Origin of the sequence: Dorea sp. 210702-DFI.3.125, assembly GCF_020560945.1 — a bacterium.
Classification (GTDB): Bacteria; Bacillota; Clostridia; order Lachnospirales; family Lachnospiraceae; genus Dorea; species Dorea formicigenerans.
The window spans coordinates 1-46,557 of the sequence record NZ_JAJCNF010000028.1 but is presented as its reverse complement, the minus strand read 5'-3'; the positions used below and the strand labels follow the sequence as shown (position 1 = coordinate 46,557).

Below are 46,557 nucleotides of genomic sequence, written 5' to 3'. Positions count from 1 at the left end.
ACAATTTTATCCTTAACTTAATGACATTGTTTTTGAAAAAACCCCGTCCCCAATTGGTAATTGACATCTTCGACGTCTCATACTATGATATTGGCATGGAGGATTTTTTGGCAATGATTAAGGCATGTATTTTTGATCTTGATGGTACGATTGGTAATACGTTGGATTCTATGGTCTATTCGGTTAACCTGACATTAAAAGAGATGAGTCTTTCGGAGATTTCTAAAGAACAGTGTCGGGAGTTCGTAGGGAATGGTGCGAGGGTGTTGATGGAGAAGGCACTGGATGCATCGGGGAATCCTAGTGCGACCAGAATTGAGGAAGGTATGCAGATCTATGGACGCATATTTGATGAGAATTGTACATATCATGTAACACCTTGCGAAGGCGTCCCGGAAATGCTGTATAAGTTAAAGAAACAGGGAGTGAAATTGGCGGTGCTGTCCAATAAACCTCATTGTCAGGCGGTGAAAGCGGTTCATGCAATTTATGGTGAGAAGTTGTTTGACTGGGTACAGGGACAGAAGGATGAAATTCCAAGAAAACCGGATCCGGCGGGAGTGTTTTATGTGGCGAAAAAGCTCGGTGTAGATTACAAGGAGTGTCTGTATGTAGGAGATTCTGAAGTAGATGTGGTGACTGGAAAGAATGCAGGAGTAAAAACTATCGCAGTGACGTGGGGATTTCGTACGAAAGAAGAGTTAATGATTGCCGGAGCCCAGTATATGATAGACAAGGCAGAGAAATTGCAGGAATATCTATAAAAAGGAGGTTAAGAGGTAATGAATGAGTTTGATGAGGAATGTCTGAACGTATTTCTTGAAAATCAATCACAACTTTTTGAGGAGGCAGTTGCAGAGACGCTGGAAGATGCAGAAGCATTTCTGGAGGACTGCATGGCAGTTGTTGTGGAAAACATTGATGAGGTAAAAGAATTCCTGGAAGAAGAAGGAATGGATATTCAGGGAATGTCTGATGAGGAACTGGAAGAAGCAGCAGAAGTGTTCCCGATTCCGGACGGAAGATATCTGATTGTGGAAGGTTAAAATCCGGTGCAGTAAAATGTCCGGAAAAGAGGTTGAAGCAACACAGATAATAAGAAAACTATATAGAAGAGAAAAAGCCGTAACTATCTGGTGGTTACGGCTTTTTTTAGGGCATCATCAATGGCGTTGATGATGATTTGAGAGGTATATGGATTGTCGGAGGAATAAGAAATGTTTTCTAGCGATTGTGTCTGGCAGATCTGGTCTGCGATTTCTTCCATAGTCGGCTGGATCAACGGATACATGGTGGTGACGGTGTCGTCCAGGTTGGAAAATCGGATAGAGTTGATATGATTTTCGTCGACTGTGACTTCTACTTCCAGCTCTTTATCGCCCAAAGTAAGCTGTGAAGTGTAGATGCCCGGTTGATAGGAAGTGCTCTTTGATGAGGAAGTTTCTTTGTTTTTCGGGTGAAACATAAATGTAAGCAGTGCCACCAGCAAAATGCCGAGACAGATGAACAGGACTGTATAAATAATTTCCTTCATGTGAAGTACAACGATTTTTGTTTTTGAACTCATAATAACCTCCTGTATTTGTTTTCTTAGGTTTTTGTTCTTTATAATGTATGAAAAAGGTTGGAAAATTATACAGCTTTTTTCGTGACAAAAGAATAGATATCCTGTAGAATGGGTAGAGATAAAGAGGTGGAAAATATGATAATTATAGCAGGACTTGGAAATCCGACAAAAGAATACGAAGGTACAAGACATAATGTAGGATTTCAGGTGATAGATAAAATCGCAGAAAAATATAATATTGCAGTGGACGCAAAAAAAGGGCGTGCCTATGTTGGAAAAGGAATCATCGAAGGTCAGAAGGTTCTTCTTGTTAAACCGCAGACTTATATGAATTTAAGTGGTGAGAGCATTCGCGAGTTGGTGGATTATTTTAAGGTGGATCCGAAAGAAGAGCTGCTTGTGATATATGATGATATCAGTCTGAACCCGGGGCAGATCCGGATTCGTAAAAAAGGAAGTGCCGGTGGACATAACGGAATTAAAAATATTATTGCCCAGCTTGGGACAGATACATTTCAAAGAATTAAAGTCGGAGTGGGAGAAAAGCCGAAAGGATATGATCTGGCTGCCTATGTTCTTGGACATTTTCATGGAGAGGATCTGGAACTTATGGAAGAGGGATATGAAAAGGCAATTTCTGCCACAGAAGAGATATTAAAAGGTGAGATTGATGCGGCCATGAATGAGTATAACCGTAAAGTGAAGCCGAAGGAGGAGTAAAAGTGCAGGCGTTACTTAAGCCGCTTTTGGAACTGGCAGAATATGAAGATATCGTAAAAAAGAAAAAAGAAGCTCCGGGAATTCTGATGCTGACAGGCTGTGTGAATTCCCAGAAGACTCATATGATGTACGCACTTAGCGATGGCTGTTGTTATAAAGTCATCGCCTGTTCCAGTGAGGCAAAAGCGAAACAGATTTATGAAGAGTATCGTTTTTTAGATGCAGCCATTAGTTTTTATCCAGCAAAAGACTTGCTGTTTTACCAGGCAGATATTCGTAGTAAAGAGCTGGTCAGTCAGCGAATGCAGGTGATACAGGCAGTTTTAAAAGGCGAACCGATAACTGTGGTTGCTAGTTTTGATGCATTTATGGATGCGCTTCTTCCAAAAGAAATGATAGAGAGCAGGGTGATCAAGATATGCTCCGACGAGACTCTGAATCTGGATGAATTGTCTGTGAAACTGGCACAGTGTGGGTATGACAGAGAGATAGAGGTGGCAGGACCGGGGCAGTTTGCGGTCCGTGGCGGCATCTTGGATGTATATCCTCTGACGGAGGAGCTCCCGGTTAGAATTGAACTTTGGGGAGATGAGGTGGATTCTATTCGAACCTTTGATCCGGAGACGCAGCGTTCTATCGAGAAGCTTGACGAGGTAGAAGTGTTTCCGGCTACAGAGTTTCCAGAGGAAGAAGAAAAAAGAGTTTCTTTTCTGGATTATTTTGAAAAAGAAAATACAATTCTTTTCTTAGATGAGCCTGTGCGTTTGAAGGAAAAAGGTGAAGGAGTGGAAGAAGAATTTCTGGAAGCCCAGAAACGACGTGTCCAGAGCGGATGCGAAGTGGCCGACAGCGAAGCTGTGCTTTTTACAACGCAGGAGATTATGAGGAAAATGAATGAATATTCCAGCGTGGGATTTCAGGCTTTGGATATGCGCTGCCCGGGGTTGAATATCCGGGCAAGTTATAATCTTCAGACGAAAAATGTGGATCCATACAATAGAAGTTTTGAACTTCTAACGCAGGATCTGAAAAAAATGAAACGAAATCAGAGCCGTGTCATTCTGCTTTCCGGTTCCAGAACAAGAGCAAGGCGACTGGCAGAAGATCTTCGAGATTACAATCTGAGCAGTTTTTATAGTGAAGATATGGAGCGTGAAGTAGAACCGGGAGAAATTATGACTGCTTATGGTTATATTGCAGAAGGCTATGAGTATCCACTTTTGAATTTTGTTGTAATTTCAGAAACGGATATTTTCGGAAAGAATAAAAGGAAGAAAAAACGCCGTACCACTTATGAAGGGCGTAAGATCCAAAGCTTCTCAGAATTAAAACCTGGAGATTATGTGGTACATGAGAATCATGGACTGGGAATTTATCAAGGAATTGAAAAAATCGAAGTGGATAAGATTTCCAAAGACTATATGAAGATTTCCTATGCTAAGGGTGGAAATCTTTATATTCCGGCAACACAGTTGGATCTGATCCAGAAATATGCCGGTTCTGATTCAAAAAAACCAAAACTTAACCGTCTTGGAACTCAGGAGTGGACAAAGACGAAGGCAAAGGTTCGGGGGGCAGTTAAAGAAATTGCAAAAGATCTGGTAGAACTTTATGCAGCAAGACAGAATCAGGATGGGTTTGTTTACGGGGAGGATACAGTCTGGCAGAAAGAATTTGAGGAAATGTTCCCGTATGAGGAGACAGAAGATCAGCTTCTGGCGATCAATGCTGTGAAGAAGGACATGGAAAGCCACAAGATCATGGATCGTCTGATTTGTGGTGATGTAGGTTATGGAAAGACGGAAATTGCAATCCGTGCGGCATTTAAGGCAGTACAGGAAAATAAGCAGGTGGTCTATCTGGTACCGACCACTATTTTGGCACAGCAACATTACAATACATTTTGCCAGAGAATGAAGGATTTCCCGGTCCGGGTAGATCTGATGTGCCGATTCAGGACTCCGGCTCAGCAAAGAGATACGATTCAGAACTTGAAACGCGGGCTGGTGGACATTGTGGTTGGAACCCACCGTGTGCTCAGTGATGATATTGAGTATAAGGATCTGGGATTGCTGATCATCGACGAGGAGCAGCGTTTTGGAGTCCAGCACAAGGAGAAAATCAAAAAGTTAAAGAAAAATGTAGACGTTCTGACGTTGACGGCAACGCCGATTCCAAGAACTCTTCATATGAGCCTTATTGGAATCCGTGATATGAGCGTGCTGGAGGAGGCACCGCAGGACCGGCTGCCGATCCAGACGTATGTGATGGAATATAATGATGAGATGGTCAGGGAGGCAATCGAACGAGAATGTGCGAGAAACGGACAGGTCTACTATGTGTACAATCGAGTGGAAGACATTGCAGAGGTAACAGCGCATATTCAGAAACTTGTCCCGGAGTTAAATGTATCCTTTGCCCACGGACAGATGAAGGAGCATGAGCTTGAAAAGATCATGTATGATTTTATTAATGGAGATATTGATGTGCTTGTGTCGACAACGATTATTGAAACGGGTCTTGATATATCCAATGTAAATACCATGATCATTCACGACGCAGACCGGCTTGGCCTTTCCCAGCTCTATCAGCTTCGTGGCCGCGTCGGGCGTTCCGGGCGTATGGCTTATGCATTTTTGTTGTACCGGAAGGACAAATTATTGAAAGAGATTGCAGAGAAGCGTCTGGCGGCAATCCGGGAATTTACAGATCTTGGATCGGGATTCAAAATTGCCATGCGTGATCTTGAAATCCGTGGAGCTGGAAATCTTCTTGGTGCCGAACAGCACGGGCATATGGAAGCGGTCGGATACGATATGTACTGCAAAATGTTAAATGAGGCAGTCAAACATTTAAAAGGGGAATTATCAGAAGAGGATACATTTACGACAGCATTGGATGTCAATGTCGATGCGTATATTCCGGATTCTTATATACCAAATGAATATCATAAGCTGGATATTTATAAGAGAATTGCTGCCATCGAGTCTGAGGAAGAGATGGACGATATGATAGAGGAGTTGATTGACCGTTTTGGAGATATTCCTAAAAAAGTGGAGCTCCTTCTGGAAGTAGCAAGGCTTAAGAATCTGGCGCACCAGGCGTATGTGACAGAGGTGACTCAAAAAGGTGTGACCTATACATTCCGTATGTATGAAAAAGCAAAAATCCATGTAGAGCGGATCCCGGATCTTTTAAAACAATTTCCGGAAGATCTGTCATTTAAGGCGGATATATCGGATCCCAAATTCATTTACCAGAGAAAGAAGAAAACAAAGCGTGGTGAAGTGGAGAATCCAATTGAGGTTGTGAAAAAAGTGTTAATTGGTATAAAAGGATTGCTTGACTAGAAAAAAGAAGATATAATAAAAAAAGTGGACATTTCTTTGCCCATCAGAATGAAGGAGGATACGAAAACGATATGAAAAAGAGATTATTTGCGCTGGCTCTTGCGGGAGTATTGGCGGCTGCAACACTGACCGGATGCGGATCATTAAAAGGAGACGAGACGGTTGCGACAGTCGATGATACAAAGATTGATGCGGATCTGGCCAATTTCTTCGCAAGATATACACAGGCAACATATGAGACATATTATTCTGCTTATCTGGGAGAAGATATGTGGAACTCAGATGCTTCTGACGGAGAGACATACGAAGAATCTGTAAAGAGTTCTGTACTGAAATCACTGGAAGATATGATTCTTCTTGAAAAGCATATGGAAGATTATGATGTGTCAATTACAGATGAAGATAAAGCAATGATCAAGGAGACAACGCAGCAGTTTCTGAATGATAATTCTTTAGATGACAAGAATCTTGTATCTGGTAATGAGAAGACTGTAAATCGTGCATTGACACTGATGGCAGTTCAGCAGAAGATGCGAACTGCGATCCAGGCCGGGGCAGATACAGAAGTCTCAGATGAAGAAGCAGCACAGAAGAGCATGGATTATGTGTTCATTTCTTATCAGACAAAAGATGATTCCGGCAACAGCAAAGACGTTTCCGATGATGAAAAAGCGCAGTTAAAGTCTCAGGCAGAGGCGATTGCTTCCGGTCTGAAGGAAGGTGGAGATTTGAACGCGCTTGCAGAAGAGCAAGGGGCAACGGTTCAGACACTGACGTTTGATAAAGATACAACTTCTCCTGATGAAGATTTGATTAAAGCCGCAGATGCACTGGGCGAGGGAGAATCTACAGATGTGATTGAGACAGAAAAAGGCTGTTACGTAGCAAAAGTTACAAGCCTGTTAGATCGTACAGCAACGGATTCTAAGAAATCACAGATTGTACAGGAACGTCAAACAAAGCTTTATGATGATACAGTGAAAAAGTGGAGAAAAAAAGCAGACATTAAAGTGCATAAGGGTGTATGGAAAAAAGTAAGTTTCCAGAAAGTGTCTGTAAAGATGAAGACTGAGACTCAGACACCGTATACAGATCAGGTGCAGACAGACGATCAGGCTCAGACAGATAATTAAAATGCAGTAAGTCTGAAAGACATGAAAAAATTTCCATAGAGAAGAAAAGACCTGCCGGTTGGCAGGTCTTTTCTATCATATAGGAGATGGAATTTCCTATATGGTAAAATTATTTGAAATATGTGGATACAAGATCATTGACAAGCTTACCATCAGCTTTACCTTTTACCTTTGGCATCAGATGTTTCATGATATTTCCTTTGTCTTTTCCGGTTGGGTTCTCGATACCAAGTTCAGATAACACACCTTCGATGATTGCCTTTATCTCGTCTTCGCCCATCATTTTTGGAGCGTAGGCTTCCAGAACAGTCAGGCGGCGGTTGCATTCTTCAATAATATCAGTACGGTCAGCAGGTGTCATCTCCAAAGTCTCTTTTGTCTGCTTGATTTCTTTCATGATAACCTGAATCTCTTCTTCTTCTGTCAGATCTGCACGTTTGTCGATCTGTTTATTCTTAAGAGCTGCCAGAAGCATGGATAAAGTTTCCTTTTTCTCCTTTTCGCCGGCTTTCATAGCTGCGACCATAGCACTTCTAATTTCATCAATTTTACTCATGATACATATCCTCCTCGAAATTACTACTTTTATTATACAAGACTAGATTGAAAATATCCAGCCCTGGATTTTGAAAGAAAGATTCGTACAGAAATAATGCTTCATTCGGATATTAGAATTAACAGAAAACTAACAAAAATTTTGGAAAAACAATAAGTGAGTTTGTAGAAAAAATAACTGAAATATAGTATAATATTTTTCATATCAAGAATAAATAATCTGTCATTTTACAGGTAGATGATAGAATTAGAAAGGGGAACTATAATGGGCAAAGAAATGATAGCAATGTTACTTGCCGGAGGGCAGGGCTCCAGACTGTATGCGCTGACCCAGAAGCTTGCAAAACCGGCAGTTCCATTTGGCGGAAAGTACCGAATCATAGACTTTCCACTTTCAAACTGCGTAAATTCAGGTATTGATACAGTAGGTATTCTGACTCAGTATCAGCCTCTGGAGCTGAATGAGTATATCGGAAATGGGCAACCGTGGGATCTGGACCGAATCTATGGAGGAGTTCATGTATTACCACCATATCAGAAGGCATCTGGCTCAGATTGGTATAAAGGTACAGCAAATGCAATTTACCAGAATATTTCATTTATCGAGCGCTATGATCCGGAATATGTCATTATTTTGTCGGGAGATCAGATCTGCAAGCAGGATTATAGTGATTTTCTTAGATTCCACAAAGAAAAGAACGCAGAATTCAGTGTTGCGGTTATGGAAGTCCCGTGGGAGGAGGCACCAAGATTCGGACTTATGGTCACGGACGATGATGACCGTATCACGGAATTCCAGGAAAAACCGAAGAATCCAAAATCCAATCTTGCCTCTATGGGTATCTACATATTCAACTGGGATATTTTAAAACAATACCTGATTGAAGATGAGGCTGACCCGGAATCTGAAAATGATTTTGGAAATAATATTATACCGAATCTGCTGCGTGATGAGAGAAAAATGTACGCGTATCACTTTAACGGATACTGGAAAGATGTGGGAACGATTCCATCTTTGTGGGAAGCGAATATGGAAGTACTGGATCCGGAACACAGTGGAATTAACCTGTTTGATGAAGACTGGAAGATCTATAGCAGGAACAGTGGTATGCCGGGACATAAGATCTGCGCCGGAGCCAATGTAGAGAACTCGATGATCACAGATGGATGTAAGATCGCAGGCAGCGTGAAACATTCCATCCTATTTGCCGGAGTGAAAGTAGAAGCCGGAGCAGTTGTAGAAGATGCAGTCGTTATGGGCAGAACAACGATTAAAGCCGGAGCCAGTGTAAAGCATTGTATTGTTGCGGAGAATGTAGTGATCGGTGAAAATGCTGTGGTAGGAGCTATGCCGACAGAAGAAGAGCAAGGAGTTGCAACCATCGGACCGGATGTCTGCGTCGGAACAGGTGCCAAGATTGGATCGAATGCCATGATCAGTGAAGATGTAAAGGACGGTGAAGAAAAATGATAAATGCAAATGCGGACGCAATGGGAATTATTTTCCCGAATAATTATGATAAGTTTGTTCCGGAACTGGTCAGCGAAAGACTAATGGCTTCCATTCCATTTGCAAGCCGTTATCGAATGATCGATTTTTTGTTATCCAGTATGGTTGGCTGCGGAATTGATAAAATAGAAGTGCTTGTTCGTGAGAATTATCATTCGCTTGTAGACCATTTAGGTGGTGGCCGAGAGTGGGATCTCAGCCGTAAGAACGGAGGACTTAGTATCTTTCCTCCATTTGCCCAGAAGTCTATCGGCAGTATGGGAGGAGGAAGAGTGGAAGCGCTCGCCAATATTCTTCCGGTACTCAAAAAGCAAAAAGAAAAATATGTGATTATGGCAGATACGAATATTGCTGCAAATTTTGATTTCAATGCGCTGATCGCACAGCATGTAAAAACGGATGCAGATATTACGTTCGCTTATACAAAAGAGGAACTGCCACAGGAACTGACTGGTGCAAAAGATGCAAGTAAAGGGCTTTATTATACGTTGAAGCTGGATGGAGATAAAGTAGAAGACATCTACATCAATAAGCAGGAGCAGGGTGTGCAGAATTTCTCTATGAATATATATATTGCGAACAGAGAGTGGCTGATCGATACCATTAATGCAGCGTTTATGCGTGGAGCTATTTCACTGGAGAGGGATATCCTGATCCCGCATCTGGATACATATAAAGTCATGGCTTATGAGCATAAAGGATATGTGGCGAGAATCACCGGACTTAAGAGCTATTTTGATGAGAACATGAAACTTCTGGATGATAAGAATCTTGAGAAGCTTTTCACAGGTAATCCCATCTATACAAAGATTCGTGACGATAATCCGACCAGATACATCGGCAATGCAAAAGCAAGTAATGTTATGGTAGCAGACGGTTGTGTGATCGAAGGTGAAGTGGAGAACAGTATTTTATTCCGTGGTGTGAAGATCGCAAAAGGTGCGAAAGTGAAGAATTGTGTTTTAATGCAGGATACGATCGTTGGAGAAGGTACAAAGCTGGAATATATCATTTCAGATAAGAATGTAAAAATCACCGATGGAAAAGAATTAAAGGGTGATGAAGCGTTTCCTGTATTTGTTGCGAAAGGACAGGTTGTCTAGTGAACGGGTGCATGTTATGCCCGAGACAGTGCCAGATTAAGCGAGAAGAAGGAAAGCGTGGCTTTTGTGGGGAGTCGGATTTGGTCCGGCTTTCCAGAGCTGCGCTTCATATGTGGGAAGAACCGTGTATCTCCGGGACAAATGGATCCGGAGCTGTTTTTTTCTCTGGCTGTACGCTTCGATGTGTATATTGCCAGAATTATCACATTTCCAACAGTGAGGTTGGAAAAACAGTAAGTGTTGAACGGTTATCGGAGATATTTCTGGAGCTTCAGGAACAGGGGGCGAACAATATTAACCTTGTGACACCAACGCACTTTGTACCACAGATTATCGCGGCACTGGATCAGGCAAGAAAAAAAGGGCTTAACCTTCCAATTGTTTATAATACAAGCGGCTATGAAAAGGTGGAGACTTTACGCAGGCTAAATGGATATGTTGATGTATACCTTCCGGATTTTAAATATCTGGATCCGGAGCATGCAAAGAAATATTCCGGGGCAGAAGATTATCCGGAAGTAGCAAAACGGGCACTGGCAGAAATGGTCCGGCAGACTAGGAATCCTGTATTTAATGATGCGGGGATTATGACAAAAGGTGTAATTGTGAGACATTTGTTATTGCCTGGGTGTCTGAGAGATGCGAGAAGAATTGTGAAATATCTCTATGAAACATATGGTGACCAGATTTATATGAGTCTCATGAACCAGTACACTCCACTCGATACGTTGAATCGGGAAAAATATCCGGAGCTTGCCAAGAAAGTGACGAAAAAAGCATATGATGTTCTGGTGGATTATGCCATAGATCTTGGCGTGGAGCAGGCATTTATTCAGGAAGGCGAAACGGCAAAAGAAAGCTTTATTCCTGATTTTTCCTACGAAGGAGTGTAATGAAGAACAGATGCCAGAAGATATAAAGAACTATCGGCATTTCATTATTGACATTTGAAGAGAGTTCTTGAATAACAGGAACGTGAATGATAAAAAGGTAAAGAAAATTTAACGAAGGAGTAAAGATATGGCAGACAGAGTCCAGTTTCAGAAAAAATTAGGAGAGCTTCTTGCAGTTGCAGCAAGCCAGAATAATAAAATGACCAGTCAGGAAGTGCAAGCTTTCTTTCAGGATGACAATCTTACAGATGAGCAGATGAATCTGGTTCATGAATTCCTGATGTCTCAGAAAGTGGAAGTAATCGGATATACAGGAACTATAGAAAATACAGAAAAAACAGAACAAGAAGAAAAAGATACATTAAGCCAGCAGGAAAAAGACTATGTGGCAGAATATCTGATCGATATTGAAAAAATGGCGAAGCAGACGGAGGAAGAGGTAACACTTGCATATTATCTTCCCAAAGTTGTGGAAGAAGCAGTAAAGCTGCATATGCCGGGAATCTTCATCGGTGATGTGATCCAGGAAGGCAATGTCAGCTTGATGCTGTACTTAGGTGAGAATAAGAAAGCAACAGAAGCAGAAGTGCTGGAGCAGGTGCGCGCTGGAATCCGGGTGATGCTAGAATCCCACACCGAAGAAAAACGCCGCGATAAGAAGATGGTCGAGCGGGTGAATGATCTGGACGAGACAATCAAAAGCATGAAGGAAGAATACGGAAGAAAAGTATCGGTCGATGAAGTGGCGGAGCGTATGGGTATTACGGAAGACACCGTGGAAGATATCCTGAAGCTTGCAGGCGAAGAAGTGAAGGATGAGTAAAGGTGAGTCCTGCCTGTAAGTGGAGGTTGTTATACGCGATATCTGGGTGGAATGTTGTGGACATTTGAGCGCATTTGATATTATTCTGAAATTAACCAATCAATCAAATTGATGGATTTTATGCCATTATATGAAGAGTCCATTCCGGGATTTAAAGAAAGAATAATTTTTTCAATATGGAATACGCAAAAAATTCTGCTTCCTTTATTAGAATAATTTTCATGCATTTTCACATAATAGCATTAAAAGTAAAATTTAGCATGAGAAGAAAGAACAGCCATGCGGAATCAATCATGGAGGAATCATATGAAGGCAACAGGAATTGTACGTCGGATTGATGACCTGGGACGTGTGGTCATTCCGAAAGAAATACGAAGAACACTTAGGATCAGAGAAGGTGATCCACTGGAGATATTTACCGACCGGGAAGGCGAGATTATATTGAAAAAATATTCACCGATCGGAGAGCTTGCTGCATTTGCAGGTATGTATGCAGACAGCCTGGCAAAAGAGGCAGGGTGCCTTGTGTGTATCTGTGATATGGATCAGGTCGTGGCAGCTTCCGGAAACGGGAGAAAAGAGGTGCAGGAAAAGTATATCAGCAAAGTTCTTCAAGGGGAACTGGAAGAAAGAAACAGTATTTTGGCAAAGGTAGATGAGAAGAAATATATCCGGGTGTTTCGGGAACAGGAAAAGGATTATGTATGGGAATCTATTACACCGATCATTTGCGAAGGAGATGTTGTGGGGGCAGTTATTTTACTGTCATCAGATGAAAAAGAGAAGTTTACAAAACTGGAACAAAAGCTGGGGGCATGTGCGGCAGGATTTCTTGGAAAGCAAATGGAGTGATAAAATTTGCAGAAGCAGTCATATTCGCCGGATCTGGCTCATACCTTGTGGTAGACAAGGAGGAAAGAGATGGAGAATATGCAAAAAAATATAAAGGTCATATGGTGGATCAAGTCACTTCTGGCTTCTTATATTGTCACCGGTATATTACTTTTGGTTTTGACGTTTTTTATGTATAAATTTGAATTAAATGAAAAAATTGTATCGGCGGCAATTGTTGGAATCTATGTAGTGTCAACACTGATCGGAGGAATGATCATAGGGAAACTGACAAAATCAAAACGGTACTTGTGGGGGATGGTTCTTGGAATCATATATTTTGTATTGCTTTTGCTCATTACACTTGGAGTTTACAGAACTCTGAATGGAGACAGTGTAAGTATTGTCACATCACTGATACTATGTGCAGGTGGCGGTATGACCGGTGGTATGATATCATGAAAGACTAAAAAATAAGAGCTGCGTATATCTCTTGTAAAAAGGAAACAGATATAGGCAGCTTTTATTTTACGTATGGTTCATAATCGTAATGACGAATGTATATGTCCCTTACAGAAAGTAGAATAGTTACAGTTCGAATCAGAAAGTTTTTGCCACATGTAAAAATGTAAAGATACCAGGATGGAAAGTGTTTCCACCGGCATCTTATGAATTATGGTCTACCTGATCCATGTACTTGATGAGGCGGAAAATCTGGCTTGTATAGCCCCATTCATTATCATAGAAACAGATGACCTTAAAGAAGTGAGAATTTACTTGAATTCCCTGTCTTGCATCAAAGATAGAAGCGTGTGAATCTCCGATGAAATCAGAAGATACAACTTCATCATCTACATAATCAAGAATGCCGGACAAATATGTCATGGAGGCTTCCTTTACTTTTTTGCAGATATCCTTATAAGATGCAGACTCTTTTAGTGCGACGTTCAGATCAACGATTGAGACGTCTGTAGTTGGAACACGATAAGAAATACCACTCATCTTGTCCTTCAGAGAAGGAATGACGAGAGAGATAGCCTTAGCGGCTCCGGTTGTGGATGGAATCAGATTGCCGAATGCAGAACGTCCGGTACGCCAGTCCTTGAGAGAACGGCTGTCCACAACTTTCTGCTTGGCAGTTGCGGCGTGGATCGTAGACATCAGCCCATATTCAATTCCATAATTGTCTTCCAGTACTTTACAGATAGGTGCCAGACAGTTGGTCGTGCAGGAAGCATTGGACACAACGGACATATCTTTCGAATAACCGGTATGGTTGATTCCCATGATGAATGTAGGTGTTTCTTCATCTTTTGCAGGTGCAGAAATAATGACTTTTTTTGCACCACCTTGCAGGTGAGCACTTGCCTTTTTTGCCGTGCAAAATGCTCCGGTTGCATCGATGATGTATTCGGCACCGCAGGAACCCCAAGGGATGGAAGCAGCATCACCTTCTGTGAAGACAGGAATCTTCTGCCCGTTAATGATAAGTCCGTGTTCATAAGTTCCAAGTTCTCCCTGGAAACGTCCAAATGTAGAGTCGTAGCGGATCATATAGACCATATAATCAAGATCCGCATTTCTTGCGTTAATTCCACATAATTTAAAAGTTTCCGGTCGACTGATGGCGATACGGAGTGCAACGCGTCCAATACGTCCGAATCCGTTAATGCCAATTGAAATTGCCATGTTACAATTACCTCCTATAAGACATATTAATGAAGTGGCAATTTCTGATTCATTTGTAATCTAACGCAAGTGTAACATAGTAAAATTGAAAAAACCACCTTTTTGCAGGTAATTAAAATATTAACGGGAATAATTAAAAATTAACGATTCAGATAAAAATATTGCGAAAAAGAAAGGAAGATGCTATACTTATAAAAGTCAAGAAAGACAAGGAGGAATGTAGTGATGAAACATGTGAAAACATTGAATACACAGACTCTGAACAAGACAGTGAAAAAAGGCGGTTGCGGCGAATGTCAGACATCTTGCCAGTCAGCATGCAAGACTTCCTGTACAGTAGGAAATCAGACCTGTGAGCAGAGCAAATAAGTAAAAGAACATAGGTAAAAAACCAGGAGACAGCGGTCTTAAAAGGGTCGCTGTCTCTGTTCTGTTGCCAAATAACCATTAAAATTTTAAAGAGATAGAAAAAATAGAAAAGGAGATTATTACTGTGATTCATCAGTATAAGAATAACGGATATAACATTGTTCTGGATGTATACAGTGGAGCCGTACATGTGGTTGATGACCTGTGCTATGATGTGATCGCTGTACTGAATGAACCGGACGAAGAACCAACAGCTGAGATTTTAAAGAGTGATCTTACATGGGAGAATCTGAAAAAGCGGCTTGGAGATACATATAGCGAGGAAGATTTAAGAGATGCTCTTGATGATGTCATTGAACTGACAGAGGACGGGAAATTATTTACAAAGGATGAGTTTGAATATCTTGTTCCAATCGTGAAGAAGAGAAAGACAGTTGTAAAGGCTCTTTGCCTTCACATTGCACATGACTGTAATCTGGCCTGCAGGTACTGCTTTGCAGAAGAAGGCGAGTATCATGGAAGACGTGCTCTTATGAGTTATGAAGTCGGAAAGAAGGCATTAGATTTCCTGATCGCAAATTCCGGAAGCAGAAGAAATCTGGAAGTAGATTTCTTTGGAGGAGAGCCACTTATGAACTGGCAGGTTGTCAAAGATCTGGTAGCATACGGAAGAGAACAGGAAAAGCTTCATGACAAGAATTTCCGATTTACAGTTACGACGAACGGCGTTCTTCTGAATGATGAGATTCAGGAGTTTGTCAATAAAGAGATGGACAATGTTGTGCTAAGCCTGGATGGACGAAAGGAAATCAATGATAAGATGCGTCCGTTCCGCAACGGAAAAGGAAGCTACGATCTGATCGTGCCGAAATTCCAGAAGCTGGCTGAAAGCCGTAATCAGGAGAAGTATTATATCCGTGGGACATTTACAAGAAATAATCTGGATTTCTCCAATGATATCCTGCATTTTGCAGACCTTGGATTCAAGCAGATGTCCATTGAGCCGGTCGTAGGTGATGAATCCGATCCATATGCGATCCGCGAAGAGGATATTCCACAGATCAAAGAAGAGTATGATAAGCTTGCCAAGATTATGATTGAGCGTGAAAAAGAAGGAAAAGGATTTAACTTCTTCCACTTTATGATTGATCTGGAAGGCGGCCCATGTGTGATGAAACGTATGTCCGGCTGTGGTTCCGGAACAGAATATCTGTCTGTCACACCATGGGGAGATCTGTATCCATGCCATCAGTTTGTCGGACAGGAAGAATTCCTGATGGGAAATGTAGACGATGGAATTGTAAAGCCGGAGATTGCAGATGATTTCAGAAGCTGCAGTGTATATTCAAAAGAAAAATGTAAAAATTGTTTCGCTAAATTCTACTGTAGCGGTGGATGTATGGCAAACTCTTATAATTTCCATGGAACGATCCATGATTGTTATGATGTTGGCTGTGAGATGCAGCGTAAACGTGTGGAATGTGCCATTATGATCAAAGCAGCACTGGCAGATGCATAATGTGTAACATAGAATCCTTCGAAGGAATGGAAGAAAGAGAAAGGAAGTAAATCATGAAAAAAAGCAGAGGCATACTTAGTCTTATTGTGGCAGCGGCCTTGATCGTACTGCTTGGTTTTACGACAATTGTTGGATTCGGAAAAGGCCATACAGGTTCTATGAAGAATATCAAACTGGGTCTGGACCTTGCCGGTGGTGTAAGTATCACATATCAGGTCAAAGATGACAATCCATCGGATGAAGAGATGAGTGATACGATCTATAAGCTGCAAAAGCGTGTAGAACAGTATAGTACAGAGGCAAGTGTATATCAGGAGGGAAGCGACCGTATTAATATCGAGATTCCTGGTGTTACAGATGCCAATGAGATTTTAGATGAACTGGGACAGCCGGGTTCCCTGTATTTTATTGCACAGACAGGCAGTGACGGCTCAGCAAACTACAGTCAGGTGAACAGTACGGGAGATGCGTCCAAAGATTATCAGCTCAACAAGACAATTGAAGAATTGCAGGCAGACGGTTCTATTGTACTGAGTGGCAATGATGTAAAAAGTGCCCAGGCTCAGACAACAGAAGACCAGCTGACAAAGAACAAACAGAATGTTGTATCTCTTACATTTACAAAAGATGGAACAACAAAGTTCGCAGATGCAACAACAAAAGCACTGGCAGCGAGACAGAGCATTGGTATCTATTATGACGGAGCATTTGTAAGTGTTCCGAATGTACAGGCAGCCATTACAAATGGACAGGCTCAGATCAGTGGTAATATGACCTATGAAGAAGCAGATGCGCTTGCTTCTACGATCCGTATCGGTGGTCTGAAGCTGGAACTGGAAGAGTTGCGTTCTAATGTTGTAGGAGCCCAGCTTGGTGAGCAGGCAGTTGCGACCAGTTTAAAAGCCGGAGCAATCGGACTTGCAATTGTATTTGTATTCATGTGTTGTGTATACTTGCTTCCGGGACTTGCATCCGGACTTGCACTTTTAATCTATACAGGACTTGTACTTATAATCCTGAATGCATTTGAAGTAACATTGACACTTCCGGGTATTGCCGGTATCATTCTTGGCATTGGTATGGCAGTAGATGCCAACGTTATCATCTTCGCTCGTGTACGTGAAGAGATGGTACGCGGAAGAAGTGTAAAGAATTCTCTGAAGATTGGTTTCCAGAAAGCTTTATCAGCAATCTTAGATGGTAATATTACGACTCTGATCGCAGCAGCTGTATTGTGGTTCAAAGGTTCCGGTACAGTAAAAGGATTCGCGCAGACACTTGCAATTGGTATCATCGCATCTATGTTTACAGCACTTGTTATTACAAGATTGATCGTAAATGCATTTTATGCAGTTGGACTTAGAAGTGAAAAATTATATTATCGTCCAAAGAAAGAGCGTGAGCCAATCGATTTCCTTTCAAAGAAAAAAGTGTTCTTTACAATTTCTCTTGTATTAATTGCAGCAGGACTGATCACGATCGGTGTCAATGCAGGAAGAGGAAATGGAGCATTTGCATACAGCCTTGAATTCCAGGGCGGTACATCTACAAATGTAACATTTGATAAAGATTACTCTATTGATGAGATTGATAAGGAAATTGTTCCGGTTGTAGAAAAGGTAACTGGAGATAACAATGTTCAGACTCAGAAAGTAGCCGGAACCAATCAGGTTATTATCAAGACAGTTACACTGGATCTTGACAAGCGTGAAGCACTGAATAAGGCTATGGTTGATAACTTCGGTGTGGACGAATCAAAGATTACGGCAGAAAATATCAGTTCTACAGTAAGTAATGAGATGCGAAGAGATGCAGTTATCGCGGTTGTTATTGCGACAATCTGTATGCTTCTGTATATCTGGTTCCGATTCAAAGATATCCGTTTCGCTACCAGTGCGGTACTTGCTCTTTTACATGACGTCCTTGTTGTAGTAGGATTCTATGCAATTGCAAGAATCTCTGTTGGTAATACATTTATCGCGTGTATGCTGACAATCGTTGGATATTCCATCAACGCGACCATTGTTATCTTTGACCGTATCCGAGAGGAAATGCGTGGTAAGACAAAGAGCAGTGATGTTGCAGCAGTTGTAAACAAGAGTATCACACAGACGCTGACAAGAAGTATCTATACATCTCTTACAACATTTATCATGGTAGCAGTACTTTACGTCATGGGTGTAAGTTCTATCAAGGAGTTTGCACTTCCATTGATGGTCGGAGTTGTATGCGGAGCTTACTCATCTGTATGTATCACAGGAGCGCTGTGGTATGTAATGAAACGCTTCAAGAAGTAATTTTAAATACTATAGAACAGCCAAAGTCATATTTTATGGCGAGGCTGTTCTTTTCTTAAAGTAAATATTTGCAAAGTAAATAAAATGATGTTGGAGATTCCTGTCGAAAGTGTAGTATTTACTTTGCAAATATTTATTTGGATAAAACAGGAGAGACGAAAATTATGGAACGCTGGGTACTTTTAAGAAAAGGTGCTGATTTTGAGGCTATCAGTAAGAAATTTCATATTAGTCCGAGACTGGCCAGTCTGATCCGTAACCGGGATGTTATTGGAGATGAAGCAATCAACCAATATCTGAACGGTACAATTGCGGAACTCTACGATGGAATGCAGATGAAGGGTATGCCACAGGCGGTGGAAATTCTGACTGAAAAAATCAGGGACCGGGAAAAAATCCGTGTCATTGGAGACTATGACTGTGATGGGATCAATGCGACATATATTCTTTTAGAAGGTCTGGAAAAGCTTGGCGCAAAGGTGGACAGCGACATCCCGGATCGTATCAAAGACGGATATGGATTAAATCAGCATCTGATCGACCGGGCACATGAAGATGGAATTGATACGATCATTACCTGCGATAACGGAATTGCGGCAGCGAAAGAAATTGAGTATGGAAAAGCGCTTGGTATGACGATCATCGTAACAGACCATCATGAAGTGCCGTACAAGGAAAATGAAGCGGGAAGAAGATATATTTTACCGCCGGCAGATGCAGTTGTTGACCCAAGGCAGGAAGGATGTGAATATCCATTTAAAGGATTATGTGGTGCAGCGGTTGCATACAAGCTTGTAGAGGCGCTCTGTGAGGCAAATGGTCAGGACGTGGCGGATCTGGATTATCTTTTGGAAAATGTTGCAATTGCAACAGTGGCAGATGTGATGGATCTGACAGAGGAAAATCGAATTCTGGTGAAGCAGGGTCTTGAGATGCTAAAGAGGACCTCTAATCTGGGACTACGTGCCCTGATCCAGTGTATCGGGCTGGAGGGAAAAAAGATTCAGGCATATCACATCGGATTTATTCTTGCTCCGTGTCTGAATGCCAGTGGTAAGCTGGATACGGCAAAAAGAGCACTGGCACTGCTTCGGGCAAAGACAGAGCGGGAGGCAGATATGCTGGCAGGTGATCTGAAAGCATTGAATGAGAGCCGTAGAGATATGACAGACCGCGTTGTAGATGAGGCAATGGCGAAAGTGGAACAGACAGATATCCGGGGGGATAAGGTGCTTGTTATCTATCTGCCGGATTGTCATGAAAGCCTTGCCGGCCTTGTGGCTGGACGTGTGAGAGAAAATTACTATCGTCCGGTATTTGTATTGACGGATTCCGAAGATGGAGTCAAAGGATCGGGAAGATCGATCGAAAGCTATTCCATGTATGAAGAACTGACAGGCTGTGGGGATCTTCTGACAAAATTCGGCGGACATCCGATGGCGGCAGGACTTTCACTTGATAAAGAAAATGTTGAGAAATTCAAAAGAAGACTAAATGATCAGTGTACGCTTTCAGAAGAAGAGCTGACAGAAAAAGTAGTGATCGATATGGAACTGCCATTTGCTGCTATTACAGAACAGTTTATAGAAGAACTTGAATACATGGAACCATTTGGAAAAGGTAATACAAAACCGGTTTTTGCGGCAAGAGGCGTCGTCATGCAGCATGTGAAGATTATCGGGAAAAATAAAAATGTTGCAAAAGCAACAGCAATCGATGCGGCGGGAAACCGGATGGAAGCCATTTGTTTTCATGATGCACAGGAATTTGCAAAACAGTGTGAAAGAAATAATGGTAAAATGTCCATTACATTTTACCCTGGAATCAATGAATTCCGGGGAGAAAGACAAATTCAGATTGTAATTACTCATTATCGATAGATTTTTTTTGAAAAATGGAACAAATAATGCTATACTAAAAGATATACTTTACCTTGAAAGAGAAGAAGGAGAGAATAATTATGAAACCGATAGAAGATTATGTAGTAAGTATTCCGGATTTTCCAGAACCGGGGATCATATTTCGTGATGTGACAAGTGTATTACAGGACGCGGAAGGACTGCATCTTGCAATTGATCTGATGCAGGAAAAATTAGAAGGTCTTGACTTTGACGTAGTAGTCGGACCGGAATCCAGAGGATTTATTTTCGGGGTACCGATCGCATATAATCTGAAAAAGCCATTTATTCCGATTCGTAAAAAAGGAAAGCTTCCAAGAGAGACGGTTTCTGCAGAGTATGAATTAGAGTATGGCACAGCAACTATCGAGATGCACAAAGATGCGATCAAGCCAGGGCAGAGAGTTGTGATCATTGATGATCTGATCGCGACAGGCGGAACGAATGAGGCAATGATCCATTTGATTGAAGGTCTTGGCGGAAAGGTTGTAAAGACTGTGTTTTTAATGGAACTGGCAGGACTTCATGGACGTGACAGATTACAGGGATATGATATAGATTCAGTTATTGTATATCCTGGAAAATAGAAAAAGATATACATTTGAGAGACTAGAGAGGGAAGGAGGCGTTAATATGTCAGAGAATAAAACAACATATGAGTCACTGGACGGCAAGATTGCTCCGGAAGCATTGCTAAAAGACACAAGAGGGAAACTTCAGATGGTAGATGGGCACGGGATCAAACAGGAGGCAGATTATGATGATCCGGATAAGCTTTATGGCATGTTAATTGCCCGTATTCAAAAGTATCATCCGTCTGCGGATGTTACTCAGATCGAGAAGGCATATAATCTGGCAAAAAAAGCGCATGGAGACCAAAAGAGAAAGTCGGGAGAACCGTATATTATCCACCCGCTCTGGGTAGCAATCATTCTTGCGGATCTTGAGATGGATAAGGAGACAATTATCGCAGCTCTTCTTCATGACGTAGTGGAAGATACTCGGATTGGAGAGGATTATATCAAAGAAGAGTTTGGAGAAGAGGTAGCTCTTTTGGTAGACGGTGTTACGAAACTTGGCCGTGTAGCTTATTCTGCGGACAAACTGGAACTTCAGGCGGAGAATTTGAGAAAGATGTTCCTTGCCATGGCAAAGGATATCCGGGTTATTATCATTAAACTTGCGGACCGTCTGCATAATATGCGTACACTGCAGTTCATGACTCCGGCCAAACAGCAGGAAAAGGCTCGTGAGACAATGGATATTTATGCGCCGATCGCGGGAAGGCTTGGTATTTCTAAAATTAAGACAGAACTTGACGATCTGTCATTGAAGTATCTGAAACCAGATGTATTTTTTGATCTTGTAAATCAGATCAATGCCAGAAAAACAGAGCGTGAGGAATTTGTCCAACAGATTGTGGATGAAGTGTCCATGCATATGAAAAATGCGGGGATTAAAGCAGATGTAAATGGACGTGTAAAGCATTTCTTCAGTATTTATAAGAAGATGGTCAATCAGGATAAGACAGTAGATCAGATTTATGACCTGTTTGCAGTCCGTATCATTGTGGATTCTGTCAAAGACTGTTATGCGGCATTGGGAATTATCCATGAGATTTATACGCCAATTCCTGGAAGATTTAAAGATTATATTGCCATGCCGAAACCGAATATGTATCAGTCTCTGCATACAACGCTGATGAGTTCGATTGGTCAGCCGTTTGAGATCCAGATCCGTACACAGGAGATGCATAAGACAGCCGAATATGGTATTGCTGCTCACTGGAAGTATAAAGAGTCCGGCGGCAGCAAGAAAGGTGTTATGGCTGAAGAAGAGAAAATGAGCTGGCTCAGACAGATTCTGGAATGGCAGAGAGATATGTCTGACAACAAGGAATTCTTAAGCCTCATCAAAGGAGATCTGGATCTGTTTGCAGATGATGTGTACTGCTTTACACCGCAGGGGGATGTAAAGACATTGCCGACGGGGTCCACTCCAATCGACTTTGCTTATTCCATACACAGTGCAGTCGGCAATAAGATGGTCGGTGCCAGAGTGAATGGAAAGCTTGTTCCGATTGATTACAGAATCCAGAATGGAGACAGAATAGAAATTCTGACCTCCCAGAATTCGAAAGGACCAAGCCGTGACTGGCTGAATGTAGTCAAGAGTACACAGGCAAAAAATAAGATCAATCAGTGGTTCAAAAAAGAATTTAAAGAGAGCAATATTATCAAAGGAAAAGAGATGGTGGCTTCCTATTGCAAAGCAAAATCTCTCAACCTTTCTAATCTGCTCCAGCCAAAATATGAAGAGATCGTACAGAGAAAATATGGATTCAAGGACTGGGATTCTGTGCTTGCCGCGATTGGACATGGCGGCTTAAAAGAAGGACAGGTCGTGAATCGTCTGGCGGAAGAATATGGCAAGGATCACAAGCAGGAACTGACAGATGAAATTGTACTTGAAAAAGTTGCAGAGGCGGCTAAGAATAAAGTCCATATTGCCAAGTCCAAGAGTGGAATTGTTGTGAAAGGAATTGATGATGTGGCAGTCCGGTTCTCCAGATGCTGTAATCCAGTACCGGGAGATGAGATTGTCGGATTTGTTACAAGAGGAAGAGGACTTTCGATTCACCGCACGGATTGTGTTAATATGATACATTTGACAGAAGCAGAACGTGCAAGACTGATTCCGGCTGAGTGGGAAGGAAATGTGGCAGAAGAGGCAGGAGGTCAGTATCTGGCTGAGATCAAGATGTATGCAAGAGATCAGCAGGGACTTCTGATGAGTATTTCCAAAGTATTTACGGAGATGGAGATGGATGTCAAATCCTTAAATATCCGCACGAGCAAGCAGGGAACTGCGACCATCGAGGCTGGATTTATTGTGCATGGCCGAGAGGAACTTGCAAAAGTAATTGGTAAACTGCGTCAGATTGATGACGTGATTGATATTGAGAGAACAACAGGCTAGGAGGAAAGAAAAAGCAATGAAGATAGAGAAATTTCCCCTTGGGATTTTGGGGGCAAATTGTTACCTTTTGATAAATGAAGAGACAAAGGATACAGTTGTAGTGGATCCAGGTGGACATTCTAAGAAGTTTACAGCATACATTGAGGAAGAAAAACTTAACCTTGTGGCAATTCTTCTGACTCATGGACATTTCGATCATATTATGGGAATTGATTCTATTCTGGAAAACTGGAATATTCCGGTCTATGTAGAGGAAGAGGATCTTCCGATTATGACGGATCCAGAGCTGAATCTGTCTTCGTCTTACACGAACGGCTATTCCTTTGATGGTGCAAAACCGTTAAAAGACGGACAAAAACTGGAACTGGCAGGTGAGACGATAGAAGTCATTCATACACCGGGACATACGATGGGCGGCTGTTGCTATTATCTGCCTGTAGAACATGCGGTATTTAGTGGAGATACTTTATTCCAGCGTTCTGTCGGACGTACGGATTTTCCGAACAGCAGTCAGGATGCAATCGTACGATCTGTAAGAGAACGACTGTTCGCACTTCCGGATGATACGATTGTTTATCCGGGACATATGGGTGAGACAAAGATAGAGTATGAGAAGCTTCACAACCCATATGTACAGGAGGGCTAAGAATGATCCGGGTTATATGCAATCAGGAGACATTTGTGTATAATGCATATCATATGGTGAAGGCTTTTTATCCATCGGAGACAGTTACGTCTTCGGTGGACGAAAAAGCCTCTAATTATGTAACTGTGGAATTTGCAGAAGATGGTACAGACGGGCAGAAAGAGGCGATGATTGAAATTGCAGACAGGCAGACAAATGACATGCCAGCGGAGAAATCTGCAATGAAAAAATATCTCGACCGGATGTTATACAAAAAGTTGTCAGAGCAAAGTGGCAGAACTCTTGCATGGGGAATCCTGATGGGAGTACGACCGACTAAAATTGCTATGAGAAAACTGGAAGAAGGTATGACACAGGAGACGTTTGTTCCATGGTTCCAGAAGGAGAATCTGGTGAGTGAAGAAAAAGCACATCTTGCATGGCAGATTGCAGGGAGAGAAAAAAAGCTTCTGGATCAGTTGGATTATGAAAATGGCTATAGTCTTTATGTGGGAATCCCGTTCTGCCCAACGGTTTGCAGTTACTGTTCGTTTAGTTCGGGTGCCTTAGGTGACTGGGAGCACCGGGTAGAAGACTATCTGGCTGCACTTATGAAGGAACTGGAAGCAATTGCGAAAATATCTGAAGGAAGAAAAGCTGACACCATTTACATGGGCGGTGGAACACCGACAACTTTGAATGCGGATCAGTTAGACCGGCTGCTTACATGCATTGATAGACATTTTGTAAGGGAAGGACTTCTGGAGTTTACGGTGGAAGCCGGACGACCGGACAGTATTACGAAAGAGAAACTTCAGGTGCTTCGAAATCACGGTATTAATCGAATTTCTATCAATCCTCAGAGCATGCAGCAGAAGACCTTGGATACAATTGGACGTAAGCATACTGTAGAACAAGTGTATGAAGCATTTCATATGGCGAGAAAGCTGGGATTTGATAATATCAATATGGATATTATTGCAGGACTTCCGGGAGAGACACCGGAGGATATGGAGGACACTCTAAGACAGATTGCGTTACTTGGACCTGATAATCTGACGGTACATTCCCTTGCAATTAAACGTGCAGCTAAAATGGGCCAGGAAGAGAGAGAAGGGAAACGATTAACGATCATACAAGATGAAATAGGTACGATGGTAGAGATGGCAGGAAATAAAGCCCGACAGATGGGACTTTTTCCGTATTATCTGTATCGTCAGAAGAATATTGCCGGAAATTTTGAAAATGTGGGCTATGCAAAGGTTGACAAAGCAGGAATATACAATATACTAATTATGGAGGAAAAGCAATCCATTATTGCAGCAGGTGCAGGTGCGTCTACAAAAATCGTACTGAAAGAACCTGTCATAAATCCTGAAAGCAAAAAGAAGAAAAAAACCAGTCTGATCCGGCAGGAGAATGTAAAAGCAATCGATGCTTACATCAGCCGGGTGGACGAGATGATAGAACGAAAAGGAGAATGGCTATGGCGTTAAAGAAGAAACCAGTAACCGGTATGAAAGATGTAATGCCGGCAGAGATGGAAATCCGGGATTACCTGATCGGCCTGATTAAAGACACCTATAAAACATTTGGATTCCAATCTATGGAAACTCCATGTGTTGAGCATATCGAGAACCTGTGTAGCAAGCAGGGGGGAGATAACGAAAAACTGATCTTCAAGATTTTGAAACGTGGAGAAAAGTTAAAAATTGACGAGGCAAAAGAGGAAAATGATCTTGTGGATGGAGGACTTCGGTATGACCTGACGGTTCCGCTTGCAAGATATTATTCTAATCATGCAAATGAGCTGCCGTCTCCTTTTAAAGCACTTCAGATTGGAAGTGTATGGAGAGCAGACCGCCCGCAGAAAGGACGTTTCCGCCAGTTTGTGCAGTGCGATATCGATATATTAGGAGAGGCTTCTAATCTCGCCGAAATCGAGCTGATCCTTGCCACAACGGCGATGCTTGGGAAACTGGACTTTAAGAATTTTACTGTATGTATTAATGACCGTAATATATTGAAATCTATGGCTGCTTACAGTGGTTTTAAAGAGGAAGACTATGATGAAGTCTTCATTGTTCTGGATAAGATGGATAAGATCGGACCGGAAGGTGTCGAGGCAGAGCTTATTGAGATGGGATATACCAGTGAAAGTGTTAAGACCTACCTTTCTCTTTTTGATGAGGTTGCTTCTGATGTATCCGGAGTCCGTTACCTGAAAGAAAAGCTTGGAGATTATCTGAGTGATGAGACGGCTGACGGCCTGGAACTGATTATGTCAAGTGTAGAAGCTGCAAAAGAGTGTGATTTTAAACTTCAGTTCACACCAACCCTCGTAAGAGGACAGTCCTACTATACCGGAACAATTTTTGAGGTAACTATGGACGACTTTGGAGGTTCTGTTGCCGGAGGCGGACGTTATGATAAGATGATCGGCAAGTTTACAGGGCAGGATACACCGGCATGCGGATTTTCCATTGGATTTGAGAGAATTGTCATGCTGCTTCTGGAAAATGGATATAAAGTTCCGGGAGGACGCCAGAAAAAGGCATATCTTCTGGAGAAGAAGCTTCCAAAAGAGGCCATGTTGAAGGTTCTTGCTCTTGCAAAAGCTGACCGGGAGGCAGGACGACAGGTGCTGATCGTCAATATGAAGAAGAATAAGAAGTTTCAGAAAGAGCAGCTAATAGAAGATGGATATACAGAAATTGCAGACTGTTATGCAGATTCCGTAGACAGGCTGTAGAGAATAGAACGCACAAGTGAAAAAGGAGATATAGAAAAATGGCAGAGTCAATGCAGGGCTTAAAGAGAACCCACAGATGTGGGGAACTGTCAGCAGCTAACGTAGGCGAGACAGCGACCATTATGGGCTGGGTACAGAAAAATCGTAATAAAGGAGGTCTCGTATTTGTAGATGTAAGAGACCGTTCCGGAATTATCCAGGTTGTATTTGATGAAGGAAGTGTAGATGCAGCACTGATCGAGAAGGCTGCAAAGCTTCGCAGTGAATATGTTGTTGCAGTTGTAGGAAAAGTTGCAAAACGATCTGGTGCAGTCAATGAGAACATTGCAACAGGTGAAATTGAGATTATCCCAGAGGAGCTTCGTGTACTTTCTGAGTCAGAGACACCTCCGTTCCAGATTGAGGAGAATTCTAAGACAAAAGAAGAAGTCCGTCTGAAATACAGATATCTGGATCTTAGAAGACCGGATATGCAGCGCAATCTGATGATGAGAAGCAAGGTGGCTACACTTGCACGTCAGTTTATGGCAAATGAAGGATTCCTTGAGATTGAGACACCGGTACTCATCGGAAGTACACCGGAGGGAGCAAGAGATTACCTTGTACCAAGCCGCGTTCATCAGGGACATTTTTATGCACTTCCACAGTCACCACAGCTATTTAAGCAGCTTTTAATGTGTTCTGGTTATGACAGATATTTCCAGATTGCAAAATGTTTCCGTGACGAGGATCTTCGAGCAGACCGTCAGCCAGAGTTCACACAGATGGATATGGAGCTGTCTTTCGTAGATGTTGATGATGTCATTGATGTCAATGAAAGATTCCTTGCGATGCTGTTTAAAGAAGTTCTTGGTGTGGAAGTTCCGCTTCCGATTCCGAGAATGACATGGCAGGAGGCTATGGATCGTTACGGTTCCGATAAACCGGATACAAGATTCGGCATGGAGCTTGTCAATGTGACAGATGTCGTAAAAGACAGCGAGTTTGTTGTATTTAAGGGTGCTATAGAGAATGGTGGTACCGTTCGTGGTATCAACGCAAAAGGCCAGGGAGGAATGGCACGTAAGAAGATTGACAAGCTGGTTGATTATGCAAAGGATTACGGTGCAAAAGGATTGGCTTACATTGCAATCCATGAAGATGGAACTGTAAAATCTTCTTTCGCAAAATTCATGACAGAGGATGAGCAGAAGAACTTGATTCAGGCTATGGACGGTGAGAATGGTGATCTGCTTCTCTTTGCAGCAGATAAGAATAAAGTTGTATGGGATGTATTAGGTGCGCTTCGTCTGGAACTTGCACGCCAGATGGATCTTTTAGATAAGAATGAGTACAAATTTATGTGGATCACAGAGTTCCCGCTTCTTGAGTGGAGTGAAGAACAGAACCGTTTCACAGCAATGCATCACCCATTTACAATGCCAATGGAAGAAGATCTTCAGTACATCGACAGTGATCCGGGAAGAGTCCGTGCAAAAGCATACGATATTACTTTGAATGGAAATGAGATTGGTGGAGGAAGTGTGCGAATCTTTAACCCTGAGATCCAGAGCAAGATGTTCGAGGTGCTTGGATTTACACCAGAGCAGGCACAGGAGCAGTTCGGATTCCTCCTGACAGCATTCAAGTATGGAGTACCGCCACACGCAGGACTTGCATATGGACTGGATCGTCTTGTTATGCTCATGGCAAAACAGGATAGCATTCGTGACGTGATAGCATTCCCGAAGGTAAAAGATGCTTCGGATCTTATGACAGAGGCTCCAACAAAAGTTGATCAGAAACAGCTTGATGAATTGGGACTTGAAGTAGTAGCTGAGGAAGAATAAAAGTTATTTAATGATGAAAAAATCCCATCCGGATATTCTCGCATTGAAGAATACCGGATGGGATTTTTTCTTGAATTATTGATCTTTTGGTGAACGTCCATCTTTGTGCTTATTCCAGATATTAAATGCAATTAAAAGACCTGCTGTGTATAAGATGCTGATCAGAATTGCCGGACTGTCTTTCAAAAAATAAATAACCAATACTGCGGCAATTAACGCAATGGTCATCTGGAATGCAATCCAGATTCTTTTTTCACGAATTTCTCTGGTATGCTGCTGGGATTCCAGACGCTTCTGTTCTAATTTTAAGTATTCCATCAAGTCCTTGTCCGGAATACGGGAAAGTATAATTTCATCGCGAACAAGTCTGGCTTCGCGGCGGGAGTGGATATTTGCAATTTTAGCAGAAAAACGGGCAAAAAATCCGGAGGAATCACGCTCTTTTTCAGCTTTGTCAAACGGATCCATCTCAGAATCCAAGTTATAAGCAGATTCCGTTCCTGGAGCAGTAGTATTATTGATGACAGATGCATTTTTCCGGGCAGTTGTGCTACCGGAAGCAGACGTATCTTCCTGGATAGTTGAACTTTTAGAAGCAGACGTATCTTTCTGGATAGTTGTGCTGCTAGAAGCAGATGTATCTTCCTGACCAGATGCATTTTCTGTAGCAGATGCATGATCTATTGTAGTTATATTTTCTTCTGTAGTTGTATTTCCTTCTGTAATTGTCTCTGACATAACAGACCTCCTATGTGAATTATATATATCAGCTGGGAGATGACTCCCACCTCGCAGCAATAATGCCGAGGCATTATTGAATCATCGTTTTGTTTATCATAACAGTAAAAAAAATAAAAAACAACTGATTTTCCAAGATTAGTCTTATTAAAAGAAAGAAGATTAGAGACTTTCACATATGAGAAGTGTGCAAAAAAATGGAATAAAATATATTGCATCAAAAATTTTGAAAAAAATTAAAAAAAGCTGTTGACAAAAGTCTGATTATCCTGTATAGTATGTATTGTTCCAAGGAACACAAGAAACAAACGGAACAATATAATGAATGCGACAGTGGCTCAGTTGGTAGAGTACGACCTTGCCAAGGTCGGGGTCGCGGGTTCGAACCCCGTCTGTCGCTTTTATAAAAATCTCAATCTTCGGATTGAGATTTTTTCGTATATGATAACTTGTATTTTCTATATATTCAAGAATGCCTCGGCATTCTTGCTGCGAGGTTCATGCATTAAAATTCTCCTATAATTCCAATAATTACAGATAGAAAAACATGCGTAAAATAAAAAATTATGATATGATATGAGAGTCAAATCTCAGAAAGAAATAATGTTGATAAAAAGTGGAGGCAGACTATGGAAACATACACTCTGGATTGGCAAAAAGGACAGCTTATTCAGGATAGGATGCAAGAAGCAGATTACAAGAGGATAAGTGATAAAAAAATAGATGATACTATGAAGGTTCAGATTATGAATCTGAAAGAATACGAACAGATTAAGGAATATATTCCACATAAGAAGAATCTTCTATACAGTATGAATCATGTCAGGTACTGTAAAGTAGATTCGTTTCATGATTGTGTACAGGGAATTATGCGGGTGCCAGATTTGAAAAATCATGAAATGTTCGTATTTGGCTTTTGCATGCATAAGCAGACTCTTTATTTTGTGGAGGAAACAAATCAGATTCAACTTCTTATGGAACATGTGAAGAATGATGTCTATAAAAACTGCAGACTTCATGAAGTTTTGCTTATGATTTTAAACTATCTGATTGATGATGATGTGTACAGAATGCAGAAGATTGAAGAACAACTGGAGAAAATCGAAGAAAATGTAATTGGACATGTCCAGAAACATCTGGATGAAAGAATTATGAAGTATCGGAAACATTTTTCGGAACTGATGGTGTCTTATGATCAGATGACCAATATGGGTGAGCATATGCAGCTTTATATGAACAGAAATGAAATCCAGGATGAAGAAATGGGTTGGGAGCGTTATGTTCATAGAACTGAGCGTTTGCATCAGTATGCCGCGGAGATGAAAGAGTATACTCAGCAGATCCGTGAAATTTATCAGACCCAGATTACCTTGCAGCAAAATAGAGTTATGAATTTTCTGACAGTAGTGACGACAATATTTATGCCATTGACATTGATTACCGGGTGGTATGGAATGAACTTTTATAATATGCCAGAACTTCACTGGCAATATGGATATATTTGTGTCATCATAATATCAATCGTAGTAATTATTGCGGAATGTATTTACTTTAAAAAGAAAAAAATGTTATAAAGCAGGAGGAGAACAGGAATGAGCAAGCCGCACAAGATAAAAATCGGACTTTTAGGACTGGGAACAGTTGGAAGTGGGGTATATAAGTTAATTGAAAAGCAAAAAGAGGAGTTTTGCAAAAAGGCAGGAGCAGATGTTGAGATTGTAAAGATTCTTGTACACAATATGGAGAAAAAGCGTGAAGGTGTGGATCCATCTCTTCTTACCGATAACTGGAGAGATATTATTGATAATGATGAGATTCAACTCGTAATTGAGGTGATGGGTGGAATTGAGCCGGCAAGAACCATGATCCTGGATGCTTTAAATGCAGGAAAAAATGTTGTGTCTGCTAATAAAGATCTGATTGCTGAGCACGGAAAAGAACTTCTGGATGCAGCAGAAGAGCATGGTGTGGATTTTCTGTTTGAGGCTGCAGTAGCCGGAGGAATCCCGATCATCCGTCCGTTAAAGCAATGCCTGGCGGCAAATGAGATTGATGAAGTCATTGGAATCATGAATGGTACAACGAACTATATCCTGACAAAGATGTTTGAAGACAATATGGATTTTGATGAAGCATTGGCAAAAGCGACAGAGCTTGGATATGCAGAGGCGGACCCGACAGCAGATGTTGAAGGATTAGATGCCGGACGTAAAGCAGCAATTCTGGCTTCCATCGCATTTCATTCCAGAGTTGTGTTCAAGGATGTATATACAGAGGGAATTACAAAGATTTCTTCAAGAGACATAGCATATGCAAAAGAATTTGGCAATGTTATCAAATTACTTGGCGTGGCTCATAATACAGAAGATGGAATTGAAGTGGGTGTTTATCCGATGATGATTTCACAGAATCACCCACTGGCATCTGTCAGAGATTCTTTCAATGCCGTATTTGTGCATGGAGATGCAGTTGGAGATGTAATGTTCTATGGACGTGGTGCTGGAGAGTTCCCGACTGCCAGTGCAGTTGTCGGAGATGTGATCGACGTAGTGCGTGACACGCAGTATCACTGTACCGGAAGAATCAGTTGTACCTGTTATCGGACAACACCAGTCAAGAATTTTAAGAATGTGAAAAATAAATTTTTCCTCCGTATGCAGGTGGAGAATAAACCTGGAGTTCTGGCTTCCATTGCCATGGTATTTGGTGTTCACAAGGTCAGCATTACAAAAGTCATGCAGAAGGAACAGTGAGAGAACGCTGATGTAGCTGAACTTGTTATTGTAACAGAGGCTGTCAAAGAAAGCCAGATGCTGGATTCTCTGGAGCATCTCAAAGATATGGAGACAATTCGCGAAGTCAGCAGTGTCATTCGTGAATATTAGTAGAAATATTGGAGGTTTAGGTTTGGAAGAAAGTGTAAAGGTCAATCCGCTTGCAACAGAGAAGGTCGAGCGGTTGATATTAAAATTCTCCATCCCGGCAATCATCAGTATGCTGGTCAGCTCGCTTTATAATATTGTAGACCAGATATTTATTGGACAAGGTGTAGGACTTCTTGGAAATGCAGCGACTAATATCGCATTTCCAATTACGATTATCTGTACTGCAACGGCATTGCTTCTTGGGATTGGAAGTGCTTCAAATTTTAATCTGTCCTCGGGGGCAGGAGAGCAGGAATGTGCGTGCAGGTATGCAGGGACAGGACTTGCAATGCTGATGCTTTGCGGTGTGACGATCGCGGTCGTCGTATTATTGTTCTTAGATCCGCTGCTTCATGTATTCGGTGTTACAAAAGACGTCCTGCCTTATGCACAGGATTATACAGGGATTACAGCATTTGGCATTCCTTTTCTGATCCTGACGACAGGGGGGAATCATCTGATCCGTGCAGACAGAAGCCCGACTTATTCTATGACTTGTATGCTTACGGGGGCAATCATCAATACGATTCTGGATCCACTGTTTATTTTTGGATTCCATTGGGGAATTAAAGGAGCTGCATGGGCAACTGTAATCGGTCAGATCGCGTCTGGGTGTCTGGTAATTGTGTATTTTGTACGTTTTAAAAAGATGGGACTGACAGTGGAGATGCTAAAGCCCCGTGGAATGTATATCAAAGGCATTCTCACACTTGGTATGGCTTCATGCATCAATCAGATAGCTATGGCAATCGTGCAGATCGTGTTAAATAATACATTGAGATATTATGGTTCTCTTTCTGTATATGGATCAGATATTCCACTGGCGTGTGTCGGTGTAATTGCAAAAGTCAATATGGTGTTTATGGCAATCTGTATCGGTCTTGCCCAGGGATGCCAGCCAATCTGGGGTTTTAATTATGGAGCAGGCAATTATGTGAGAGTCAGACACACATATAAGCGATCCATGCAGATAGCGCTTGCGGTCGGCGGTATCTGTTTTGTGTGCTTTCAAGTATTTCCAAGACAGATCGTCAGTATTTTCGGAAATGGAAGCGAAGAATATTTCCGGTTTGCAGAGAGGTATTTCCGCATTTATATGTTTATGACGTTTGTAAATGGAATCCACCCGGTCTGCTCACAGTTTTTCACTGCAATCGGAAAAGCTACAAAGGGAGCAGTTGTGTCTCTGACGAGACAGATATTATTTCTTTTGCCACTCATTATTATATTCCCGATATTTATCGGAATTGATGGTGTAATGTATGCAGGTCCGATTGCGGACGGAACGGCAGCAGTAGTTGCAATTGTGCTTGCGAGAAGTGAGATAAAAAAGATGAGCTGATAAGTAAAGAGAAGGTTGTCAGGATCTGGGATTAAAAGAAAGGATAAGGCGTATGCAAAAGAAGAGAACGATAGGATTTATGTTCAAGCAGATAAATAATGTGTATGAGAAGGAATTTAATAACCGGCTGCGTACGCTTGGCATTACCGCATCACAGTGTGCAGTACTGGATTATCTGTTCGACTGTGAGAAAGAAGAAGTGACACAGAGGGACATTGAAAAAGGATTGAATCTCAGAAATCCTACCGTGACCGGTCTGCTGAAACGGCTGGACGAAAAGGGATATATCTTATCAGTTCCAAGTAATACGGATAAGCGCTGCAAGAACATTTACCTGACGGAGAAAGCTTACGATATCCAGAGACGCATGGAGAATCAGAGACGGAAGCTGGATAAGATGCTGACAATCGGAATGAATAAAAAAGAAATTGAGGCTTTGGAGAAGATGCTGAACAAAGTATTGTATAATATTGCAGAGCCGTAGGAAATATAAAAGGTATCATGTATGAAAATGCATGGTGCCTTTTTTGATAAAAGACAATCATTTAAAACAGTTGCATTAAACTAACTACTATGATATTATAAACATGCAAATGATAATCAAAATCAATTACGGATGAGGATATGCGATGTCAAAGGAAGTAGTGTCTTATATGTTATCTGGTATGGATAATATGAAAAGTCTGCAGGTTCAGTTAATTCTGCAGTGTGCGCCGTTTCTGAAAGGAATCAAGATTGCCTGTATTTTGAATATTACGGAAGAAAACAGTAGAGAGCTTTATGAAATCCTGGAAGGAACAGGGATCAAATTTAAAATTCTGACAAGAAATCATGGAAAATGTCTTGTATTTTTGTACCGGCGCGAGTCGTTTTCCAGATATTTGAAACGGACAGATGTCAGGGGATTTTTAGGTTCCTATGGATATGAGGACGTGGAACCGGAGAAGATGCTGGAACGTCTCTCGAAACGTGTCTGTCAGTATTCAGATGGAGAAATCTGTTTTCCGCATGAGATAGGAGCATTTTTAGATTATCCGATCGATGATGTAAAATGTTTCATTGAAAAAGACGGAAAAGACAGTCTGTTTTCCGGATACTGGAAAGTCTATAACAATCCAGGGAGAGCAAAAATGATTTTCTGGGCGTATGATAAGGCAAAGACCAGTGCGGTAAATGAATATCTGATTGGAAAGAGCATTCGAGATATTGCATATGTGGCAGCGTGTTAAATGATAGTTGATTAAATAGAACAGCAGGAGGATAGTAAATCATGAGTATTTCAGTAGTATATTGGAGCGGAACAGGTAACACACAGGCAATGGCAGAGGCAATTGGAGAAGGAATTGAAAGTGCAGGAGCACAGGCAAATGTAATCTCTGTAGATCAGGCAAGTGTAGATGCGCTGGCAGAAGAAGATGTATTTGCCCTTGGCTGCTCTGCTATGGGAGCTGAGGAGTTAGAAGAGTCTGAGATGGAGCCATTTGTAGCTGAGCTTGAAGGAAAAGTAAGTGGAAAGAAGATTTTGTTATTCGGATCCTATGGTTGGGGAGACGGAGAATGGATGAGAAGCTGGGTAGAACGTATGACGGCAGCCGGAGCCAAGATGGCAGAACCAGAAGGCGTAATCGCAAATGAGACACCGGGAAGTGATGATTTGGATGCATGCAAGGCGGCAGGAGCAAAACTTGTTGATTAATATGGAACAGGATATAGCAGATCAGGAATGGAAGAAAGCAAGACATAAATTATGCTGAAATATTCGTGGTCTGTGGCATTGCTAAAAGGACAGGTGATAAAAATGAGTGTAGTAATCATTGGCGGCAATGAAAGAATGGAACAGCAGTACAAGCAGATCTGTAAAAAGCATAAATGTAAAGCAAAAGTATTCACGAGAATGTCCGGTAATCTGAAGACACAGATCGGACAGCCAGATCTGATCATCTTATTCACATCAACTGTGGCACATAAAATGGTACATTGTGCATTGAAAGAAGCAGAGCGTTACAATATCCGCGTGGAGCGTGCACATTCCAGTAGCGCAAGTGCATTGGAAAATGTACTTCAGGGCTGCTGTTAATAAGGATATGTTTTCACAAAATAAAAAGAGGAATGTAAAAAAATAACATTGCATTCCTCTTTTTTTTGTATGCAATTCATGGTACAATAATCAAATGGTTTGATGCTACAAAGCAATAAATGATAAGAATGCAGGAGGAAAGGCAAATGAGTTATGCCGATCAGGTATTTATAGATATGTGCCGCGACATCATCGACAATGGAACAGACACAAGAGGGGAAAAAGTGCGCCCGGTGTGGGAGGATAAAACACCGGCTTATACAGTAAAGAAATTCTGTGTGGTAAACCGGTATGATCTGTCTAAGGAATTTCCGGCACTGACACTTAGAAGAACTGCGATTAAGAGCTGTACAGATGAACTTTTATGGATATGGCAGAAGAAATCGAACAACATTCATGATCTGAACAGTCATATCTGGGACAGTTGGGCAGATGAAGATGGATCGATTGGAAAAGCCTATGGATACCAGATGTCCGTAAAACATCAGTACAAGGAGGGAATGTTCGATCAGGTAGACCGTGTGATCTATGATCTGAAGAACAATCCGTACAGCAGAAGGATCATGACGAATATTTATGTACATCAGGATCTTCATGAGATGAACCTGTACCCGTGTGCGTACAGTATGACATTTAATGTTACGAAAAAAGAAGGACATGAGAAGCTTTCGCTGAATGGAATGCTCAATCAGAGATCCAATGATGTACTCACTGCGAATAACTGGAATGTATGTCAGTATGCAGTGCTTCTTCATATGTTGGCACAGGTGTGTGATATGGAAGTCGGGGAACTGGTACATGTGATTGCAGATGCACATATTTATGACCGCCATATTCCGCTCGTGGAGGAATTAATAAAAAGAGAGCCGCTTCCGGCACCGAAGTTCTGGTTAAATCCGGAAGTGAAGAATTTCTATGATTTTACACCGGATGATGTGAAACTGATCGATTATGAGACACATGAGCAGATTAAAAATATTCCGGTGGCAGTTTAAGATAAAAATAAAGTAATAAAAAACAGGGGGAAACCGGCATGAATTTGATTGTGGCAGTGGATAAGAATTGGGCAATTGGAATGGACAATAAGTTACTTGTAAGTATTCCGCAGGACATGAAGTTCTTCCGTGAGACGACAAAGGGGAAGGTCGTTGCCATGGGAAGAAAGACATTGGAAAGTTTTCCGGGCGGACAGCCTTTAAAGAACCGAGTCAATGTTGTTCTGACATCAGATAAAAAATACAATGTGAAAGGAACTGTTGTGGTCCACAGCATTGACGAAATGGTGGAAGAACTGAAAAAATATAACGATGAAGATATTTTTGTGATCGGGGGAGAGAGCATTTACAGACAGCTTCTGCCATACTGTAAGACGGCATATATTACAAAGATCGATCACGCTTATCAGGCGGATACATTTTTCCCGGATCTGGATCAGGACCCACAGTGGCAGATGACCAAGATCAGTGATGAGCAGACGTATTTTGATCTGGAGTATGTATTTACAATTTACGAGAGGGTATCATGAGAATTTTAAATGTAACAGCGCAGAAACCGAACAGCACCGGCAGTGGAATTTTTCTGTCGGAGCTTATGAAGGAATTTGCAAATAAGGGACACACACAGGCACTGGTAGCCGGTGTGTATCCTGAGGAGGAAACTCCGGTACCGGATCGGGTCACATTTTATCCGGTATATTTTGAACAGGGGAAACTGAGCTTTCCGATTGTAGGAATGTCAGACGAGATGCCATATCCGAGTACCAGATACCGGGATATGACACCAAAGATGGAAGCGGCATTCAAAGAAAGTTTTTTGAAACAGCTGGATGAGGCAGTAAGAGATTTGAATCCGGATCTGATTTTGTGCCATCATCTTTATCTTTTGACTGCCATCGTACGGGAACATTTTCCAGACCGGAAGGTCTTTGGCTTTTGCCATAATACAGATTTGCGGCAGATGCAGAAGACAGATTTGGAACGGGAGTACATTACGGGGCAGATTCGAAGACTTGATCGGATTTTTGCACTGCATGCAGAGCAGAAGCGGACCATTCAGGATATTTATGATGTGCCGAAAGAAAAAATACAGGTGATTGGAATGGGGTATAACAGCCATATTTTCAAGAATGAAAGCCTGCGTGTGAATGACGGTGTGACAAGAATTGCATTTGCCGGAAAGATTTCGGTGAAAAAAGGAGTGGAAAGCCTGATCCGGAGCCTGGATTATCTGGAATATGAAAAGGAAAGGATTGAGCTTTTGCTTGCCGGAGGAGCCGGGAATGAAGAAGAGTATGAGCAGATAGTAGAGCTTGCGAAAAAATGTCCGTATAAGGTGACATTTTTAGGAAAGCTTCCACAGAAAGAGCTGGCAAAGGTCTACAATTCCTGTGACATCTTTGCACTTCTGTCATTCTCTGAAGGACTGCCTCTTACGGTCATTGAGGCGCTTGCATGCGGAGACAGAGTAGTCATGACAGACTTGCCCGGAGTGAAAGAATGGATTGATACTTATGCGCCGGGGGCAGATATAAGATATGTGACACTGCCATTGATGCGTAATGTGGATGAGGCAGTTCCTGCGACACTGCCGGATTTTGAAAGGCGGATTGGTCAGCGAATCTGGGAGTCTGTGGAGGCAGGTAAAACAAAAGAAGTAGATGTCAGCGGACTTTCCTGGACAAAAATTGCAGGCGAAGTGCTGAAAGTATTATCTCTGACATCATAAAATATATCAAGAAAACAGATGAAAAATGTCATTGACAGTAACACAAAGTTATGATTATAATATATAAAAATATTCGATAAAACAGTTTTGTGAAATGCAATGACGGGGAGGAGTACATAGATACCGGAAGCTAAGAGAGAAGACGGGTGGTGTAAGTTTTCATGAAGGGTTTATGGAAGTAGCCTCTGAGCAGTGAACCGAAAAGATGAATGGCTGATAGTGCTTTTGAAAGAAAGCATCTATAGTTACATGATCTGAGTAGACTTCAACGTCTGTCCCGACGTTACAAGGGAGCAATATCGGATAATCGTTATGGTTTCCCGTATTGACATGAGTGCAGAGAGAATTCTCTGAATTTAGGTGGTAACACGGATGGTATATTCGCCCTAAGCTATTTCGCTTAGGGCGTTTTTCTATATCTGACGGGAAATGCATACTCTGTTGGATATTCATGACGAAGCAAAATCTGGGAATGTTAAAGGAGGAAGACATTTATGAAGAAAATCAGTGGCAATAAGTTATTAGTAAAAGCCTTAAAAGAAGAAGGAGTAGATACTCTGTTCGGTTATCCTGGGGCATGTACCATTGATATCAGTGACGAACTTTACAAGCAGGATTTTACGAAAGTAATCTTGCCAAGGCAGGAAGTGGCACTTGTCCATGAGGCCGATGCCTATGCAAGATCTACCGGAAAAGTCGGTGTTTGCCTTGTTACAAGTGGTCCGGGAGCAACGAACTTGGTAACAGGTCTTGCAACAGCATATTATGATAGTGTTCCGCTTGTGTGCTTTACCGGTCAGGTGTCCAGACATCTGATTGGAAATGATGCATTTCAAGAGGTTGACATTGTAGGAATTACAAGAAGTATTACCAAATATGGAGTAACGGTGCGAAACAGAGAAGACCTTGGAAGAATTTTAAAAGAAGCATTTTACATTGCAAGAACAGGACGTCCAGGTCCGGTCCTTATCGATCTTCCAAAAGATGTTATGGGAGAACTTGGAAGCGCAGAATATCCGGAAACTGTTAATATCCGTGGTTATAAGCCGAATACAAGCGTACATATCGGACAGTTAAAACGTGCGATCAAAATGCTTGGACGTGCAAAAAAACCATTATTTTTAGCAGGTGGAGGTGTGATTATTTCCCGTGCAAACGAAGTATTTACCAAATTGGTGGAGAAGACGAATATTCCGGTCGTAACAACAGTAATGGGACGCGGGGCAATTCCGACAAACCACCCACTCTACATCGGAAATCTTGGAATGCATGGAGCATATGCCTGCAATATGGCTGTCAGTGATTGTGATCTGCTGTTTTCAATCGGAACTAGGTTCAATGACCGAATTACCGGAAAGCTGCATTCATTTGCACCGAATGCACAGATTGTACATATCGATATTGATACAGCTGCAATTTCAAAAAATGTACAGGTAGATATTCCGATTGTTGCAGATGCAAAAGATGCGATCGAGAAGATGTTAGAGTATGTAGAGCCGAATGAGACATCAAAGTGGCTGGAACAGATTGAAAGCTGGAAAGAGGAACATCCTCTGAAAATGAAAGAAAAACCAATCATGACACCTCAGGATATTATTGAGACGATCAACCGTATGTTTGATGAAGCAATTATTGTAACTGATGTAGGACAGCATCAGATGTTCACGGCGCAGTTTGCTGAGATTACACAGAAGAAGAGACTTCTTATGTCAGGTGGACTTGGAACAATGGGGTATGGACTTCCGGGAGCGATTGGTGCTAAAATCGGTAATCCGGATGTACCGGTCATTTCCATCTCCGGTGACGGTGGGATGCAGATGAATATTCAGGAACTTGCAACAGCAGTATTAGAGGAACTTCCAATCATTAGCTGTATTTTTAATAATTATAACCTTGGAATGGTTCGCCAGTGGCAGAAATTATTCTATGGAAAACGTTACTCTATGACGAACTTACGATCCGGTGCTGCAAGCAGAAGGGCAGCAGATGATGAGAATTTTGAATATCCGGAGTATACACCGAACTTTATCAAACTGGCAGAAAGTTATGGCGCAGTAGGAATCCGTGTGGAGAAAAAAGAAGATATTGAGCCTGCATTCAGAGCAGCACTTGAAAATAAACACAGACCGACGATTATCGAGTTTATGATCGATCCGGAGGATCTTGTATACCCAATGATCAAACCGGGCGGAACTCTGGAAGAGCTGATCATGGATTGTTAGAAGGGAGAATGAAATTATGAGTGGAACAAATAATGGAATGAAAAAACGCTGGATATCACTTTATGTAGAAAATCAGGTAGGTGTTCTGTCTAAAATTTCCGGACTCTTTTCTGGAAAGTCATATAATCTGGACAGCCTTACTGTAGGAACAACAGAAGATCCGACTGTGTCGAGAATGACAATAGCAACGGTCAGTGACGATGAGACGTTTGAACAGATCAAAAAGCAGCTCAACCGTACGGTAGAGGTTATTAAAGTCATTGATTTTACAGATGTTTTTGTAAGAATGAAAGAAATTATGTACATTAAAGTTCAAAAATGTACACCGGAGGATAAGGTGGAATGTTTCCAGATCGCGGAGACGTTTAAGGCAAAAGTCATTGACTACGGAAGAGATAGTCTTTTGCTGGAATTTGTACAGACAGGAACCAAAAATGACGCAGTTATTAAGCTGATGAAAGAAGAGTTCAAGAGTATTGAAGTTGTGCGTGGAGGAAGCGTTGGAATTGAGTCTATTAGTATGATGGAAAGATAATTCTAAAAAAACAGAGCGCACTCTTGAATTTTGAATATGATGGTATTATAATAATGTTAGTAAAATAGTTAAAAAATTAAAGTTATATAGATGAACGGAGGAAATTATCATGGAGAAAAAGAACATTGACTGGTCAAACATCGGATTTGGCTACATGCAGACAGATAAGAGATATGTATCCAACTACAAAGACGGAGCATGGGATGAAGGAACTCTTACCTCCGACGCAACCATAACAATCAGTGAGTGCGCAGGTGTACTTCAGTATGCACAGACATGCTTTGAAGGAATGAAAGCTTACACAACAGAAGACGGACATATCGTAACTTTCCGTCCAGATTTAAATGCAGCAAGAATGGCTGATTCAGCAGCAAGACTTGAGATGCCGGTATTCCCAGAGGACAGATTCGTAGATGCAATCAAACAGGTCGTAGCAGCTAATGCAGCATATGTACCGCCTTATGGATCAGGAGCTACACTTTATGTAAGACCGTATATGTTTGGTTCCAGTCCGGTTATTGGAGTAAAACCTGCAGAGGAGTATCAGTTCCGTGTATTTGCTACACCAGTTGGACCATACTTTAAAGGCGGCGCTAAGCCGATTACAATTAAGGTTTCAGACTTTGATCGTGCCGCACCGCATGGAACAGGTCATGTAAAAGCAGGTCTTAACTATGCAATGAGCCTTCATGCAATCGTGACAGCACATGGAGAAGGATACGATGAGAATATGTATCTGGATGCTGCAACAAGAACAAAAGTAGAAGAGACAGGTGGAGCAAACTTTATCTTCGTAACAAAAGACAATAAAGTCGTAACACCGAAGTCATCTACAATCCTTCCTTCTATTACAAGACGTTCTCTGATGTATGTAGCAGAGCATTATCTTGGACTGGAAGTAGAAGAAAGAGAAGTATACCTTGATGAAGTAAAAGATTTTGCAGAGTGTGGACTTTGTGGAACAGCAGCAGTTATTTCACCAGTTGGCAAGATTGTAGATCATGGCAAAGAAATCTGCTTCCCAAGTGGAATGGAAGAGATGGGACCAGTTACAAAGAAACTGTATGAGACATTGACAGGAATCCAGATGGGTCACATTGAAGCACCAGAGGGCTGGATCTGTAAGATCTGCTAGGATTGAGAAAAAGCCAGGCACAAGAACAATCACAGACTCTACATTGTTTTCAGATAATACAAGATTCATATGCGAGATGAGGTTGACGGAAAAATAAGAATTTTGTAAAATAATGTCAAGACACATGGAGCGGGACAGAAACGCGAAAATCTGTCCCGCTCTTTTCGCAATATAGGGAGTTTTCCTTTTAACGGAATCCGGGAGCGGGCATGATGCGGGGATTCTGCTTTTGATGGAAAAGTATCATATTCCATTGATTCTGTTATCTATGGGCAAGAAATGAAAAGGAACTTGGAGAGATGCTGGAGTTTGCCAATGCAGCAGCATCTATTGTAACAACAAGAAAAGGGGCGCTTCGGGTAATGCCCAAGTTAGAGGAGATTTTGCATGTGCAAAGAGGAGTGTAAGTCAGAAGAAATGAAATATCGCCTGGCGGAAGCTGTGAAAGTCTGCATGAAGACGACATCGGTGGAGAAGATTACGGTAAAGGAAATCGTAGATGCGTGCGGAACGACCAGACAAACATTTTACCGGCATTTTCAGGATAAATATGACCTGGTTAACTGGTATTTTGATAAGATCCTTCTGGAATCCTTTGAACATATGGGAGAAGGCGAAACCATCTATGAAGGACTGGTGAAAAAATTTCAGTATATTCAGAAAGAGAAACTTTTCTTTAAAATGGCATTTAAATCTGATGATCAGAACTGTCTGAGAGACCATGATTTTGAACTGATCCTGGCATTTTATTCAGACCGGATCCAGGAAAAATCCGGAAAGCCATTGTCGGAAGATTTAAAATTTCTGCTGGAAATGTATTGCCAGGGTTCTATTTACATGACTGTACAATGGGTGTTTGGAAGGGTGAAACGCACGCCGGAGGAACTGGCAGCAGATCTCGTGAAAGCAATGCCGGAAGAACTGGCGGGGGTGTTTGAAAGACTGGATCTTTTATGATCCGGTCACGTTACATTTTCATAATTTTGTAACTTTCATTTTTTTAATAACATTGTTAAAATAAAAACATAAAAGCAAATTATGTCATGTAAGAAAAGGAGAGATTGAAATGGCAAACAGAATTATGCTGAATGAGACATCTTATCACGGAGCAGGAGCAATCAAGGAGATTGCAACAGAGGCAAAATCAAGAGCATTTAAGAAAGCATTTGTATGCTCTGATCCAGACCTTATCAAATTTGGGGTAACAAAGAAAGTGACAGATGTATTAGATGAGGCTGGACTCGCATATGAGATTTATTCTGACATCAAAGCCAATCCTACGATTCAGAACGTACAGAATGGTGTTGCAGCATTCAAGAGCGCTGAGGCTGATTACATTGTAGCAATCGGTGGAGGATCTTCCATGGATACAGCAAAAGCAATCGGTATCATTATTGCTAATCCGGAATTCGAGGATGTAAGAAGTCTGGAAGGTGTTGCGCCAACTAAGAAACCTTGTGTACCGATCATTGCAGTTCCGACAACAGCAGGTACAGCAGCAGAGGTTACGATCAACTACGTTATTACAGATGTAGAGAAGAAGAGAAAATTTGTCTGTGTTGACCCACATGATATGCCGGTCATCGCAGTTGTAGACCCGGATATGATGTCCTCTATGCCAAAAGGACTGACAGCTTCCACAGGTATGGATGCTCTTACACATGCAATCGAAGGATATACAACAAAGGCTGCATGGGAGATGACAGATATGTTCCATATCAAAGCAATCGAGATTATTTCCAAATCCTTAAGAGGAGCAGTTGCAAATGAGAAAGAGGGTCGTGAGGGAATGGCTCTTGGACAGTATATCGCAGGAATGGGATTCTCAAATGTAGGTCTTGGAATTGCTCATTCTATGGCTCATACACTTGGAGCTGTTTATGACACACCACATGGTGTTGCATGTGCTATGATGCTTCCAATCGTTATGGAGTATAATGCTGAATGCACAGGCGAGAAATACAAAGAGATCGCAAGAGCTATGGGTGTCAAAGGTGTTGATGATATGTCTGTAGAAGAATACAGAAAAGCAGCAGTAGACGCTGTTTCGCAGCTTTCTATCGACGTTGGAATCCCAACAAAACTGGAAGCGTTAAAAGAAGAGGATCTTGACTTCTTAGCTGAGTCTGCACACGCAGATGCATGTGCTCCGGGTAACCCGAAAGACGCAAGCGTTGAAGATCTGAAGAATCTGTTCAGAAAATTAATGTAATGATGCCAGAGTAATCCGCATGCATCATGCATTATTACATAATCTAAGATAAGAGAACTCCTGACATTGATATCCAGTGCCAGGAGTTTTTAATATTTCGAAAAATTAAAATTAGAAGAAAACAGTATAAAACAGCATATAACAGTTGACAACTGTTATATGCTGTTTTATACTGTTTATAACGAAGGAGGAGTTTTATGGATATCATAGTAAACCATTCATCCATGCAGCCAATCTATGAACAGATTGGAGATCAGATAAAAGAAAAGATCATGCATGGTATATTAAAAGCAGATACCCCACTCCCGTCAGTTCGTACTTTAGCTAAAGAACTTAAGGTCAGTGCACTGACCGTGAAAAAAGCATATGATGCTCTGGAAGAAGAAGGATTTGTAATTACGATTCATGGAAAAGGAAGTTTCGTAGCATTTGCAGATCAGGGGCTGATGCTGGAGGAGAAGAAAAAGGAAGTGGAAGCTGATTTGGAGATGGCCATCCGAAAAGGCAAAAGCTGTGGAATGACGGATCAGGAATTACTGGAGTTGTTTCAGATTGTTTTGGAGGATTGATAAGTATGTTGAAATTTGAAGGTGTGAAAAAGCACTATGAAGATTTTGAACTGGATCTTACCCTGGAAGTACCGGAAGGTTATGTTACCGGACTGATCGGAGCCAATGGTGCAGGAAAAAGTACAGCGTTTAAAGCAGCATTAGGTCTGATCAGACCAGACGCAGGTGTTGTAAAGATGCTGGGAAAAAATGTAGAAGATTTTACAGTGCAGGATAAAGAGTGGATTGGAGTTGTTCTGGCTGATTCTGGTTTCAGTGGATATTTACGTGTGAAAGATATACTTCCGATGCTTGAAAGTATGTACCATAAGTTTCAGAAAGAAGATTTCCTGGAAATGTGCAAAAAATACCAGTTGCCATTAGACAAAAAGATCAAGGAGTTTTCAACGGGAATGAAACGTAAATTACAGATTGCAGCGGCAGTTTCACATGGCGCAGATGTGTTGCTTCTGGATGAACCGACCGCAGGACTTGATGTTATGGCAAGAGATGATATGCTGGAAATTTTAAGAGAATATATGGAAACTCCGGGACGTTCTATTCTGATTAGTTCACACATTTCCACAGATCTGGAAGGAATCTGTGATGACATTTATATGATTGATGAAGGAAAGATTCTTTTGCATGAAGAGACCGACAAACTTTTGGATCAGTATGGACTTTTAAAGGTGAAGGCAGACCAGTACGAGGCGCTTGACAAGGCGTACATTTTGGCGCATAAGAAAGAAGAGTATGGTTATAGCTGCCTGACAAATGAACGGCAGTATTATCAGGAAAACTATCCAGATATCACCATTGAAAAAGGAAAAATTGATGATGTGATCATTATGATGAAAAGGGGGCAGCAAGAATGAAAGGATTGTTGATCAAAGATTACAAACTCATGTTGGGACAAAAATCCTTTTTGGGAATAGCAGCTCTTATGTCAGTGTTATATCTCGTTATTTATAAAGACCCTACATTTGCTGTTGTATTTATTACGGTCATGTGTACTATGTTTACAGTTAGTACACTAAGTTATGATGAATATGAAAATGGAATGGCTTATTTGTTCACACTTCCAATCAGTAGAAACACATATGTATTAGAAAAGTATGTATTTGCATTGGTGAATAGCACCGCGACTGGAGTGACCATGTATGCTATGGCATATGGTGTCGTTAAAATCCGCGGACTGGCGATATCACAAAGTGATATGTATTCAGGTCTGGCCGGTGCCTGCTTTGTATCAATTATTATGATAAGCTATATGATTCCGTTGTGTATAAAGTTTGGAATAGAAAAGAGCAGAATTGTGTCAGTAAGCGGAATGGCAGCTATTTTTTTAATACTGTACCTGGGAATAAAAATATCAAAAGAACGAAATGGGGCGATACTGAAAATCATAAGTCGAGCTGAAAAATTAAGTGATGGAATTGTAATTTTACTGATTTTTGCAGTTTCGGTTATATTAATTTGCATTTCAGTAGTGTGCGCAATGAAAGCAATGAAAAAGCGCGAATTTTAAAAAGGGACAGGTGTGAGAAACAGTAAAGACTGAGAATACGTGATGGTAAAAAAATTGGGGACGGGGTTTTTTTAGAAACAATGTCATTAAGTTAAGGATTTTAGTAGTGTGAAAAGTAGTTTTTTACTTT

The 46,557-nt window shown here is 41.5% G+C and carries 42 protein-coding genes, 1 tRNA gene, 2 pseudogenes and 1 other annotated feature; of the genes and pseudogenes, 41 read left to right on the top strand and 4 right to left on the bottom strand.

Going from position 1 to position 46,557, the window contains the following annotated elements:
- Positions 1–113: 113 nt before the first annotated feature.
- The gene (locus tag LI164_RS12605) at positions 114–764 is read left to right on the top strand and encodes an HAD family hydrolase (RefSeq protein WP_118426831.1); all 651 of its coding nucleotides are present in this window, start codon (positions 114–116) and stop codon (positions 762–764) included.
- Positions 765–782: 18 nt separating this feature from the next.
- Positions 783–1,046, top strand: coding sequence for a hypothetical protein (locus LI164_RS12600; RefSeq protein ID WP_005331615.1), 264 nt, complete (start codon positions 783–785; stop codon positions 1,044–1,046).
- Between the two features lie 83 nt (positions 1,047–1,129).
- Here the strand turns inward: LI164_RS12600 and LI164_RS12595 are convergent, their stop codons facing one another.
- Positions 1,130–1,567 carry a hypothetical protein gene (locus LI164_RS12595; RefSeq protein WP_005331613.1) on the bottom strand — a complete coding sequence of 146 codons (438 nt, stop codon included), beginning with the start codon at positions 1,565–1,567 and terminating at the stop codon, positions 1,130–1,132.
- 135 nt (positions 1,568–1,702) lie between these two features.
- Between LI164_RS12595 and pth the strand changes: the two genes are divergently transcribed.
- The 3 genes from pth to LI164_RS12580 all read left to right on the top strand — a co-directional run bounded on the left by pth (position 1,703) and on the right by LI164_RS12580 (position 6,770).
- Positions 1,703–2,287, top strand: coding sequence for an aminoacyl-tRNA hydrolase (gene pth, locus LI164_RS12590; protein ID WP_005337769.1), 585 nt, complete (start codon positions 1,703–1,705; stop codon positions 2,285–2,287).
- 2 nt (positions 2,288–2,289) lie between these two features.
- Positions 2,290–5,637 (top strand): transcription-repair coupling factor, encoded by a 3,348-nt coding sequence (gene mfd / locus LI164_RS12585; RefSeq protein WP_227087241.1) that lies wholly within the window; start codon positions 2,290–2,292, stop codon positions 5,635–5,637.
- Positions 5,638–5,708: 71 nt separating this feature from the next.
- Entirely contained in the window at positions 5,709–6,770 is a 1,062-nt protein-coding gene (locus LI164_RS12580; RefSeq protein WP_005331609.1) for a peptidylprolyl isomerase, read from the top strand.
- Between the two features lie 109 nt (positions 6,771–6,879).
- Here LI164_RS12580 and LI164_RS12575 read toward each other — a convergent pair whose 3' ends face one another.
- Positions 6,880–7,326: a GatB/YqeY domain-containing protein gene (locus tag LI164_RS12575; protein WP_005331608.1), complete on the bottom strand. Its 447-nt coding sequence runs from the start codon at positions 7,324–7,326 to the stop codon at positions 6,880–6,882.
- Positions 7,327–7,590: 264 nt separating this feature from the next.
- Between LI164_RS12575 and LI164_RS12570 the strand changes: the two genes are divergently transcribed.
- The 6 genes from LI164_RS12570 (at position 7,591) to LI164_RS12545 (ending at position 12,947) form a co-directional block, all read left to right on the top strand.
- Positions 7,591–8,796: a glucose-1-phosphate adenylyltransferase gene (locus LI164_RS12570; RefSeq protein ID WP_022279789.1), complete on the top strand. Its 1,206-nt coding sequence runs from the start codon at positions 7,591–7,593 to the stop codon at positions 8,794–8,796.
- Complete coding sequence (gene glgD, locus LI164_RS12565) at positions 8,793–9,938, top strand: glucose-1-phosphate adenylyltransferase subunit GlgD (RefSeq protein ID WP_005331606.1); 1,146 nt, start codon at positions 8,793–8,795, stop codon at positions 9,936–9,938. The genes LI164_RS12570 and glgD overlap by 4 nt, the downstream gene beginning before the upstream one ends.
- A gap of 11 nt (positions 9,939–9,949) precedes the next feature.
- Entirely contained in the window at positions 9,950–10,831 is an 882-nt protein-coding gene (locus LI164_RS12560; RefSeq protein ID WP_117607016.1) for a radical SAM protein, read from the top strand.
- Positions 10,832–10,958: 127 nt separating this feature from the next.
- Complete coding sequence (locus LI164_RS12555; RefSeq protein ID WP_117607017.1) at positions 10,959–11,654, top strand: sigma-70 domain-containing protein; 696 nt, start codon at positions 10,959–10,961, stop codon at positions 11,652–11,654.
- A gap of 306 nt (positions 11,655–11,960) precedes the next feature.
- Positions 11,961–12,506 carry a stage V sporulation protein T gene (gene spoVT, locus LI164_RS12550; RefSeq protein ID WP_005331603.1) on the top strand — a complete coding sequence of 182 codons (546 nt, stop codon included), beginning with the start codon at positions 11,961–11,963 and terminating at the stop codon, positions 12,504–12,506.
- A gap of 69 nt (positions 12,507–12,575) precedes the next feature.
- Positions 12,576–12,947, top strand: a complete 372-nt coding sequence (locus LI164_RS12545; RefSeq protein WP_005331600.1) for a TIGR04086 family membrane protein — start codon at positions 12,576–12,578, stop codon at positions 12,945–12,947.
- Positions 12,948–13,151: 204 nt separating this feature from the next.
- Here the strand turns inward: LI164_RS12545 and gap are convergent, their stop codons facing one another.
- Positions 13,152–14,174: a type I glyceraldehyde-3-phosphate dehydrogenase gene (gene gap / locus LI164_RS12540; RefSeq protein ID WP_005331598.1), complete on the bottom strand. Its 1,023-nt coding sequence runs from the start codon at positions 14,172–14,174 to the stop codon at positions 13,152–13,154.
- A 225-nt stretch (positions 14,175–14,399) separates the two neighbouring features.
- On the opposite strand from gap, the gene scfA reads away from it, so the two are divergent.
- The 10 genes from scfA (at position 14,400) to aspS (ending at position 28,442) form a co-directional block, all read left to right on the top strand.
- Positions 14,400–14,543, top strand: coding sequence for a six-cysteine ranthipeptide SCIFF (gene scfA / locus LI164_RS12535; RefSeq protein WP_005331596.1), 144 nt, complete (start codon positions 14,400–14,402; stop codon positions 14,541–14,543).
- A gap of 124 nt (positions 14,544–14,667) precedes the next feature.
- Positions 14,668–16,062, top strand: coding sequence for a thioether cross-link-forming SCIFF peptide maturase (gene scfB / locus LI164_RS12530; protein WP_005331595.1), 1,395 nt, complete (start codon positions 14,668–14,670; stop codon positions 16,060–16,062).
- A 53-nt stretch (positions 16,063–16,115) separates the two neighbouring features.
- Complete coding sequence (gene secD / locus LI164_RS12525) at positions 16,116–18,359, top strand: protein translocase subunit SecD (protein ID WP_117607018.1); 2,244 nt, start codon at positions 16,116–16,118, stop codon at positions 18,357–18,359.
- A 164-nt stretch (positions 18,360–18,523) separates the two neighbouring features.
- On the top strand, positions 18,524–20,239 hold the full coding sequence (recJ, locus tag LI164_RS12520; RefSeq protein WP_117607019.1) for a single-stranded-DNA-specific exonuclease RecJ: 1,716 nt from the start codon (positions 18,524–18,526) through the stop codon (positions 20,237–20,239).
- A gap of 80 nt (positions 20,240–20,319) precedes the next feature.
- Positions 20,320–20,844 carry an adenine phosphoribosyltransferase gene (locus tag LI164_RS12515; protein WP_040015335.1) on the top strand — a complete coding sequence of 175 codons (525 nt, stop codon included), beginning with the start codon at positions 20,320–20,322 and terminating at the stop codon, positions 20,842–20,844.
- Between the two features lie 46 nt (positions 20,845–20,890).
- Positions 20,891–23,236, top strand: coding sequence for a bifunctional (p)ppGpp synthetase/guanosine-3',5'-bis(diphosphate) 3'-pyrophosphohydrolase (locus LI164_RS12510; protein ID WP_040015334.1), 2,346 nt, complete (start codon positions 20,891–20,893; stop codon positions 23,234–23,236).
- Between the two features lie 16 nt (positions 23,237–23,252).
- Positions 23,253–23,882 (top strand): MBL fold metallo-hydrolase, encoded by a 630-nt coding sequence (locus LI164_RS12505; RefSeq protein WP_040015333.1) that lies wholly within the window; start codon positions 23,253–23,255, stop codon positions 23,880–23,882.
- A gap of 2 nt (positions 23,883–23,884) precedes the next feature.
- A complete protein-coding gene (gene hemZ / locus LI164_RS12500; RefSeq protein WP_005331580.1) occupies positions 23,885–25,357 on the top strand; it encodes a coproporphyrinogen dehydrogenase HemZ in 1,473 nt (490 codons plus the stop codon).
- Positions 25,342–26,613 carry a histidine--tRNA ligase gene (gene hisS, locus LI164_RS12495; RefSeq protein WP_005331579.1) on the top strand — a complete coding sequence of 424 codons (1,272 nt, stop codon included), beginning with the start codon at positions 25,342–25,344 and terminating at the stop codon, positions 26,611–26,613. The genes hemZ and hisS overlap by 16 nt, the downstream gene beginning before the upstream one ends.
- A gap of 38 nt (positions 26,614–26,651) precedes the next feature.
- A complete protein-coding gene (gene aspS, locus LI164_RS12490; protein WP_005331578.1) occupies positions 26,652–28,442 on the top strand; it encodes an aspartate--tRNA ligase in 1,791 nt (596 codons plus the stop codon).
- 75 nt (positions 28,443–28,517) lie between these two features.
- On the opposite strand, the gene LI164_RS12485 is transcribed toward aspS, so the two are convergent.
- Entirely contained in the window at positions 28,518–29,180 is a 663-nt protein-coding gene (locus LI164_RS12485) for a hypothetical protein (protein ID WP_117607020.1), read from the bottom strand.
- Between the two features lie 327 nt (positions 29,181–29,507).
- On the opposite strand from LI164_RS12485, the gene LI164_RS12480 reads away from it, so the two are divergent.
- The 20 genes and pseudogenes from LI164_RS12480 to LI164_RS12385 all read left to right on the top strand — a co-directional run bounded on the left by LI164_RS12480 (position 29,508) and on the right by LI164_RS12385 (position 46,427).
- A tRNA-Gly gene (locus tag LI164_RS12480) sits at positions 29,508–29,580 on the top strand.
- Between the two features lie 229 nt (positions 29,581–29,809).
- Entirely contained in the window at positions 29,810–30,754 is a 945-nt protein-coding gene (locus LI164_RS12475) for a CorA family divalent cation transporter (RefSeq protein WP_117607021.1), read from the top strand.
- Between the two features lie 18 nt (positions 30,755–30,772).
- A pseudogene (locus LI164_RS12470) lies at positions 30,773–32,065 on the top strand (homoserine dehydrogenase).
- A 22-nt stretch (positions 32,066–32,087) separates the two neighbouring features.
- A complete protein-coding gene (locus LI164_RS12465) occupies positions 32,088–33,446 on the top strand; it encodes an MATE family efflux transporter (protein ID WP_181972345.1) in 1,359 nt (452 codons plus the stop codon).
- Positions 33,447–33,498: 52 nt separating this feature from the next.
- The gene (locus LI164_RS12460) at positions 33,499–33,930 is read left to right on the top strand and encodes a MarR family winged helix-turn-helix transcriptional regulator (RefSeq protein ID WP_005331573.1); all 432 of its coding nucleotides are present in this window, start codon (positions 33,499–33,501) and stop codon (positions 33,928–33,930) included.
- Positions 33,931–34,075: 145 nt separating this feature from the next.
- A complete protein-coding gene (locus LI164_RS12455; RefSeq protein ID WP_005331571.1) occupies positions 34,076–34,675 on the top strand; it encodes a DUF3793 family protein in 600 nt (199 codons plus the stop codon).
- A gap of 41 nt (positions 34,676–34,716) precedes the next feature.
- Complete coding sequence (locus tag LI164_RS12450) at positions 34,717–35,142, top strand: flavodoxin (protein ID WP_005331570.1); 426 nt, start codon at positions 34,717–34,719, stop codon at positions 35,140–35,142.
- A 102-nt stretch (positions 35,143–35,244) separates the two neighbouring features.
- Positions 35,245–35,523, top strand: a complete 279-nt coding sequence (locus LI164_RS12445; RefSeq protein ID WP_029731900.1) for a DUF2325 domain-containing protein — start codon at positions 35,245–35,247, stop codon at positions 35,521–35,523.
- 146 nt (positions 35,524–35,669) lie between these two features.
- On the top strand, positions 35,670–36,518 hold the full coding sequence (gene thyA / locus LI164_RS12440; protein WP_022279805.1) for a thymidylate synthase: 849 nt from the start codon (positions 35,670–35,672) through the stop codon (positions 36,516–36,518).
- Positions 36,519–36,556: 38 nt separating this feature from the next.
- Positions 36,557–37,048: a dihydrofolate reductase gene (locus tag LI164_RS12435; protein WP_005331567.1), complete on the top strand. Its 492-nt coding sequence runs from the start codon at positions 36,557–36,559 to the stop codon at positions 37,046–37,048.
- Entirely contained in the window at positions 37,045–38,247 is a 1,203-nt protein-coding gene (locus LI164_RS12430; RefSeq protein ID WP_005331566.1) for a glycosyltransferase family 4 protein, read from the top strand. Before LI164_RS12435 ends, LI164_RS12430 begins: the two co-directional genes overlap by 4 nt.
- Before the next feature lie 90 nt (positions 38,248–38,337).
- Positions 38,338–38,639, top strand: a binding site (T-box leader).
- 102 nt (positions 38,640–38,741) lie between these two features.
- Complete coding sequence (ilvB, locus tag LI164_RS12425) at positions 38,742–40,469, top strand: biosynthetic-type acetolactate synthase large subunit (protein WP_005331565.1); 1,728 nt, start codon at positions 38,742–38,744, stop codon at positions 40,467–40,469.
- A gap of 16 nt (positions 40,470–40,485) precedes the next feature.
- Positions 40,486–41,004 (top strand): acetolactate synthase small subunit, encoded by a 519-nt coding sequence (gene ilvN / locus LI164_RS12420; protein ID WP_005331564.1) that lies wholly within the window; start codon positions 40,486–40,488, stop codon positions 41,002–41,004.
- A gap of 109 nt (positions 41,005–41,113) precedes the next feature.
- Complete coding sequence (locus LI164_RS12415; protein ID WP_005331563.1) at positions 41,114–42,139, top strand: branched-chain amino acid aminotransferase; 1,026 nt, start codon at positions 41,114–41,116, stop codon at positions 42,137–42,139.
- Positions 42,140–42,420: 281 nt separating this feature from the next.
- Positions 42,421–42,546 (top strand): annotated as a pseudogene (locus LI164_RS16365) (carbohydrate kinase); the annotation flags it as partial.
- Positions 42,527–43,096: a TetR/AcrR family transcriptional regulator C-terminal domain-containing protein gene (locus LI164_RS12405; protein WP_005331557.1), complete on the top strand. Its 570-nt coding sequence runs from the start codon at positions 42,527–42,529 to the stop codon at positions 43,094–43,096. The pseudogene LI164_RS16365 and the gene LI164_RS12405, both read left to right, overlap by 20 nt.
- 109 nt (positions 43,097–43,205) lie before the next feature.
- A complete protein-coding gene (gene fucO, locus LI164_RS12400; protein ID WP_005331556.1) occupies positions 43,206–44,351 on the top strand; it encodes a lactaldehyde reductase in 1,146 nt (381 codons plus the stop codon).
- 197 nt (positions 44,352–44,548) lie between these two features.
- Positions 44,549–44,920 (top strand): GntR family transcriptional regulator, encoded by a 372-nt coding sequence (locus LI164_RS12395; protein WP_040015332.1) that lies wholly within the window; start codon positions 44,549–44,551, stop codon positions 44,918–44,920.
- Between the two features lie 5 nt (positions 44,921–44,925).
- Complete coding sequence (locus tag LI164_RS12390; RefSeq protein ID WP_005331553.1) at positions 44,926–45,774, top strand: ABC transporter ATP-binding protein; 849 nt, start codon at positions 44,926–44,928, stop codon at positions 45,772–45,774.
- Positions 45,771–46,427: an ABC-2 transporter permease gene (locus LI164_RS12385; protein ID WP_227087239.1), complete on the top strand. Its 657-nt coding sequence runs from the start codon at positions 45,771–45,773 to the stop codon at positions 46,425–46,427. Before LI164_RS12390 ends, LI164_RS12385 begins: the two co-directional genes overlap by 4 nt.
- Positions 46,428–46,557 lie beyond the last annotated feature (130 nt).

Excerpts from the sequence above, each read along its gene's own strand:
- LI164_RS12605 (WP_118426831.1), top strand. The coding sequence starts at position 114 with ATGATTAAGGCATGTATTTTTGATCTTGATGGTACGATTGGTAATACG.
- LI164_RS12600 (WP_005331615.1), top strand. The coding sequence starts at position 783 with ATGAATGAGTTTGATGAGGAATGTCTGAACGTATTTCTTGAAAATCAA.
- LI164_RS12595 (WP_005331613.1), bottom strand. The coding sequence starts at position 1,567 with ATGAGTTCAAAAACAAAAATCGTTGTACTTCACATGAAGGAAATTATT.
- pth (WP_005337769.1), top strand. The coding sequence starts at position 1,703 with ATGATAATTATAGCAGGACTTGGAAATCCGACAAAAGAATACGAAGGT.
- LI164_RS12580 (WP_005331609.1), top strand. The coding sequence starts at position 5,709 with ATGAAAAAGAGATTATTTGCGCTGGCTCTTGCGGGAGTATTGGCGGCT.
- LI164_RS12575 (WP_005331608.1), bottom strand. The coding sequence starts at position 7,326 with ATGAGTAAAATTGATGAAATTAGAAGTGCTATGGTCGCAGCTATGAAA.
- LI164_RS12570 (WP_022279789.1), top strand. The coding sequence starts at position 7,591 with ATGGGCAAAGAAATGATAGCAATGTTACTTGCCGGAGGGCAGGGCTCC.
- glgD (WP_005331606.1), top strand. The coding sequence starts at position 8,793 with ATGATAAATGCAAATGCGGACGCAATGGGAATTATTTTCCCGAATAAT.
- LI164_RS12560 (WP_117607016.1), top strand. The coding sequence starts at position 9,950 with ATGTTATGCCCGAGACAGTGCCAGATTAAGCGAGAAGAAGGAAAGCGT.
- LI164_RS12555 (WP_117607017.1), top strand. The coding sequence starts at position 10,959 with ATGGCAGACAGAGTCCAGTTTCAGAAAAAATTAGGAGAGCTTCTTGCA.
- spoVT (WP_005331603.1), top strand. The coding sequence starts at position 11,961 with ATGAAGGCAACAGGAATTGTACGTCGGATTGATGACCTGGGACGTGTG.
- LI164_RS12545 (WP_005331600.1), top strand. The coding sequence starts at position 12,576 with ATGGAGAATATGCAAAAAAATATAAAGGTCATATGGTGGATCAAGTCA.
- gap (WP_005331598.1), bottom strand. The coding sequence starts at position 14,174 with ATGGCAATTTCAATTGGCATTAACGGATTCGGACGTATTGGACGCGTT.
- scfA (WP_005331596.1), top strand. The coding sequence starts at position 14,400 with ATGAAACATGTGAAAACATTGAATACACAGACTCTGAACAAGACAGTG.
- secD (WP_117607018.1), top strand. The coding sequence starts at position 16,116 with ATGAAAAAAAGCAGAGGCATACTTAGTCTTATTGTGGCAGCGGCCTTG.
- recJ (WP_117607019.1), top strand. The coding sequence starts at position 18,524 with ATGGAACGCTGGGTACTTTTAAGAAAAGGTGCTGATTTTGAGGCTATC.
- LI164_RS12515 (WP_040015335.1), top strand. The coding sequence starts at position 20,320 with ATGAAACCGATAGAAGATTATGTAGTAAGTATTCCGGATTTTCCAGAA.
- LI164_RS12510 (WP_040015334.1), top strand. The coding sequence starts at position 20,891 with ATGTCAGAGAATAAAACAACATATGAGTCACTGGACGGCAAGATTGCT.
- LI164_RS12505 (WP_040015333.1), top strand. The coding sequence starts at position 23,253 with ATGAAGATAGAGAAATTTCCCCTTGGGATTTTGGGGGCAAATTGTTAC.
- hemZ (WP_005331580.1), top strand. The coding sequence starts at position 23,885 with ATGATCCGGGTTATATGCAATCAGGAGACATTTGTGTATAATGCATAT.
- hisS (WP_005331579.1), top strand. The coding sequence starts at position 25,342 with ATGGCTATGGCGTTAAAGAAGAAACCAGTAACCGGTATGAAAGATGTA.
- aspS (WP_005331578.1), top strand. The coding sequence starts at position 26,652 with ATGGCAGAGTCAATGCAGGGCTTAAAGAGAACCCACAGATGTGGGGAA.
- LI164_RS12485 (WP_117607020.1), bottom strand. The coding sequence starts at position 29,180 with ATGTCAGAGACAATTACAGAAGGAAATACAACTACAGAAGAAAATATA.
- LI164_RS12475 (WP_117607021.1), top strand. The coding sequence starts at position 29,810 with ATGGAAACATACACTCTGGATTGGCAAAAAGGACAGCTTATTCAGGAT.
- LI164_RS12460 (WP_005331573.1), top strand. The coding sequence starts at position 33,499 with ATGCAAAAGAAGAGAACGATAGGATTTATGTTCAAGCAGATAAATAAT.
- LI164_RS12455 (WP_005331571.1), top strand. The coding sequence starts at position 34,076 with ATGTCAAAGGAAGTAGTGTCTTATATGTTATCTGGTATGGATAATATG.
- LI164_RS12450 (WP_005331570.1), top strand. The coding sequence starts at position 34,717 with ATGAGTATTTCAGTAGTATATTGGAGCGGAACAGGTAACACACAGGCA.
- LI164_RS12445 (WP_029731900.1), top strand. The coding sequence starts at position 35,245 with ATGAGTGTAGTAATCATTGGCGGCAATGAAAGAATGGAACAGCAGTAC.
- thyA (WP_022279805.1), top strand. The coding sequence starts at position 35,670 with ATGAGTTATGCCGATCAGGTATTTATAGATATGTGCCGCGACATCATC.
- LI164_RS12435 (WP_005331567.1), top strand. The coding sequence starts at position 36,557 with ATGAATTTGATTGTGGCAGTGGATAAGAATTGGGCAATTGGAATGGAC.
- LI164_RS12430 (WP_005331566.1), top strand. The coding sequence starts at position 37,045 with ATGAGAATTTTAAATGTAACAGCGCAGAAACCGAACAGCACCGGCAGT.
- ilvB (WP_005331565.1), top strand. The coding sequence starts at position 38,742 with ATGAAGAAAATCAGTGGCAATAAGTTATTAGTAAAAGCCTTAAAAGAA.
- ilvN (WP_005331564.1), top strand. The coding sequence starts at position 40,486 with ATGAGTGGAACAAATAATGGAATGAAAAAACGCTGGATATCACTTTAT.
- LI164_RS12415 (WP_005331563.1), top strand. The coding sequence starts at position 41,114 with ATGGAGAAAAAGAACATTGACTGGTCAAACATCGGATTTGGCTACATG.
- LI164_RS12405 (WP_005331557.1), top strand. The coding sequence starts at position 42,527 with ATGTGCAAAGAGGAGTGTAAGTCAGAAGAAATGAAATATCGCCTGGCG.
- fucO (WP_005331556.1), top strand. The coding sequence starts at position 43,206 with ATGGCAAACAGAATTATGCTGAATGAGACATCTTATCACGGAGCAGGA.
- LI164_RS12395 (WP_040015332.1), top strand. The coding sequence starts at position 44,549 with ATGGATATCATAGTAAACCATTCATCCATGCAGCCAATCTATGAACAG.
- LI164_RS12390 (WP_005331553.1), top strand. The coding sequence starts at position 44,926 with ATGTTGAAATTTGAAGGTGTGAAAAAGCACTATGAAGATTTTGAACTG.
- LI164_RS12385 (WP_227087239.1), top strand. The coding sequence starts at position 45,771 with ATGAAAGGATTGTTGATCAAAGATTACAAACTCATGTTGGGACAAAAA.